Origin of the sequence: Idiomarina sp. T82-3 (assembly GCF_001577655.1) — a bacterium.
In the GTDB taxonomy this organism is placed as follows: Bacteria; Pseudomonadota; Gammaproteobacteria; order Enterobacterales; family Alteromonadaceae; genus Idiomarina; species Idiomarina baltica.
This window is the reverse complement of the sequence record NZ_LSBQ01000003.1, coordinates 115,344-173,014: the sequence shown is the minus strand read 5'-3', so window position 1 is coordinate 173,014 and position 57,671 is coordinate 115,344. Positions and strand designations below refer to the sequence as shown.

General features: G+C 48.1%; 56 protein-coding genes and 7 tRNA genes (2 of these 63 cut by a window edge). 36 read left to right on the top strand and 27 right to left on the bottom strand.

All coding sequences use genetic code 11. The annotated features are described in order from the left end of the window. The 6 genes from lolB to ychF all read left to right on the top strand — a co-directional run. Positions 1–134: the final stretch of a lipoprotein insertase outer membrane protein LolB gene (gene lolB, locus AWU56_RS03135; RefSeq protein WP_286681738.1), read on the top strand. The gene continues 517 nt to the left of window position 1, outside the view; the window shows 134 of its 651 coding nt (coding positions 518–651); its start codon lies off the left edge, out of view; its stop codon occupies positions 132–134. Between the two features lie 9 nt (positions 135–143). Continuing rightward, the gene (gene ispE / locus AWU56_RS03130) at positions 144–1,007 is read left to right on the top strand and encodes a 4-(cytidine 5'-diphospho)-2-C-methyl-D-erythritol kinase (protein WP_286681737.1); all 864 of its coding nucleotides are present in this window, start codon (positions 144–146) and stop codon (positions 1,005–1,007) included. A 12-nt stretch (positions 1,008–1,019) separates the two neighbouring features. Beyond that, complete coding sequence (locus tag AWU56_RS03125) at positions 1,020–1,967, top strand: ribose-phosphate pyrophosphokinase (protein ID WP_040487723.1); 948 nt, start codon at positions 1,020–1,022, stop codon at positions 1,965–1,967. A 155-nt stretch (positions 1,968–2,122) separates the two neighbouring features. After that, positions 2,123–2,785, top strand: coding sequence for a 50S ribosomal protein L25/general stress protein Ctc (locus AWU56_RS03120; protein WP_006955202.1), 663 nt, complete (start codon positions 2,123–2,125; stop codon positions 2,783–2,785). An 18-nt stretch (positions 2,786–2,803) separates the two neighbouring features. Then, positions 2,804–3,394 (top strand): aminoacyl-tRNA hydrolase, encoded by a 591-nt coding sequence (gene pth, locus AWU56_RS03115; protein WP_006955203.1) that lies wholly within the window; start codon positions 2,804–2,806, stop codon positions 3,392–3,394. Positions 3,395–3,405: 11 nt separating this feature from the next. Further along, positions 3,406–4,497 carry a redox-regulated ATPase YchF gene (ychF, locus tag AWU56_RS03110; protein WP_071463587.1) on the top strand — a complete coding sequence of 364 codons (1,092 nt, stop codon included), beginning with the start codon at positions 3,406–3,408 and terminating at the stop codon, positions 4,495–4,497. Between the two features lie 64 nt (positions 4,498–4,561). Here ychF and AWU56_RS03105 read toward each other — a convergent pair whose 3' ends face one another. From AWU56_RS03105 to AWU56_RS03090, 4 genes are read right to left on the bottom strand one after another with little or no spacing between them, the layout of a single operon-like run. Next, positions 4,562–4,984 (bottom strand): group I truncated hemoglobin, encoded by a 423-nt coding sequence (locus AWU56_RS03105; protein ID WP_006955205.1) that lies wholly within the window; start codon positions 4,982–4,984, stop codon positions 4,562–4,564. 9 nt (positions 4,985–4,993) lie between these two features. Next, entirely contained in the window at positions 4,994–5,851 is an 858-nt protein-coding gene (locus tag AWU56_RS03100) for a DUF3034 family protein (RefSeq protein ID WP_286681736.1), read from the bottom strand. Next, a complete protein-coding gene (locus tag AWU56_RS03095) occupies positions 5,844–8,123 on the bottom strand; it encodes a bifunctional diguanylate cyclase/phosphodiesterase (protein WP_286681735.1) in 2,280 nt (759 codons plus the stop codon). Before AWU56_RS03095 ends, AWU56_RS03100 begins: the two co-directional genes overlap by 8 nt. Further along, on the bottom strand, positions 8,123–8,794 hold the full coding sequence (locus tag AWU56_RS03090; protein ID WP_286681734.1) for a methylamine utilization protein: 672 nt from the start codon (positions 8,792–8,794) through the stop codon (positions 8,123–8,125). Before AWU56_RS03090 ends, AWU56_RS03095 begins: the two co-directional genes overlap by 1 nt. 152 nt (positions 8,795–8,946) lie before the next feature. Here AWU56_RS03090 and AWU56_RS03085 point away from each other — a divergent pair, with 152 nt between their 5' ends. The 7 genes from AWU56_RS03085 to AWU56_RS03055 all read left to right on the top strand — a co-directional run bounded on the left by AWU56_RS03085 (position 8,947) and on the right by AWU56_RS03055 (position 11,633). Further along, positions 8,947–10,320, top strand: coding sequence for a class II fumarate hydratase (locus AWU56_RS03085; protein WP_006955209.1), 1,374 nt, complete (start codon positions 8,947–8,949; stop codon positions 10,318–10,320). Positions 10,321–10,331: 11 nt separating this feature from the next. Next, complete coding sequence (locus AWU56_RS03080; protein WP_006955210.1) at positions 10,332–10,994, top strand: SDR family oxidoreductase; 663 nt, start codon at positions 10,332–10,334, stop codon at positions 10,992–10,994. A gap of 163 nt (positions 10,995–11,157) precedes the next feature. After that, a tRNA-Met gene (locus AWU56_RS03075) sits at positions 11,158–11,234 on the top strand. A gap of 13 nt (positions 11,235–11,247) precedes the next feature. Next, positions 11,248–11,332 (top strand) — tRNA-Leu (locus AWU56_RS03070). Between the two features lie 22 nt (positions 11,333–11,354). Next, positions 11,355–11,429 (top strand) — tRNA-Gln (locus AWU56_RS03065). A 30-nt stretch (positions 11,430–11,459) separates the two neighbouring features. Next, positions 11,460–11,534 (top strand) — tRNA-Gln (locus AWU56_RS03060). A gap of 12 nt (positions 11,535–11,546) precedes the next feature. Further along, a tRNA-Leu gene (locus AWU56_RS03055) sits at positions 11,547–11,633 on the top strand. Positions 11,634–11,712: 79 nt separating this feature from the next. Here the strand turns inward: AWU56_RS03055 and AWU56_RS03050 are convergent. Further along, complete coding sequence (locus AWU56_RS03050; RefSeq protein ID WP_286681733.1) at positions 11,713–12,804, bottom strand: FAD-dependent monooxygenase; 1,092 nt, start codon at positions 12,802–12,804, stop codon at positions 11,713–11,715. A gap of 115 nt (positions 12,805–12,919) precedes the next feature. On the opposite strand from AWU56_RS03050, the gene AWU56_RS03045 reads away from it, so the two are divergent. The 22 genes from AWU56_RS03045 to AWU56_RS02940 all read left to right on the top strand — a co-directional run bounded on the left by AWU56_RS03045 (position 12,920) and on the right by AWU56_RS02940 (position 33,593). Beyond that, complete coding sequence (locus tag AWU56_RS03045) at positions 12,920–13,789, top strand: DMT family transporter (RefSeq protein ID WP_006955169.1); 870 nt, start codon at positions 12,920–12,922, stop codon at positions 13,787–13,789. A gap of 88 nt (positions 13,790–13,877) precedes the next feature. Continuing rightward, on the top strand, positions 13,878–15,308 hold the full coding sequence (miaB, locus tag AWU56_RS03040) for a tRNA (N6-isopentenyl adenosine(37)-C2)-methylthiotransferase MiaB (protein ID WP_286681732.1): 1,431 nt from the start codon (positions 13,878–13,880) through the stop codon (positions 15,306–15,308). A 23-nt stretch (positions 15,309–15,331) separates the two neighbouring features. Continuing rightward, complete coding sequence (locus AWU56_RS03035; RefSeq protein WP_006955171.1) at positions 15,332–16,339, top strand: PhoH family protein; 1,008 nt, start codon at positions 15,332–15,334, stop codon at positions 16,337–16,339. After that, positions 16,323–16,793, top strand: coding sequence for an rRNA maturation RNase YbeY (gene ybeY / locus AWU56_RS03030; protein WP_286681731.1), 471 nt, complete (start codon positions 16,323–16,325; stop codon positions 16,791–16,793). Before AWU56_RS03035 ends, ybeY begins: the two co-directional genes overlap by 17 nt. Before the next feature lie 18 nt (positions 16,794–16,811). Then, positions 16,812–17,696: a CNNM family magnesium/cobalt transport protein CorC gene (gene corC, locus AWU56_RS03025; protein WP_006955173.1), complete on the top strand. Its 885-nt coding sequence runs from the start codon at positions 16,812–16,814 to the stop codon at positions 17,694–17,696. Next, positions 17,693–19,273, top strand: coding sequence for an apolipoprotein N-acyltransferase (gene lnt, locus AWU56_RS03020; protein WP_006955174.1), 1,581 nt, complete (start codon positions 17,693–17,695; stop codon positions 19,271–19,273). The genes corC and lnt overlap by 4 nt, the downstream gene beginning before the upstream one ends. A gap of 32 nt (positions 19,274–19,305) precedes the next feature. After that, the gene (locus AWU56_RS03015) at positions 19,306–19,503 is read left to right on the top strand and encodes a hypothetical protein (protein WP_006955175.1); all 198 of its coding nucleotides are present in this window, start codon (positions 19,306–19,308) and stop codon (positions 19,501–19,503) included. A gap of 59 nt (positions 19,504–19,562) precedes the next feature. Continuing rightward, complete coding sequence (gene leuS, locus AWU56_RS03010) at positions 19,563–22,142, top strand: leucine--tRNA ligase (protein ID WP_006955176.1); 2,580 nt, start codon at positions 19,563–19,565, stop codon at positions 22,140–22,142. Between the two features lies 1 nt (position 22,143). After that, positions 22,144–22,647 (top strand): LPS-assembly lipoprotein LptE, encoded by a 504-nt coding sequence (locus tag AWU56_RS03005; RefSeq protein WP_006955177.1) that lies wholly within the window; start codon positions 22,144–22,146, stop codon positions 22,645–22,647. 2 nt (positions 22,648–22,649) lie between these two features. Continuing rightward, the gene (gene holA, locus AWU56_RS03000) at positions 22,650–23,735 is read left to right on the top strand and encodes a DNA polymerase III subunit delta (protein WP_286681730.1); all 1,086 of its coding nucleotides are present in this window, start codon (positions 22,650–22,652) and stop codon (positions 23,733–23,735) included. Further along, positions 23,704–24,339 (top strand): nicotinate-nucleotide adenylyltransferase, encoded by a 636-nt coding sequence (gene nadD, locus AWU56_RS02995; RefSeq protein ID WP_286681729.1) that lies wholly within the window; start codon positions 23,704–23,706, stop codon positions 24,337–24,339. The genes holA and nadD overlap by 32 nt, the downstream gene beginning before the upstream one ends. Before the next feature lie 66 nt (positions 24,340–24,405). After that, positions 24,406–24,726, top strand: coding sequence for a ribosome silencing factor (gene rsfS, locus AWU56_RS02990; RefSeq protein ID WP_006955180.1), 321 nt, complete (start codon positions 24,406–24,408; stop codon positions 24,724–24,726). Then, positions 24,727–25,197, top strand: coding sequence for a 23S rRNA (pseudouridine(1915)-N(3))-methyltransferase RlmH (gene rlmH, locus AWU56_RS02985; RefSeq protein WP_006955181.1), 471 nt, complete (start codon positions 24,727–24,729; stop codon positions 25,195–25,197). Positions 25,198–25,220: 23 nt separating this feature from the next. Further along, positions 25,221–27,113 carry a penicillin-binding protein 2 gene (gene mrdA / locus AWU56_RS02980; protein WP_286681728.1) on the top strand — a complete coding sequence of 631 codons (1,893 nt, stop codon included), beginning with the start codon at positions 25,221–25,223 and terminating at the stop codon, positions 27,111–27,113. Beyond that, positions 27,100–28,224, top strand: coding sequence for a rod shape-determining protein RodA (gene rodA / locus AWU56_RS02975; RefSeq protein WP_006955183.1), 1,125 nt, complete (start codon positions 27,100–27,102; stop codon positions 28,222–28,224). Before mrdA ends, rodA begins: the two co-directional genes overlap by 14 nt. Positions 28,225–28,245: 21 nt before the next feature. Next, positions 28,246–29,253 (top strand): lytic murein transglycosylase B, encoded by a 1,008-nt coding sequence (gene mltB / locus AWU56_RS02970; RefSeq protein WP_286681727.1) that lies wholly within the window; start codon positions 28,246–28,248, stop codon positions 29,251–29,253. Beyond that, positions 29,243–30,052: a septal ring lytic transglycosylase RlpA family protein gene (locus AWU56_RS02965; protein WP_272978173.1), complete on the top strand. Its 810-nt coding sequence runs from the start codon at positions 29,243–29,245 to the stop codon at positions 30,050–30,052. Before mltB ends, AWU56_RS02965 begins: the two co-directional genes overlap by 11 nt. A gap of 38 nt (positions 30,053–30,090) precedes the next feature. After that, positions 30,091–31,257 (top strand): D-alanyl-D-alanine carboxypeptidase family protein, encoded by a 1,167-nt coding sequence (locus AWU56_RS02960; protein ID WP_006955186.1) that lies wholly within the window; start codon positions 30,091–30,093, stop codon positions 31,255–31,257. Between the two features lie 9 nt (positions 31,258–31,266). Continuing rightward, positions 31,267–31,533, top strand: a complete 267-nt coding sequence (gene ybeD / locus AWU56_RS02955) for a DUF493 family protein YbeD (protein ID WP_006955187.1) — start codon at positions 31,267–31,269, stop codon at positions 31,531–31,533. Between the two features lie 56 nt (positions 31,534–31,589). Beyond that, positions 31,590–32,255 carry a lipoyl(octanoyl) transferase LipB gene (gene lipB / locus AWU56_RS02950; protein WP_040487720.1) on the top strand — a complete coding sequence of 222 codons (666 nt, stop codon included), beginning with the start codon at positions 31,590–31,592 and terminating at the stop codon, positions 32,253–32,255. Beyond that, positions 32,239–33,204: a lipoyl synthase gene (lipA, locus tag AWU56_RS02945; RefSeq protein ID WP_006955189.1), complete on the top strand. Its 966-nt coding sequence runs from the start codon at positions 32,239–32,241 to the stop codon at positions 33,202–33,204. The genes lipB and lipA overlap by 17 nt, the downstream gene beginning before the upstream one ends. After that, positions 33,201–33,593, top strand: coding sequence for an MAPEG family protein (locus AWU56_RS02940; protein WP_083773237.1), 393 nt, complete (start codon positions 33,201–33,203; stop codon positions 33,591–33,593). Before lipA ends, AWU56_RS02940 begins: the two co-directional genes overlap by 4 nt. On the opposite strand, the gene AWU56_RS02935 is transcribed toward AWU56_RS02940, so the two are convergent. From AWU56_RS02935 to rlmE, 17 genes are all read right to left on the bottom strand, one after another. Continuing rightward, complete coding sequence (locus tag AWU56_RS02935) at positions 33,525–34,667, bottom strand: SEL1-like repeat protein (RefSeq protein WP_286681726.1); 1,143 nt, start codon at positions 34,665–34,667, stop codon at positions 33,525–33,527. The genes AWU56_RS02940 and AWU56_RS02935 overlap by 69 nt on opposite strands. A 35-nt stretch (positions 34,668–34,702) precedes the next feature. Further along, on the bottom strand, positions 34,703–35,584 hold the full coding sequence (gene nlpI, locus AWU56_RS02930; RefSeq protein ID WP_272978170.1) for a lipoprotein NlpI: 882 nt from the start codon (positions 35,582–35,584) through the stop codon (positions 34,703–34,705). Between the two features lie 90 nt (positions 35,585–35,674). After that, a complete protein-coding gene (pnp, locus tag AWU56_RS02925; protein ID WP_286681725.1) occupies positions 35,675–37,816 on the bottom strand; it encodes a polyribonucleotide nucleotidyltransferase in 2,142 nt (713 codons plus the stop codon). A gap of 170 nt (positions 37,817–37,986) precedes the next feature. Further along, positions 37,987–38,256, bottom strand: a complete 270-nt coding sequence (rpsO, locus tag AWU56_RS02920; protein ID WP_006955194.1) for a 30S ribosomal protein S15 — start codon at positions 38,254–38,256, stop codon at positions 37,987–37,989. A gap of 95 nt (positions 38,257–38,351) precedes the next feature. Then, complete coding sequence (gene truB / locus AWU56_RS02915; RefSeq protein WP_286681724.1) at positions 38,352–39,311, bottom strand: tRNA pseudouridine(55) synthase TruB; 960 nt, start codon at positions 39,309–39,311, stop codon at positions 38,352–38,354. Next, complete coding sequence (rbfA, locus tag AWU56_RS02910; RefSeq protein ID WP_006955196.1) at positions 39,312–39,689, bottom strand: 30S ribosome-binding factor RbfA; 378 nt, start codon at positions 39,687–39,689, stop codon at positions 39,312–39,314. It abuts the gene before it with no gap. Positions 39,690–39,760: 71 nt separating this feature from the next. Beyond that, positions 39,761–42,451, bottom strand: a complete 2,691-nt coding sequence (gene infB, locus AWU56_RS02905) for a translation initiation factor IF-2 (RefSeq protein WP_286681723.1) — start codon at positions 42,449–42,451, stop codon at positions 39,761–39,763. A 27-nt stretch (positions 42,452–42,478) separates the two neighbouring features. Beyond that, complete coding sequence (nusA, locus tag AWU56_RS02900; protein WP_006955198.1) at positions 42,479–43,972, bottom strand: transcription termination factor NusA; 1,494 nt, start codon at positions 43,970–43,972, stop codon at positions 42,479–42,481. 25 nt (positions 43,973–43,997) lie between these two features. Then, positions 43,998–44,456 (bottom strand): ribosome maturation factor RimP, encoded by a 459-nt coding sequence (gene rimP, locus AWU56_RS02895; RefSeq protein WP_286681722.1) that lies wholly within the window; start codon positions 44,454–44,456, stop codon positions 43,998–44,000. 159 nt (positions 44,457–44,615) lie between these two features. Then, positions 44,616–44,692, bottom strand: a tRNA-Met gene (locus AWU56_RS02890). 65 nt (positions 44,693–44,757) lie between these two features. After that, a tRNA-Leu gene (locus AWU56_RS02885) sits at positions 44,758–44,842 on the bottom strand. Positions 44,843–44,869: 27 nt separating this feature from the next. Next, positions 44,870–45,199, bottom strand: coding sequence for a preprotein translocase subunit SecG (gene secG / locus AWU56_RS02880; protein ID WP_286681721.1), 330 nt, complete (start codon positions 45,197–45,199; stop codon positions 44,870–44,872). A gap of 5 nt (positions 45,200–45,204) precedes the next feature. Next, a complete protein-coding gene (tpiA, locus tag AWU56_RS02875; RefSeq protein ID WP_286681720.1) occupies positions 45,205–45,963 on the bottom strand; it encodes a triose-phosphate isomerase in 759 nt (252 codons plus the stop codon). An 86-nt stretch (positions 45,964–46,049) separates the two neighbouring features. Then, positions 46,050–47,390, bottom strand: coding sequence for a phosphoglucosamine mutase (glmM, locus tag AWU56_RS02870; RefSeq protein WP_006955165.1), 1,341 nt, complete (start codon positions 47,388–47,390; stop codon positions 46,050–46,052). Then, positions 47,387–48,202: a dihydropteroate synthase gene (gene folP, locus AWU56_RS02865; RefSeq protein WP_006955164.1), complete on the bottom strand. Its 816-nt coding sequence runs from the start codon at positions 48,200–48,202 to the stop codon at positions 47,387–47,389. Before folP ends, glmM begins: the two co-directional genes overlap by 4 nt. An 81-nt stretch (positions 48,203–48,283) precedes the next feature. Then, a complete protein-coding gene (ftsH, locus tag AWU56_RS02860) occupies positions 48,284–50,230 on the bottom strand; it encodes an ATP-dependent zinc metalloprotease FtsH (RefSeq protein WP_272977901.1) in 1,947 nt (648 codons plus the stop codon). A gap of 50 nt (positions 50,231–50,280) precedes the next feature. Next, the gene (gene rlmE, locus AWU56_RS02855) at positions 50,281–50,907 is read right to left on the bottom strand and encodes a 23S rRNA (uridine(2552)-2'-O)-methyltransferase RlmE (protein WP_006955162.1); all 627 of its coding nucleotides are present in this window, start codon (positions 50,905–50,907) and stop codon (positions 50,281–50,283) included. 96 nt (positions 50,908–51,003) lie between these two features. On the opposite strand from rlmE, the gene yhbY reads away from it, so the two are divergent. After that, positions 51,004–51,300: a ribosome assembly RNA-binding protein YhbY gene (gene yhbY / locus AWU56_RS02850; RefSeq protein ID WP_006955161.1), complete on the top strand. Its 297-nt coding sequence runs from the start codon at positions 51,004–51,006 to the stop codon at positions 51,298–51,300. Here the strand turns inward: yhbY and AWU56_RS02845 are convergent. The 5 genes from AWU56_RS02845 to dapB form a co-directional block, all read right to left on the bottom strand. Beyond that, positions 51,297–51,818, bottom strand: a complete 522-nt coding sequence (locus tag AWU56_RS02845; protein WP_272977900.1) for a hypothetical protein — start codon at positions 51,816–51,818, stop codon at positions 51,297–51,299. The two genes, yhbY and AWU56_RS02845, sit on opposite strands and share 4 nt — an antisense overlap. A gap of 129 nt (positions 51,819–51,947) precedes the next feature. After that, positions 51,948–52,424, bottom strand: coding sequence for a transcription elongation factor GreA (greA, locus tag AWU56_RS02840; protein WP_006955159.1), 477 nt, complete (start codon positions 52,422–52,424; stop codon positions 51,948–51,950). Beyond that, positions 52,421–55,645 carry a carbamoyl-phosphate synthase large subunit gene (carB, locus tag AWU56_RS02835; protein WP_286681719.1) on the bottom strand — a complete coding sequence of 1,075 codons (3,225 nt, stop codon included), beginning with the start codon at positions 55,643–55,645 and terminating at the stop codon, positions 52,421–52,423. The genes greA and carB overlap by 4 nt, the downstream gene beginning before the upstream one ends. A gap of 29 nt (positions 55,646–55,674) precedes the next feature. Then, on the bottom strand, positions 55,675–56,820 hold the full coding sequence (gene carA, locus AWU56_RS02830; protein ID WP_286681718.1) for a glutamine-hydrolyzing carbamoyl-phosphate synthase small subunit: 1,146 nt from the start codon (positions 56,818–56,820) through the stop codon (positions 55,675–55,677). A gap of 164 nt (positions 56,821–56,984) precedes the next feature. Then, a protein-coding gene (gene dapB, locus AWU56_RS02825) for a 4-hydroxy-tetrahydrodipicolinate reductase (protein WP_286681717.1) crosses the window boundary here: on the bottom strand, positions 56,985–57,671 show its 3' portion. It continues 102 nt past the right edge of the window; 687 of the gene's 789 nt are visible here — the last part of the coding sequence; its start codon lies off the right edge, out of view; it ends in the stop codon at positions 56,985–56,987.

Here is a 57,671-nt window from a genome sequence, read left to right as displayed (position 1 = left end):
GGCAACTCACATGGTTTTACCAACCTCAGCAGCTTTTACCTGAGCAAATACATGCCGAAACCGACCAATTGAAACTCAAAATTCAGGCGCAAAGCTGGCAAACTCAACCTTCTTTAAACACTTTGGTATTGTAGAGTCGTTTCATGAACTATTCACAGACTTCACTGGTCCTACCTGCGCCCGCAAAGCTAAACTTATTTTTACATATCACTGGCAAACGTAATGATGGATACCACAACCTAGAAACGCTATTTCAGTTTATTGATATCGAAGATACACTTTCTTTTGAATCGGTGGCAGGACACGAAGTTGAGTTGATCGATACACAGAGCGCCATTAACGTCCAAGATAACCTGGTATTTCGTGCGGCGCAGCGACTCATTAATCAGTGTCAGCAGCACCAGGTGTCGTACTTCGGCGTACGCATCACGCTTGAAAAACGACTTCCCCAAGGGGCAGGATTAGGCGGCGGTTCATCCGATGCCGCCACAACGCTGGTCGGCTTAAATTATCTCTGGGGTCAACCTTTTACTAAACAGCAATTGCTTACCATCGGTGCCGAACTTGGCGCTGACGTGCCAATTTTCATTCATGGGCACAGCGCTTTCGCCACAGGTATTGGTGATCAATTCACCGACGTTGAACCCGACCAAAGCTATTATTTAGTGGTCAAACCTCAAGTCAATATTTCAACCGCAGCGTTGTTCGCTGATGCGGGCTTAAAACGCGACTGCAAGCCTTTATCTCCCTCGCAATGGGACTGGCAAAACACCAACAATGTATTTGAATCCGTGGTGCTTAAGCAGTATCCCGCAGTTGCCAAGCTACACGCGCAGTTGCTAAACTATGGACCGACTCGGCTTACTGGCACAGGTGCTTGCTTATTTACTCGCTTTGCGAATCAGCAACAAGCTATTGCTGCACAAGCGCAACTTTCACTACCCGAAAGTTATGTTGTGCGGGGCCAGAACCGTTCATCGCTTATCCGGACATTAACCCAAATTTAGTCGAGGTTTGTTGTGCCTGACATGAAACTCTTCGCTGGTAACGCCACGCCAGAACTCGCGCAGAAAATCGCTGACCGCCTATATATTAAACTCGGAGACGCCTCTGTAGGTCGTTTTAGTGACGGTGAGATCAGTGTCGCCATCAATGAAAACGTCCGCGGTGCGGACGTTTTTTTATTGCAGTCAACTTGTGCGCCCACCAATGACAACCTGATGGAGCTTATCGTCATGGTTGATGCGCTGCGTCGCGCTTCTGCCGGTCGTATTACTGCTGTTATGCCCTATTTCGGCTATGCGCGCCAAGATCGCCGAGTGCGCTCAGCGCGAGTACCGATCACGGCAAAAGTTGTCGCCGACTTCTTATCGAGCGTCGGTGTTGATCGCGTGCTAACGGTTGATTTGCACGCTGAGCAAATCCAAGGCTTTTTCGACGTACCTGTCGATAATGTGTTTGGCACGCCCGTACTGCTCGAACATATGCGTAACCAGAAGTTCGATAACCCGGTCGTCGTATCACCCGACATTGGTGGCGTTGTGCGTGCCCGTGCATTCGCCAAATTAATGGACGATACCGATCTTGCGATTATCGACAAACGCCGCCCATCAGCGAACGTTTCGCAGGTCATGCATATTATTGGTGACATTAAAGATCGTGACTGCATCATCGTCGACGATATGATCGATACCGGTGGCACCTTATGTAAGGCTGCTGAGGCGCTTAAACAACACGGTGCGAAACGTGTGTTTGCGTATGCTACTCACCCTGTATTCTCTGGTAATGCTGTCAGCAATATCAAAGAGTCAGCCATTGATGAGCTCGTAGTCACTGACAGTATCCCACTGAGCGAAGAAATGAAAGCAACCGGCAAAGTACATCAACTCACGTTATCTGGCATGCTCTCAGAAGCATTGCGACGCGTTAGCAATGAAGAGTCGATTTCAGCCATGTTTGATTACTAGGTTGGCTTGGCTATAACGCTTGTTTTAACTTGGTAACAGTGGTACTATTCCGCGCCCTTGGAAACCGGCTTTTGAGTCGGTTTCCAAGTTTTGGGTCAAGACTTGGTCGCGAGTTTTGACATTTTTTACTTATAAACAGATGAGAGCCCAATCACATGGCTAAATTAGATTTTAATATCAAAGCTACCGTTCGTACGGACAAAGGGAAAGGTGCGAGCCGCCGCCTGCGTCATGCGGACAAAGTACCTGCTATTCTTTACGGTGGTAAAGATGAGCCAATCGCACTTGAATTAGACCACAACAAAGTGAATAACATGGCTGACTACGAAGCCTTTTATTCGCACATCTTGACGCTTGAGATTGATGGTAAAAAACACCAAGCAATCTTGAAAGACATGCAACGTCACCCGTACAAGCCTAAGTTAACTCACTTAGACTTCCAACGTGTTGAAAAAGGTCACAAGTTGCACACTCACGTGCCACTGCACTTCTTAAACGAAGAAACAGCTAAAGGCGTTAAAGATGAGGGCGGTGTTGTTGTTCACCACGTGAACGACGTAGAAATCATGGTCTTACCAAAAGACTTACCAGAGTACTTGGAAGTTGACATCGCTAACTTGTCAGTAGGCGACACTATTCACCTAACGGACCTTAACTTACCAGAAGGCGTTGAGTTGGTTGAGTTAACCAAAGGTGAAGATCACGACCAAGCTGTTGTTTCAATCACTGCGCCTCGCGTAGAGAAAGAAGAGTCTGAAGACGAAGCACCAGCAGCTGACGAAGTCCCTGCAGCGAACGAAAAAGACGCTGACGAGTAATAGCGTTAGGTAACCCTAATGGGAACAGACGTTAAATTGCTTGTGGGCCTGGGAAATCCAGGCCCCGAATACGAAAAAACCCGCCATAATGCGGGTTTTTGGTTAGTTGAGGCCTATTGCCGTCGTCACGGCGTAACCCTCACTGCCGATACAAAAACGAAAGCATTGATTGGTCGACATCAAACCGCCACTCGTGATCTCCGCATTGTATTACCACAGACCTTTATGAATAAAAGCGGCTATTCAATTGCAGCGATGGCGCGCTTTTATAAAATTGCTCCCGAACAGATCCTCGTCGCTTACGATGAACTTGATCTTGATCCCGGTGTAGCAAAATTCAAACGAGGGGGTGGCGCAGGCGGTCATAACGGTATTAAAGATACTATCGCCCAGTTGGGCACTCAGGACTTTATGCGTTTGAGAGTCGGTATTGGTCACCCCGGACACCGTTCACAAGTGACCGGGTTCGTATTGGGTAAGCCATCCGCGCCCGAACGCGCGCTCCTCGACGAGTGTATCGATGAAGCCAGTCGTGCTATTGATATTTTAATCGATGAAGGTTGGGGCCCTGCGTTACAGCAGTTGCACAGCTTTCGTGCCAGTAAATAGAGGTTTATCTCATGGGATTTCGCTGTGGTATTGTTGGTTTACCAAACGTCGGAAAATCCACGTTATTTAATGCTTTGACCAAAGCCGGTATCGAAGCGGCTAACTTTCCTTTCTGTACCATCGAACCTAATACCGGTGTTGTTGCGGTTCCCGACCCACGCCTCGATGTGCTCGAAAGTATTGTGAACCCACAAAAAGTGATTCCCACTACGATGGAATTTGTGGATATCGCGGGCTTAGTTAAGGGGGCATCAAAAGGCGAAGGTCTTGGCAACCAATTCTTGGCCAACATCCGCGAAACCGATGCGATTGGTCATGTGGTTCGTTGCTTTGAAGACGATAACATTGTACACGTCAGCGGTGGTATTAACCCTGCGGATGATATCGATACCATCAATACTGAATTAGCACTAGCAGATTTGGATTCAGTCGATAAGTCGCTTCACCGCTTGGGCAAAAAAGCAAAAGGCGGCGATGCGCAAGCGAAAGCAGAAATTGCTGTATTAGAGAAGCTCAAGCCGGCGTTAGATGAAGGCGAAATGGCGCGTTCTGTTAACTTAACAGACGACGAAAAAGCGGTTATTCGTTCATATAACTTATTAACGCTTAAGCCAACGATGTACATCGCTAACGTTAACGAGGATGGCTTCGAGAATAACCCTCACCTAGAAACTGTGCGTCAAATCGCAGCAAAAGAAAACGCTGTCGTTGTGCCAGTATGTGCGGCTATCGAATCAGAAATTGCTGAACTTGACGACGACGATAAAGCGGCCTTCTTAGAAGAGCTTGGCCAAGCAGAACCCGGACTCAATCGTGTGATCCGCGGTGGTTACCAGTTGCTTAATTTGCAAACCTATTTCACAGCGGGCGTTAAAGAAGTCCGCGCGTGGACGGTAAAAATTGGTGCCAGTGCGCCGCAAGCTGCAGGACGCATTCATACTGACTTTGAAAAGGGCTTTATCCGCGCCGAAGTAGTCGGCTACGATGATTACGTTGAGTATAACGGTGAGCAAGGTGCAAAAGATGCCGGTAAATGGCGTCTTGAAGGTAAAGAATATATCGTTAAAGATGGTGATGTCATTCACTTCCGCTTCAACGTATAAACCTTTCTACGACAAAAAAACCGGCAATCATTGCCGGTTTTTTTATGCTTAACTTGATGTCTAACTATTCCACAATATCTTGGTGCATCGGTGCCAGTAATGCGAGCAACTCATTTTGCGCAGCAACGGGGACATTCTCCTGTTCCATTGCGGCAATTAAATGCTCCACTAGCGCATTAAAATCAGCGTTATTAATCCCTAAGTTGTTATGTGAAACGGCCATACTGTCGCCCGTATATTCGCACGGACCGCCGCTGACATTACACACTTGTTCGCTGATCAGCTTATGCAGACGTAGAATATCAACGTCAGCAAAATAATGCGCAATACGCTCATCATCAGCTACTCCAAGTAGCATTTCTTCGACGATCGTTTCGATGCCGCTTCGTTCGCCTAACTGTTGATATAGCTCTGACGATTGTGCCTGTACCGCCCCAGACATCATACTACCTAGCAACACTAGTGCTGCACTCACCCAAATTTTCATGTGAACTCCTTAAAAGCTTGCCTGAACCGAAAGGTACCAACCGGTTTGTGACTCTAATCCAGCGATAGACCCCAAATCTGCGTATGCACCAACCACGGACACATGCTTCGAGGGAAAATAAGCAACGAAAATATCTTTCCAATCGTCCTCTTTGGCAAAGCTCAGTAAATCCGGTTTTTGACGGTACTCAACACCTACCGCCCAGTAGCGATCGAGAAAAACGGCAACAGAAGCTTCTCCCACCCACTCGCGACTATCCTCCTTATCACCACCAAAGCCAAGTAACCCGAGTTGATTCGCTTCTGTATTACGTAACGTAACATTAGCCACCCACGTACGCGAAAACGGTCCCGCAAGCCAAGCTTTGGCGGCACTCACATAGTAATCCATTGAAGAGTCGTCAGTTGCACCCACCGCCTGAGGTAAGGCGAAGGTCTGATTGCTTTTGTGTTGGATGCCGGCACTGACCTGCGGCATCACCCCATAGACCAAATCACCGCTGAGTCGCGCTTTAACCCCCCAAATAGATTGTTCGAGTTCGCCACCGATGGTTTCTAAGTCGAACTGCTGGCGTGCATAGGAAACTTCAACTCGGTTATTCCAGTTAAAGCTAGCGCCTTGCACACTTAAACTAAAATCATCAACTTGTACTTCCGTCATCTGTACAGTCGCGCCCCACTCACCTTCATCGGCGTAACTGCTGAGGGTTGCCCATGGCACGATTCCACCGCCGCCACTCCCCTCGATAGTGCTTGCGCCGCCGGTCGCCAATAGACGCGATCCCGGTGCTTCAAATTGTTGCGCCAGCGCAGGCTGAACAGCACTCAGCAAGAGTACGGATAAGCCATAAAAAATGCGTTTAGGCATGCTCTTTTTCCTTCAATAGTCGTAAATGTAATTCTTCAAATGAAATCGGCTTACTAAAATAATAGCCCTGCAGCACATCACAATGATTCGCTAACAGCCAATGCCAGCTGGCTTCGTCCTCAACCCCTTCGGCGACAACACGTAAGTTCAACTCATGCGCAAGTTGAATGGTCGAACGCACAATGGACTGATCGTCGGGTTGGGTCATTAAATACTGAATAAAGGCTCTGTCAATTTTTAACTCATTGATCGGTAAGCGACGTATCTGCGATAGCGACGAATACCCCGTACCATAGTCATCGATAGAAATCTCGTAGCCGAGCTCACTTAGCATTTTTAAGCAAGCAATCGACTTTTCAGGCTCATTCATCAACGCACTTTCCGTGACTTCCAATATCAAATAGCGTTGCATATTGCGTTGACTGAGCGCCACTAAATCATTGGCGAGCTTATCGTTGATCAAATCAACCGCTGAGATATTAATACTTAACTTAATATCATCCTTGAACGTTCGTAATTGATTCACCCATTGTTCGGCCTGCTCCACGACCCAGTGGGTTATTTCGGTGATCATGCCCGACTGCTCAGCCAGTGGAATAAATTCATCAGGCCCAACCCAACCCAGTTGCTCATCATGCCAGCGGATCAGCATTTCTGCGGCCACTGTACGGCCATCCGTAGCTCGGACTTTCGGTTGCGCAACAAGCGTGAAGCCACCTCGCGCAATCGCTTTTGGGAGTTGCTCAACAATCGCGAGTCGACGTAAATGCGCCTCATCAAATCCTTCTTGATAAAATGCATTAAACTGATTGTGCTCTTTAGCATGCTTTACCGAAACCTGAGCACGGCGGATAAGACTATCTAACTCACTCGCTTGCTGCGGAAACTGCACAGCACCACAATTAAATTTAAGTTCAAACTGACTCCCCCCAACCACAAAGGGTACGTTAAGACGAACGCTCAAATCTTCTAACCGACGAGCTATTCTTGATTCAGTCTCGGCCTCCGTGACCAGCGCAAATTCATCACCGCCGAAGCGAGCCAAGATATCATTCGATTGACATCCAGAAAGCAAGCGCCCTGCTAATTGTTTCAAGACGTCATCACCCATTCGCTGACCCACGCTATCGTTTAAACGACGAAAATTGCGTATGTTGATAAGCAGCAACCACCCCGACGAGGCTGAGTCACCGAGCTTTTCATTCAATAGTCGTTGCAACTCCCGTCGATTAGGAAGTTCTGTTAACTGATCATGAGTGGCTTGGAACCTCACTTTACGCTCACGTAATGCGATAGCAGAACGCATCGACTCAAAGGTATCGGCCAATTGACCGAACTCATCTTTACGTGATTGCAAGTTAGTGGGTGAATAATCACCTGACTTTAGTTTACTTGCAGCCTGAGATAATAGCGCAACCGGCGTAGAAATGGTTTTTGCAACGAAGAGCGCGACAATTAAGGTGATAACAAGCGCTATGGCTCCAATCAGTAAAATCTGAACGAGCAACTCATCAAACTGCCGCATGGCTTCAGCGCGTGACGTTGTCAGAGAAACATGCACCACATCGCCTCCGACCGTCGTTAATGTGGTCTCTTGCAGCGCCAGCCCACTTTGTTGAAGCCAACCATCGTAACCCTGTTGCTCAGAGGATAATGCCTGTGCAAACCCCTCGCGCAATGAAGCGGGTAAACTCGAGGCCAGTAACAGGCTGGGTTGTTCAAGCCATAATGTGATATCTGCGTTGGCTAACTCTTTCAGTTGCTCGGTTAACGTGTTGTTGACCTCGAAACCCAGCGTCGCCCAAGCAATTAAGTTGGGGGCTGTAACGGGCACAGTGACCACCTGATAAAGCTGCCCTTCAGATACAAGTAACGCCTTGCCACCCTGCTCACCACTAATCAACTGCTTTAAATCTAAATTATGGGTCGAAGCAATCTCTTGGCCATCTGGATTCTGCAACGCGATGAGATCGGTGCCAATACGGTCACCATGATTAACGAGCGCGGAAACAATGGTATCGCGGTCTTCAGTCGCAACCGCACGTTTGAAGCCAAAGTCGTCGGTAAGGACTTCAGCGGCGCGCCGCAGTTGCTCAGCTCGACTATCCATCAACTCGCGGAATAATCGTTCACTGACGGTTAATTCACGCTGCAAGGTACGTTCAACTTGATTAGAAGTTGTGAGCAGTACGGCCAATACCGCACCACTCAATGCAATAGCAATGAGGATACCAAAAATGACCGCGAGTCGGACTTTAAACTGTTTAAACATCAAGCTCCTAAGCGATTAAAGCGTTTTTCTAATCGCGACTTTTCTTCTTTCTTTGGCGCTGGAGGTGCCACATCCAGCTTTATATCGCTATTCTTGATTGGCATTTTTAGTTCGATGAGTTCGCCCGCATTGAGGTCATCCCCCATCCATGGATGCCAAACGCGGAGTGTTATCGCTTGCGATTGTTTACTGACCGCGTCATTGAACTCAATACTGACCTTTCCCGCCGCATCGGACACGAATCCCTGCAACGCGTTGTTAATCACAACGTAGCCGATCATATCGTCATGAATGTTACAGCCGAGCGTCACCACCCCCGGCTTGTCAAAAGTCACCTTGGGACGCTCTTGGTCTGAATAAAGTTTTAACTCAAAAGGCTTCGCTTTTGAGAAAGAGTACACATGATGACGTATATTATCACTATTTGGAAAGACCACCGTACTGCCCTCCTGAATCGAAGAGACTTTGGGTACAAACTGCTTATCAACTTGGTCAATAATAACGTTGTCTTGCGCGCCGTGGGGGCTTGCTAGCACCGACTTATTAATCAGAATAACTGCGTTATTAACGGGATTACCGTTTTTATCGAGAACCCGAATAGTTTGCGTATCCGCCCATGAGGTCGCAGAGAACACAATCATGATCAGGCTCAAAGCTAGCTGTTTAATCATGGTTCGCCTTATCATATAGCTGTTAGAGATAATGAAGCGCAAGCGCTCATGTTGCTAGCTTAATACAAGCGACGCTCGTTTAGAACTGATCTTTAGGAGTATAAGACCGTATTTCAAATTAACCCAATTCTTTGGCTTAGGAGGAACAGGTTATGAGCCGCGAGACAAGGACTGAATCAGATAGTATGGGGCAAGTTGAAGTCTTGAAGAGTGCACTTTATGGCGCCCAGACACAACGCGCTATTAATAACTTTCCCATCAGTGGACTTACACTGCCATCCGAACTCATCAAAGCCATCGCGCGCATAAAATGGTCAGCCGCGGCTGCGAATCAACAATGTGCAGACCTCGATAAAGACAAAGTAGTCGCCATTCAAGCAGCCGCTCAACAAATTATTGATGGCCAGCACGTCGACCAGTTCCCGATTGATGTTTTTCAAACAGGTTCAGGAACGAGTTCGAATATGAACGTCAATGAAGTCATTGCCCATATTGCCCAGCAGCAAGGGATTGATGTTCATCCAAATGATGATGTCAATCGCAGCCAATCAAGTAATGATACGATTCCAACGGCGATTCAAATCGCTAGTGTCGTGGCCGTCGAACAGCGATTACAGCCAGCACTCAAGCACCTGATTGACACCATCAGAAAAAAAGCAGTTGAATTACGTGATGTGGTAAAGACCGGTCGTACCCACTTAATGGATGCGATGCCATTAACTATGGCTCAGGAATTGAACGCATGGGCCGGACAGCTCGAGTTGACGGCTCAGCAGTTACCGCAACTGTGTGAGCACTCGCAAGTACTGCCGCAAGGCGGAACAGCGATTGGTACCGGTATTAACGCGCCCGAACAGTTCGCCGACTTGTTTGCGCAATCGCTCAGCAAGCAAACGGGCATTGCTTTTAAAGCATCACGTAACCCGTTTACTGGCATAGCAGGACAAGAGCTCAATGTGCAATTGCATGGGCAATTAAATACGCTTGCAACCACGCTATTAAAAATAAGCAATGACTTACGTTGGATGAACAGCGGCCCACTCGCCGGCTTAGGTGAAATACAACTGACCCCATTGCAACCGGGTAGTAGCATTATGCCCGGGAAAGTGAATCCGGTGATCCCCGAAGCGGTTGCGATGGTTGCAGCACAGGTTAATGGAAACCATACCACCATCACAACGGCCGCCCAACAAGGTAACTTTCAGCTTAACGTCATGCTACCTGTGATCGGCTATAATTTGATGCAGTCACTTGAGTTGCTCACGCAAAGCTGCCAAGTCTTAGCGGATAAAGCCATTATGGATTTTGAGGTGAATCACGATAATTTAGAGAAGGCCTTAGCTAAAAACCCTATTTTAGTAACTGCATTGAATCCAGTTATTGGATATAGCAAAGCCGCTGATATCGCTAAGCGCGCTTACAAAGAGAAGCGTCCTATTATCGATGTCGCTGAAGAGATGACCGATATGGACCGTAATCAACTCGAGCGCCTGCTCGACCCCAAAGATCTCACACAATCTGATTAAAGGACGTTAATATGTCGAATGTCGTCATTACCGGTGCCAACCGTGGCATCGGTTTTGAGTTAGCCAAACGGTACTCAGAGGCGGGCTATTCAGTCACTGCCGTGTGCCGTAACAACTCAAAACAACTCACCGAGCTTGATGTAGATATCATAGAAGGTATTGATGTTACGAAAACCGCTGACCTTTTACGTATGAAAGAAGGCTTAGGCAACACTCGTATCGATATACTTATCAATAACGCGGGTTTACTTAACCATGATGAGCTCGGTGACTTAGACGCACGTATGTTACGTGCTCAATATGAAGTAAATGCGATAGCACCGCTACGGGTTACGGAAACCCTATTGGATAACCTCGAAAGCGAAAGCAAGGTCGCTTTAATTACCAGTCGAATGGGTTCCATAGCCGACAATGGTTCAGGTAGCCGCTATGGTTATCGGATGTCAAAAGCCGCACTCAATGCCGCCGGTAAATCTCTGGCATTGGATTTAAAGGATAAAGAAATAGCGGTCGTCTTACTGCACCCCGGTTACGTGCAAACGGATATGGTCGGTGGGCGCGGTGATATTTCTCCAGCAACAGCGGCTGAACGACTCATGCAACGTATTGATGAGCTTACGATAGAAACCTCAGGCCGGTTCTTTCACAGTAATGGGGATGAACTACCCTGGTAAAGAGATGTTTTTGTGGCTTTTTCGTCTAGTTTTCACTCGAATCAGTGTTTTTTTAACCAATCGAACTCAATTAAGTGATTTTTTCTTAAAAAGAGGTTGACGGTAAGCCAAGCGATTTGCATAATACGCGCCGCACTCACAGAGAGGCGCAACACAAAGATTAGGCTACGTAGCTCAGCTGGTTAGAGCACAGCACTCATAATGCTGGGGTCGCAGGTTCGAATCCCGCCGTAGCCACCAATCTTAAAAATGTGCGGACGTGGTGGAATTGGTAGACACGCTGGATTTAGGTTCCAGTGCCTCACGGCGTGAGAGTTCAAGTCTCTCCGTCCGCACCAACTCTCTGAACCAACACTATGTTGGGGCATAGCCAAGCGGTAAGGCAGCGGGTTTTGATCCCGCGATTCCCAGGTTCGATCCCTGGTGCCCCAGCCAACGCGTTGCTTGAGTTCGTCCATATGTTGTTGGGGCATAGCCAAGCGGTAAGGCAGCGGGTTTTGATCCCGCGATTCCCAGGTTCGATCCCTGGTGCCCCAGCCAACATGACCACTTGCGGTGGTGGCGGAATTGGTAGACGCGCTAGCTTCAGGTGCTAGTGTCCGCAAGGACGTGAGGGTTCAAGTCCCTCCCTCCGCACCAAGTTGTTAGGACACTCGGCATTAAAAAACCACCTTTACGGTGGCTTTTTTGTTTCTGGCTCCTGATATGTTCTGTAGTACTAGCTCATCCCCATCGCTTGTTTAATAATTGCCTGCTTGATAACGCCCCTTTTCGCCAACTTCAAACTCGCTGCAACTATGCGCTGTTTCAAAGGATTGGCATCTTCAAAGTGCCAATGAATCATATCCATTGCCCGCATCATTTTGGCATTAGCTTTGCGACGCTGACGTTCATAACGCTGAGCATCACCCTGCTGTTCAATAAAACAGCGAATATCGGCAAAGCCCAAATTGACTCCCTGCCCCGCCAACGGGTGAATACTGTGAGCTGCATCCCCCATGAGTACTACAGGTCCAACGCAATAACGTAATGCATGTTTTCGCTGTAATGGAAATTGCCCCGATGCATAGGTATCAAAGGCACCAATGAACGGCTCAAATAGTTGCTTCAGATCGGTAGTGTGGTGCGTATTGCTGGGTCGGTAATTGATTAGACAGGCTTCATTACAACCCAGTGGGAGTAATGCAAACGGACCGCCTGGCTTGAATATTTCCCAGGTTGCTGAGGGTATAGGCTGATCGGTTATCACATTGACCAACTCACACGTTTGTCCGTAGTCCCAGCCGCGAGATCCAATACCAGCGGCCTGCGCAACTTGCGAATGAGCGCCATCACAACCAAGTAAGCGATTAAACTGGACTGACGCGCCACCCGCAAGGACCGCCTTGTGGTTAGCTAAGTCTATTTCAGTGATGGCATCGTTAGCCCGTATTTGCGCAGTTTCACAATGCTTTAAACAGCGCCACAACGCGCGCTGCAGTGCATTGTTTTCAACCATCACGCCCAATTGGTCGCGATTCACCTCTTTTGCATCAAAGTCGGCGCGAGTGCCGTTGATCGACGCAACCGACAGTGTCGTGTAAGGCAGTACTCTATCTTTATCAATGCAATCCGCAACACCGAGCTGAGAAAGCCAATGCCAATGATGGTCATTGACTGACGAAATGCGTATATCCCAACGTTCCGCTTTTTTCGGCGCTTCAGCGTTATCCACAAGTAACACGCGGTAGCCCTGTTGAGCCAACGCTAAACCTGCCGCCGCTCCCACCATTCCAGCACCATTAATTAGATAATCGACGGAGATTGTCACCGCTGTAACTCCTGTACCCACGATTGATTGTTTCGATTGCCGTTATTTTTAACATAAAAGCGCGCTGTTTTCCGTTACTATATGCATTATTGGATTATCAACTTGCGCTAGCTCAATGCATTCAAACGCCGTATCAACTCGAAATGTCGTCATCGCGTCTTGCTTTATTCTCTCAGCAGAAGCGAGTTTTGCTGGTGTGAGTGCATTAGTGAAGCACTTAAGCGACGATCAATCATTTGCGCAACTGGTGTTTTTTCGTAACGTCATGGCCTTTATTGTGTTGCTACCCTGGCTTTTACGTAAAGGTCCAAGTGCGTTACGAACTGAGAAACTAGGGTTGCACCTGTTGCGAGGTACCGCTGGTGTTGCCGCTATGTACCTGTTCTTTTTCGCTATAGCGACTATTCCACTCGCTCAAGCAACACTGGTATTGTTGTTGTCACCCTTTTTAATCCCAATTATTGGTCGGGTTTGGTTAAAAGAATATGTCGCACGACAAACCTGGTTAGCTATTTTATTAGGCTTTGTCGGTGTGTTCATTTTCTTGAGCCCCTGGCAAGCGAGTATATCGCCCATCGTCGGAGTTGCATTTATCGCGGCGGTGTTTGCTGCATTCACTAAAACCGTGATTAGAAAAATGTCGGTCACAGAATCGACCAGTAAGATTGTCTTTTATTTTTCTACCTATGCCACCATTGCCAGCGCTATCCCCTTAATTTGGTTATGGCAGCCGATGCCTTACGAAGACTGGCTAGGCGTTATTGCCATGGGCTCGCTTGCGGTCTATGGGCAACTCGCAATGACCAAAGCGTTTTCTATCGCTCCGCCTGCAAAAGTGGGTGTCTTCACGTATACTTCTGTGATGTTTGCCGCTTTGCTCGGCTATCTGTTCTTCGACGAGGTGGTCGCTTGGCATATGTTTTGGGGCGCTATCATCATTATTATTGCGGGCTACTTCGCAATACGCACCCGCCGTAAAAGTTAACGCGGTATGGTTGGCTTTTACCCAATATAACAGGTAAAATATGCGCCCGATTTGAAGTTTCCAAATTCCAGCAATTGATTGAGTCACCATGAGCAAAAAGTTATACGTAAAAACCTGGGGTTGTCAGATGAACGAGTACGATTCGACCAAGATGGCCGATCTACTCAACTCGACACACGGCTATGAACTGACCGAAGAAGCCGAACAGGCTGACCTTATCCTGCTAAACACGTGCTCGATCCGTGAAAAAGCTCAAGAGAAGGTGTTCCATCAGCTCGGACGCTGGAAGCATTTAAAACAAGCCAACCCCGACTTGTTAATTGGTGTGGGCGGTTGTGTCGCATCGCAAGAAGGTGACGCTATTCGCGCCCGTGCACCGTTCGTTGATATTGTGTTTGGTCCACAAACCTTGCACCGCTTACCTGAAATGGTGAAGCAGGTCGGTTCAGACCAACAACCCATGATCGACATCTCATTCCCAGAAATCGAGAAATTTGACCGCCTACCCGATCCAAAAGCCGAGGGCGCGAGTGCCTTTGTCTCTATCATGGAAGGTTGCTCAAAATATTGCTCGTTCTGCGTCGTGCCTTATACGCGTGGTGAAGAAGTCAGCCGCCCGGTCGATGACGTGATCTATGAAATCGCACAACTGGCGGAGCAAGGCGTGCGTGAGGTCAACCTACTCGGTCAAAATGTTAATGCGTATCGTGGCGAGCATTTTGATGGTTCTGTATGCCGCTTCGCCGAGTTATTGCATCTTGTTGCTGCCATTGATGGTATTGATCGTATTCGTTACACGACCTCGCATCCGGTCGAATTTACGGACGATATTATCGAGGCTTACACAACGATTCCTGAGCTGGTCAGTCATTTACACTTACCGGTACAGAGTGGTTCGGATCGCGTGTTAACGATGATGAAACGCGGCCATACCGCGTTAGAGTACAAATCAAAAATTCGCGCCTTAAAGAAAGCGCGTCCTGATATTGCGATGTCATCGGACTTTATTATCGGTTTCCCCGGTGAAACCGATGCAGATTTCCAAGCGACGATGGATCTTATTCAAGCCATCGACTTTGATATGAGCTTCAGTTTTATCTACAGTGCGCGTCCTGGTACACCTGCTGCCGATATACCTGACGACGTCACTGAAGCGACCAAGAAACAACGTTTACAGTTGCTTCAACAACGACTCAACCAGCAATCAATGGCGCATGCACGCCGGATGCTGGATACTGAACAACGTATTCTAGTGACTGGGCCATCGAAAAAGAATCCAATGGAGTTAACCGGTCGTACCGAAAATAACCGGGTTGTAAATTTCGTTGGGCAACCCCATATGATTGGTAAGTTTGTCGATGTCAAAATCACCGAAGTATTACCTAACTCACTCCGAGGTGAGTTAATTCGTGAAGAAGCCGATATGGGCCTTCGGATTGACACCGCGCCAGAAACGATTCTGCAACGCAACAAGGCGGAAGAACCCGATCCATTAGGTGTTGCTCGAGTCGTACCTTAGTACTAGCAAAGAAGAGGATTCGATTGAATCAACGTACCGAAACTATTGAATTTGAACTAGAGCCGACGGATTTACGTCGGCTCTCTAATCTCTGTGGTCCATTTGACGAGAACCTCAAACACATCGAGCGCCGCTTGGGTGTGGAAATTACCCACCGCGGTCATCATTTTCGTTTAATTGGACACGCGCACACCGTTGCTGCAGTGCAGAATATTCTGCGCGACCTCTATGTCGAGACTGCCACCGTCAAAGGTCAAGAGGGTCATGTCGAACCGCAGCAGGTTCATTTGGCTATTCAGCAAGCCAAAGTACTTGAGCAAGACGACACGGATCCGGCGGCGGAGAAAATGACGCATATCAAGACCAAACGAGGTCTTATCAAGCCACGCAATCATAACCAAGCGGGCTATGTGCGTTCGATTCTCGCGCACGACGTCAATTTTGGTATTGGACCGGCAGGTACAGGTAAAACCTATCTGGCTGTTGCCTGTGCCGTTGACGCGCTCGAACGCCAGGAGATCCGTCGTATTTTGCTGACACGTCCAGCGGTAGAAGCCGGCGAAAAACTGGGCTTTTTACCAGGAGACTTAGCTCAAAAGGTCGATCCTTATTTACGTCCCTTATACGATGCTTTGTTCGAAATGCTTGGCTTTGAGAAAGTCGAAAAGCTGATTGAACGTAATGTGATTGAGGTCGCACCGTTAGCATACATGCGCGGGCGCACGCTCAACGATGCCTTTATTATCTTAGATGAAAGCCAAAACACCACGATGGAACAGATGAAGATGTTCCTCACCCGTATTGGTTTTAATTCCAAGGCAGTAATCACTGGCGACATTACTCAAATCGACTTACCGCGAGGGCAACGGTCTGGTTTGCGCCACGCGATTGAAGTCCTTAGTAAAGTACCGGATATTAGTTTTACCTTCTTCCAAGCCGGCGATGTTGTGCGTCACCCGGTGGTGCAACGCATTGTGCAAGCTTACGAAGAGTTTGATACAGGACAGGAGCGCCGTGAAGGTTCAAGCTGATTATCAAGTCGCCTGCGAGACAGCGAGTGAACTCCCTCAACAAGCGGATATTGAGCTTTGGGTAGAGACTGCGTTAGCACTCGCTGGCTATGACAATACTGAAGCCGAATTAACGGTTCGTATCGTTGATCCAGCTGAGGGACGCAGTCTGAATCATGAATTTCGTAGTAAGGACTATGCGACCAATGTCTTGTCTTTCCCGTTTGAAGCGCCTATCGAAATGCCAATTCCCCTACTCGGTGACTTGGTAATCTGCGCACAGGTGGTAGAGCGTGAGGCGGATGAGCAGCAGAAACCGCTCATGCATCACTGGACGCATATGGTGATACACGGTACTCTGCACCTTTTAGGGTACGATCACATTGAAGATGCTGAAGCCGAGCACATGGAACGCATCGAGAAAGATGCACTGGCACGGCTCGATATTCCTGATCCTTACCAAATTAATCATTAACACGGAGCAACACTCTGAATGAGCGACGACAATCCCCACTCAGCCAGCGGCTCTTCGCAAAAATCTTGGGCAGCCAAACTGTTACAGGTATTCGCTGGAGAGCCGAAAAGCCGAGAAGAACTTGTCGATTTAATTCAGGACGCTGAAGAGCGGGACCTGATCGATAACGATACGAAGGAAATGATCGAAGGTGTACTCGATGTCGCTGAACTTAAAGTGCGTGACATTATGATTCCTCGTTCGCAAATGGTGACCATTGATATTCACCAAAGCGTTGAGGAGTTCCTGCCTATCGTGATCGAATCACAACACAGCCGCTACCCCGTCGTCACCGACAACAAAGATCATGTCGAAGGGATTCTTCTAGCGAAGGATTTACTCAGTTACGGCTTTAATTTCACTGAAGACAGCTTCTCGTTATCCGAAGTCATGCGACCAGCAGTCATTGTGCCAGAGAGCAAACGGGTTGATGTGTTGCTTAAAGAGTTTAGGTCTAACCGCTATCATATGGCGATCGTCGTCGACGAGTATGGTGGTGTATCGGGCTTGGTCACCATCGAGGATATCTTAGAAGAGATCGTGGGCGAGATCGAGGATGAAACCGATCACAATGATGACGATAAAGCCGATATTAAACGCTTAAGTGCATCTCGATACTCTGTTAAAGCACTCACTACCATTGAAGACTTTAATGACCATTTTAACAGCCAATTCGCTGACGATGAAATCGATACAGTGGGTGGTCTAGTGGCGCACGGCTTCGGTCACCTGCCACAACCCGGAGAGCAAATCACGCTATCTGGGTTCACATTTAAGGTCACCAGTGCGGACAAGCGTCGAATTCAACAATTACAGGTGACACCACCGACATCGGATACATATACCGAGGAATCGCAGGGGTGATCCACAAGCGGCTTGAAGCACTCAATCAGGTGGGTTGGTTGCGTCACATCGTACTGGTTTTACTGGGTACATCACTGACGTTTGCTTATTCACCTTACACGCTTACGTACTTGCCGCTGTTAGTACTGCCCTGCGTGGTGCTTCTTATAAAACCGCTCAAGCCTAAACAGGCGTTTAGAGCTGGCTTTTTCTTTGGTCTTGGTTGGTTAGGCGCCGGCTTAAGTTGGATTTTAGTCAGCATTGATACCTATGGTGGTATGCCGCTGATAGCAGATATCGCGGTACTCGGTTTGTTAATCGCTTATCTTGCGCTCTTCCCTGCGCTGGCTTTTTACAGCTGGCGTAAATTAAGTCTCAAAGTGCCTTACGCGTATTTTAGCTTGGTGTTGTTTTGGTTCTTATCCGAGTGGCTAAGAGGTTGGTTATTTACCGGCTTTCCGTGGTTACAGCTCGGGTATACGCAAACGGACGCTTGGCTGGGCGGTTTAGCATCGACTATCGGTCAGCGAGGCATTACTGCCGTACTGTGGTTTATAGCATTGTCTATCGCAGCGGCAGTCGTGGGGTCGTTACGGTGCCGAATTTACGCAGCACTGATGCTACTGGTATTTTTTACCGCAAGTTATATACTGCCTAAATTGCAACCGTTGCACCGTACTGACACCAAAACATCTGTGTTATTGGTACAAGGCAATATTTCACAAACGCTTAAATGGCAGGCTGATCAGCAGTGGCCTAATATATTGCGTTATTTAGATCTTACCCGTCCGAACTACCAACACGATATTATCGTATGGCCAGAGTCCGCCATCACAGCACTTGAACCCTACGCAGATGACGTACTGAGCACCATTGATCAATCGGCGGCAATGAACGGCGCTGCATTAATATCCGGTATTATTGATTATCAAAGTACCCGTGATCAGTTCTACAACACGATGATTGTGTTGGGCGATGAATCGGGTATTGATGGATTTGATACGCCTTATCAGTATGGCAGCAGCAACCGTTACCAAAAGCACCACCTATTACCGATTGGCGAGTTTGTCCCTTTTGAGAATCTGTTGCGCCCTATCGCTCCGTTATTTAATTTGCCGATGTCATCGTTTCAACGCGGTGAATATATTCAACCTAACTTATTAGCCAACGGTCACCGCTTGGCAGCTGCCATCTGCTATGAAATTGTCTTTGCCGATCAGGTACGTGCGAACGTAAGCGCCGATACTGACTACCTAATTACTGTCAGCAACGATACTTGGTTTGGTGACTCTCATGGTCCTTGGCAACATATGCAAATCGCACGCATGCGTGCAATGGAACTCGGTCGACCGTTAATCCGCTCGACCAATAACGGCGTGAGTGCGATGACTGATGAACAAGGTCGCATCATCGCTATCGCGCCCCAATTTAAAGCGACAACGGTTTCTGCAGAACTTCCCGTGGTACGCGGCACAACGTTATTTCAGCAATGGGGAAACTGGCCTGCTGACCTGCTTGCTGTATTGTCATTACTACCTTTAATCAGGCTATTTAATCGCACTGACCGTGGTCAGTCGCAGGAAAAATCAGTACAATAATCGTGTTAATTGGGTAAATAGGAAAAGTAGTCATGGAAAACATTCTCGATGCCATTCTCTTTGCAGTTCTGGTTGCCTCTGGTGGACTCGGCCTCACCAGCTTAGCCATGTTCTTTTTAGCAACGCCAACAGATGACACTGAAGTTCGCCAACGCCAACGTTTTGAATTTACATTCTTTGGTGTGGCTGGCTTAGTCATCATGTTTGTAATGTGGTACGCCATTAGCTAATTCGAAGGCGGCTTTGCCGCCTGACTATGCAGTAACCAATATCGGATATAAAACGACCTATGCAAGAACAATACAACCCGTCCGCGATAGAACAAGCCATTCAGCAACGTTGGCAAGAAGATAAAGTGTTCGAAGTCACTGAACAGCCAGAGAAAGAGAAATTCTACTGTCTCTCGATGTTCCCGTACCCAAGCGGCAAGCTCCACATGGGTCACGTGCGTAACTACACGCTGGGTGATGTGGTCTCTCGCTATCAACGGATGCAAGGCAAGAACGTGCTTCAGCCGATGGGTTGGGATGCATTTGGTCTACCGGCAGAAAATGCCGCCATTCAAAATAAAACCGCGCCAGCCAAGTGGACATACCAAAACATCGAATACATGCGCGAGCAACTTAAGCGCTTAGGTTTTGGCTATGACTGGCAACGCGAAGTCGCCACTTGCTCACCCGAGTACTACCGCTGGGAGCAATGGTTCTTTACAAAGTTATATGAAAAGGGCTTGGTTTATAAAAAGAACGCCACCGTTAACTGGGATCCTGTTGACCAAACCGTACTTGCTAACGAACAAGTAATCGATGGTCGCGGTTGGCGCAGCGGTGCTAAAGTTGAACAAAAAGAAATTCCGCAGTGGTTTATCAAAATTACCGATTATGCAGATGAGTTGCTTGACGATTTAGACCAATTGGATGGTTGGCCAGAACAAGTTAAGGCGATGCAGCGTAACTGGATTGGTCGTTCTGAAGGCTTAGAAATTGAATTCAAAGTGGCCAACAGCGACCAGTCGCTGAGTGTCTACACCACCCGCCCTGACACGATTTATGGTGTTACTTACATGGGGCTAGCCGCACAGCATCCGCTCGCGCGTGAAGCTGCAAAAAGTAACCCTGAACTCGCCGACTTTATCGAGCAGTGCAAAAATAGCAAAGTGGCTGAAGCAGATATCGCCACGATGGAAAAGCTCGGCATGGATACGGGGATCCGCGCGGTTCATCCAATGACCGGCGAAGAGATTCCCGTGTGGGTCGCTAACTTTGTTTTAATGGATTACGGTTCAGGTGCCGTTATGGCAGTGCCAGGTCACGATCAGCGTGATTGGGAGTTCGCGACCAAATATGAACTGCCTATCGTTCCTGTTATCGAGCCGTTTAGTGGCGAAGGTGATATTAAAGCCGCGGCGATTACCGAAAAAGGTAAAGTGATTAACTCAGGTGACTACAACGGCATGTCGTCACAGCAAGCCTTCGACGCGATTGCTGATTTGCTGGAGCAACGTGGCGTGGGTCAGCGTAGTGTGAATTACCGATTGCGCGACTGGGGTGTTTCTCGTCAACGGTACTGGGGGACACCTATCCCAATGCTGAATCTTGCCGATGGCGAATCAGTGCCCGTGCCAGAAGACCAACTACCGGTCCGCTTGCCTGAAGATGTCACAATGGACGGTGTTACATCGCCCATTAAAGCTGATCCTGAGTGGCGCAAAACAGAGTATCAAGGACAACCGGCAGAACATGAAACCGACACTTTCGACACCTTTATGGAGTCGTCATGGTACTACGCGCGCTATTGCAGCGCACAAACGGATGACGCCATGCTCGATCCAGAAAAAGCCAACTATTGGCTCCCAGTGGATCAGTATATCGGCGGCATTGAACACGCTATTTTACACCTGTTGTATGCGCGTTTCTTCCACAAATTGCTACGTGACACAGGTCTCGTTGAATCCGATGAGCCGTTTAAGCGCCTGCTATGCCAAGGTATGGTATTGGCTGACAGTTTCTACCGTGAGGATGACAAAGGCGGCAAACAGTGGATTTCTCCGCTCGACGTCGAACTCGATAAAGACGACAAAGGTGCCGTAGTCTCAGCACGCCACAAAGCAGATGGTCAACCTGTCGAAATCGCGGGTATGAGCAAAATGTCAAAGTCGAAAAATAACGGTATCGACCCACAAACTATGGTCGAGCGTTACGGCGCCGATACGGTTCGTTTATTTATGATGTTTGCCGCGCCACCTGAAATGACCTTGGAGTGGTCGGATTCAGGTGTCGAAGGTGCTCAACGTTTCTTGCGTCGTGTATGGAAATTAACCTATGACTTCATCGAGGCGGGGGGCTATCATCAGAATGATGTTGAGCTCAACAAAGATCAGAAGGCACTGCGCCGCGAGCTTCACAAGACCATAGCCAAAGTGAGTGATGACATGGGTCGTCGCCAACACTTTAACACCGCAATTGCGGCAATCATGGAGCTACTTAATCACCTACAAAAGGCGCCTGTTGAGACTGAAGCCGACCGCGTCGTGATGGGTGAAGCGATTGATGCCATGATTCGTATGTTGGCACCGATTACACCGCATATTTGCGAGCATTTATGGGAGCAACTCGGTCATCAAGATAGCCTGATCGCTGCAGACTGGCCGAGTGTCGATGACAGTGCGTTGGTCGAAGAAGAAAAGCTCATTGTTGTTCAGGTCAATGGAAAAGTACGTGCCAAGCTGACCGTCGCTGCTAACGCGAGCGAAGAAGAAGTACAATCGCTCGTATTAGCCGATGAATCTGTACAAAAATACACCGACGGTAAAACCATTCGCAAGAAGATCTATGTCCCAGGCAAAATCTTCAATATTGTGGTGAGTTAATATGGCGTACCTACGACCAGTAACCGCTGTGTTATTAAGCCTGCTTTTTTTAGGCGGGCTTAATAGCTGTAGCTTCCAACTAAGAGATAGCTATCAGCTTCCTGCTAATCTTCAGGCCGTTCGACTCGATAGTATTGACTCATTAGAACTCGAGGCGAGCTTGACGCAACGGTTACTTACCGCAGGTATTCAGGTAGTAGATGGGGGCACAAGCAACTCCACCACTATCGTGCGTATACTTTCCGATCAGCTTGAACGCCGTACACTCTCGTTATTTGAAAGTGGACAAGTCGCGGAATATGAACTGATATACCAAATCAATTATCAGGTCATCCGCGATGGCGAAACCGAGTATAACGGCCAAGTCGAAGTTGCTCGCGACTACCAAGATGATCCGAACTTTGCTCTCGCCAAAACACGAGAGCGTGAACTCTTGGTATCAGAAATGCGAGATGAAGCGACTCGCCGTTTAGTGCGTCAACTGATCTCAGAGTTCTCGGACTAACCATGCAAGCCATTTTCCCTGAACAGCTCGCGAGCAGTTTGCAACAACGCATTCCGCCTGTCATTTTGCTGTTTGGGGACGAGCTTCTGTTGCAGCAAGATTGCGACGAAATAATCCGCCACAGCCTCAATCAACAATTATCAAGTACGCCGGAGTATCAGCGTTGGCGTGCCGATGCCGAATTTGATTGGGGTCAACTTTCCCTCCAGCAACAATCAATGAGCCTATTTGGTAGCTTCACAGTACTCGATATTGAGTTGCCCGAAGCTAAACCCGGTAAACCGGGTTCAGATGCGTTAGTCGACTACGTTAAACAACCGAATCCTGACCAGTTGCTTATCTTAAAGGGCCCTCGGCTCAAAAAGGAACAACTCAATAGTCGCTGGTTCAAAGCGCTTGCAGCACAGGCACTGCAAGTTAAAATTTTTACCCCCAAACGCAGTCAGTTACCACGTTTTGTAATGCAACGCGCGCTGCGCCATCAACTGCAGTTATCACAAACAGCGGCTGAGGTTTTAAGCAACTGGTTTGAAGGCAATCTCTTTGCACTCGAACAAGAGTTTATCAAATGGTCATTGCTACCGAATCCACCACAAATAGACGAGAAGCAAATCTACGAGCGCGTCGCAGATAGCAGTCAATTTGATGTATTCGGATTACAAGAGAGCATTGCAGCACAGGATCTGAGTCAAGCAATTCATCGTTTGGAGCGGTTACTTGATAACGATATTGAACTGAATATCCTTAATTGGATGCTACAGCGCGAAGTGCAGATTATCAGCCAATTACATGTCAACGCGCAGCATGGATTGGATCACCAAGCCGTATTTAAACAATTTGCAGTATGGAGCTCGCAACAGTCTGCCTACTCAGCACGTGCTAGCACCCACAGTGATAATTCCATCAAGCAAATGATTGCATTGGCAGAGCGCATTGAGCGTGCAATAAAAGGAGACCGCGACGAGCCACTTGATGTTCTGCTTTATCATCTCGTTGTGTTATTGTCCTCGCCCCAATTACCTGCGTCCATCAGCCAACAATTAGGTGTGTATAGTCATGTTGAGAGCGATTTTTGGCGGTACTTTTGATCCTATCCATTGTGGCCATCTTAATGCTGCAAAGGCGCTAATCGAAGAGCTTAATTACGTTACTATTCATTTGATGCCCAACGCGGTACCACCGCACAGGCCCCAACCGCGTGCTAATGGCGCGCACCGTTTGGCCATGATCGAATGCGCTATCAGATCTCATGCACACATGTGTGCCGAACCTTTCGAGCTAAACCAAAACGGTCCGTCGTATACTGCCAAAACACTCGCCGCAATGCGTGAACACTACCCTAATGATACCCTGGCTTTTATTATGGGTATGGACTCGTTACTTACTTTTGACCAATGGTTTGAGTGGCAGTCCATCCTCGCTTGTGCTCACCTGGTTGTCCTGCCTCGCCCCGGTTATCAGCTCAGGACGGCTAACTCAACGGTGACTCAATTACTGCATGACCGACAAGTATCTTCGCCCGATGAACTCTATCAGGGTTCAAGTGGTCGTATTTATATTGCTAATACCACCCTGACTGATGTGTCATCAACTGCGGTTAGGGACGCTTTAGCCTCAGGCGACAGTGCAGAAATACCATCTCAGGTAATGACATACATTCGTCATCACGGATTGTATTCAAGCCCATTGTGATGCTGTTTATAGCGCGATAATCTGATACACTCTAACTTTTGTCAAAGTCGATGGGAGTAATAAAACTTGCAAGTTGAACAACTGCGCGAATTTGTCATTGATAAAGTCGATGATTTAAAAGGACGTGACATTCAGGTCCTTGATGTGCATGGTAAAACGGACGTTGCTGATTACATGGTTATTTGTTCTGGCAACTCTAAAACACATGTTAAAAGTATTGCTGAATATGTTGCGACCCAAGCTAAACACGCAGGTATCCCTCCATTAGGTATCGAAGGTGGTGAGCAAAGCGAGTGGGTACTGGTTGACTTAGGTGACGTGGTGCTACACGTGATGCAAGAGTCTATACGCGACTTTTACCAACTTGAGAAGCTCTGGAGCCAATAAGTGCACATTCAGATGCTCGCTGTTGGTAATAAAATGCCAACCTGGGTTAGCAGCGGCTTTGAAGAATATCAAAAACGATTTCCCCGTGACATGAGCTTGGATCTTGTCGAGATCACGCCTCAAAAGCGGGGAAAGAAGGCTGAGCTAGGTAAAATCAAAAGCCAAGAAGGTGAAGCCTTGCTAGCAGCGGTACCCAAAGGTCATCGTATCGTGACACTTGAGGTTCATGGCCGACCTTGGACCACACCACAATTAGCTCAGCAAATGGCGGGCTGGCAAATGGATGGTCGCAATGTGTCATTACTGATTGGTGGGCCTGAGGGATTGTCAGATGCGTGCTTAGCAGCCGCCGAACAACGCTGGTCACTGTCACCGCTCACATTGCCTCACCCTATTGTACGCGTGATTGTCGCTGAAAGTTTGTACCGTGCATGGAGTCTTAATAATAATCACCCGTACCATCGGGAATAACGATATAAAGGTAATGAAGCTAAATGCGCACTCGTACGCCGATCAGAGATCATGATGCTGAATCCAGCCTGTTTGCTGGACGAGTGATTTTTGCGATTGTTGTTATTATCGGCTTATTCGCGGTTATTCTTGGTAACCTTTATCACTTACAAGTCGATGAATATAACGACTTGCAAACCCGTTCAAATGATAATCGTATCAAGCTCGTTCCAATCGCGCCGAATCGAGGCTTGATTTACGACCGTAATGGCACATTACTGGCTGAGAATTTACCCGTTTATAGCTTAGAAGTCATTCCTGAGGAAGTTACCGACCTCGAACAACAAGTTGCGCGTATTGCTAACTTACTGGAAATCCCACCTGAAGCGATTGAAGACTTTGAGCAGAATGTGAAAACTCAGCGTCGTTTCAATCATGTCACCGTACTCGATGATATGAACGAGCAACAAATTGCTCGCTTTGCTGCCAAACAACATAAGTTTCCCGGTTTTTCAATCGAAGCACGATTAGTACGCCACTACCCATTCGACGATCTGTTGACTCACGTCGTAGGTTATGTCGCTAAAATTAACCGTCGTGATGTGCAGCGCTTAGATGAGGAGGAACGTCTACCCAACTATGCGGCGAGTCGAACCATCGGTAAATTGGGTATCGAAAAATACTATGAAGAACAACTTCATGGTGAGGTGGGATATCGTAGCGTTGAAGTGAACAATCGTGGACGTGTAGTGCGTACGCTGAACACTGAGCCGCCCACACCGGGCTCAGATATTGTGCTCGAGCTGGATATCGAACTACAACGTAAAGCAACTGAAATACTGGGAGAAAATCGCGGTTCGATCATTCTGATGGACGCGCAAACGGGGGGCATTCTCGCGATGGCGAGCACCCCTAGTTACAATCCCAATTGGTTTGTTAGCGGCATCTCAGTCGATCGCTATCGTTCATTACTGAATTCCCGACACAGTCCTTTGCTGAATCGTGCAACCCAGGGCGGCTATCCGCCCGCCTCTACTATTAAACCTCAACTCGGATTACTAGGCTTACAATCAGGTGAGATTACACCGACGACTCGCATTTGGGACCCCGGTTGGTTCGAAATTAAAGGGGTCGACCGGCGCTACCGCGACTGGCTTGCTTGGGGTCATGGCTGGGTCAACGTCAGTAAAGCTATCCGAGAGAGCTGCGATACATTTTATTATGATTTGGCTCTCAAACTCGGTGTCGATCAAATTTCTGACTTCATGCATCAGTTTGGCTTTGGCGAAAAAACCGGCATCGATATTGCTGAAGAAATTCCCGCGATTATGCCCAATAGCGGCTGGAAACGCGCCCGTTACGGTCAGCCATGGTATGCAGGAGAAACGCTATCGGTGGGTATTGGACAAAGTTATTGGACCGCTACACCAATGCAACTTGCAGCTGCAACGGGTGTGATGGCAAATAACGGTGAGTTCGTTATTCCGAGGTTGCTGCGAGGTTATGGAACGTTAGACGATATGCAGGTGGTAGAACCGAAATACAATCAGCCCGTACAAGTCGATAAACAAAGCTACTGGCAAGTGGTGCACGATGCCATGGTCGAAGTCACTTCCAGCATTCACGGAACCGCTCATTCAGCGTTTCGTCATGCGCCGTACACATCCGCAGGTAAAACCGGAACGGCACAAGTTGTTAACTTGGGTGAAGACGAGGAATATGTTGCAGAAGAGGTCGCCGAAAAATATCGCGATAATGCAATGTATGTAGGCTACGCACCGGCTGAATCACCTGAAGTTGTCATCGCTGTTGCAATTGAAAACGTGGTTGGGGGTGGCGGTAGCATTGCCGCTCCAGCCGCTCGTCGACTATTAGATACATGGCATAAGCGCTATCACCCTGAGCAATATGAGGAGGTCGAAAGTGCTAACGACTGAAGAACGTCAGCGTCACCCGTTGCTCAAAAAGCTACACTTGGATGGCCCTTTGCTACTCGGCTTACTGAGCCTCTGCATCGCCAGTCTGTTTATCGTCTACTCGGCAAGTGGGCAAAACATGGATATGGTCGTACGACAGGCTATTCGTATTGGTGCTGCGTTGGCCACCCTTTTCGTCGTCGCGCAACTGCCACCACGATTCTACGAACGTATCTCACCGTTAATTTATGGATTAGGCGTATTGTTGCTCATCGCCGTATTATTGGTTGGCGAAGTCGGCAAAGGCGCCCAACGTTGGCTCGATCTCGGTCCTGTGACGATTCAACCCTCAGAAATTATGAAGTTAGCGATGCCGCTGATGATTGCGTGGTTCATCAATCAACGCGCCCTGCCACCGCGCTTGTTAAGAATAGCCGCAGCGCTCGCATTGGTGTTGTTACCGACCCTTCTGATTGCTAAGCAGCCTGATTTAGGTACCTCGTTGTTAGTCGCAAGCGCCGGACTTTTCGTTATCTTCTTTGCCGGTTTGAGTTGGCGCTTAATTGTCTTTGCCGTCATGCTCATACTAGCCTTCCTACCCGTTTTGTGGATCTACTTAATGCATGACTATCAGCGTCAGCGGGTACTCACTTTTCTAAATCCAGAGCTCGACCCCTTAGGTTCCGGATATCATATTATCCAGTCCAAAATAGCCATTGGCTCCGGTGGCATTGATGGCAAAGGCTGGCTCCATGGCACTCAATCTCAACTTGAGTTTTTACCCGAGCGTCACACCGATTTCATCTTTTCCGTCATTAGTGAGGAATTCGGGCTCATCGGCGTCACCTTATTGCTGGCACTCTATACCTTTGTCATTATTCGTGGATTAATCATCGCGTTAAGAACACAAGATATGTTCGCGAAACTCCTCGCAGCATCGCTGACTCTGACATTTTTTGTGTATGTTTTTGTAAATATTGGTATGGTTTCTGGATTACTTCCCGTTGTCGGGGTACCGTTGCCGCTAATCAGTTATGGTGGCACATCCATGGTAACCTTGATGGCTGGTTTTGGGATTATTATGTCAGCGGCAACCCATCATAGGCTTGTAATCCGCGATGGCTATCAATAGTAACGATTATGTAGGTGCAGTATGATTAAATCAGCGATAATAACCTCCTCCATCATGTTGGCCGCGCTTAGCGGACCATTCGCGAGCGCGCAAACGCAACGCACCGAAACTGAAGCACAACAACGAATCGATGCCTTTGTGAGCGAACAAAGTGAGGCATTAGGAATCGCACCGGAAAAGCTACAGCAGTGGTTAGCTAAGGCGCGACGTAACGAGGATGTGCTCGCTGCCATCCAAAAGCCGTGGGAGGCTAAACCTTGGTATCAATACTACCCTATTTTCCTGACCGATAAGCGCCGTGCCGCGGGTGTCCGGTTCTGGCAAGCTCATCAGGATGAGCTAGAGCGTGCAGCACAGAAGTTTGGTGTACCCGAGCGCATTATTGTTGCCATTATCGGTATCGAGACCTTCTATGGTGAGTACTTAGGCAAATATTCCGTTTTAGATACCTTATATACCCTTGGCTTTTATTATCCGCCACGGAGTTCATTCTTTTCATCGGAACTCGCCGAATACTTTAGTTTAGCCGCCGAGCAAGGTTGGGATGTTACAGAGCCCGTGGGATCTTATGCCGGTGCCATGGGGTATGGTCAATTTATCTCATCCAGCTACCGACACTATGCTGTCGACTTCGATAATGACGGTAAGCGCGATTTAATTAACAACACCACCGATGCGATTGGCAGCGTGGCAAACTATTTTGCGGAACACCGCTGGCAAGCCGGCGCACCGGTCGCCTACCAACCTGAGCAAAATCAAGATTGGGCAGCGGTTGCCTCAAAAGGTATGAAACCTGATACCACGATTGGTCAGTTGCGCCGTCAAGGCTATCAAATCGGCAGCCAATACGCTGATGACCTTGCCGTTAAAGTGCTGGCTTTTGAAACCGAAACAGGTCATGAATACTGGTTAGGCTTTGACAATTTTTACAGCATTACGCGCTACAACCACAGCCCACTATACGCTATGGTCGCTTATCAATTGAGCGAACAAATTGCCTCTGCTTATGAACATCAAAATGACTCATAAAATGGTGCGTTTAGGCGCTTCGCTGGTCAGTTGTGTAGTGCTATTGCAGGGCTGCAGCTCGCAGCCCTCAGGTCGTTACCAACAAGCGCACGATAGTGCACCAACACGCATCCCTACCGCTACGGAGTTGCAAAGTGCGACACCGGTACAGGAGCCTTTAAGTCGACAAGGTAACCAAGATTATCAAGTCAATGGCGTGTTTTACGATGTAATGGAAAGCGCTGAGGGTTATTCAGAGACAGGTATCGCTTCGTGGTATGGCAATAAGTTTCATGGTCACCTCACATCTAATGGCGAATACTATGATATGTACAGTATGACCGCCGCCCATACCCGGTTACCACTGCCAACCTACGTAAGAGTGACAAACTTGAATAACCAACGACAGGTGATCGTAAGAGTCAACGATCGTGGCCCATTTCACTCCGATCGACTCATCGATTTATCATTTGCGGCTGCCTATAAACTGGACATCGTAGGTCACGGCACAGCACCGGTTAAAGTTGAAGCCATTGAGTTTTTATCGCCCGCCGTTGAACATCGCTATTATGTCCAACTATTCGCCAGCGAAGATGCGCAAAAAATATCGACCTTACGCGACCAGTTACCAAAAAATTGGCAAGCACATGCAACTACTCAGTCAAACGAGAGTCTACATAAGCTACTTTTAGGACCTTTGCCACAAGTTGAAGCCAATAAATGGTTACAGCAAGTTAGGGCGAAGGGTTTTCCTAACGCATTTAGAGTTAAAATTACCGCGAATAGTGCGGAAGCAACTGACTCGAACAATCAAAATTGATATAATCCACACACATAAAAGATGTTAAAGCGATAACCATGAAGATAGTTAACAAGATGATAAAACCACTCGTCACACTCGTTGCTGTGTTTTCCTTTGGTGTTGCAAGTGCTCAGTCGCTTGTCCCGAATCCTCCTCAGGTCAACGCTAAGGCGTATATTCTGATTGACCACAAAACAGGTAAAGTACTCGCCGAAGGTAACGCAGATGAGAGCCTGCCGCCCGCGAGTCTGACCAAGATGATGACAAGCTATATTATCGGTAAAGAAATTCAAGCTGGTCGTATTAGTAATTCGGATATGGTCACTATCAGCGAAAATGCTTGGGCAAAAAATTTCCCCGAATCATCGAAGATGTTCATCGAAGTAGGTACTGAGGTCAGTGTATCGGACCTTAACCACGGTATTATCATTTCGTCTGGTAACGACGCCTGTGTCGCCATGGCAGAGTACATTGCCGGTAGCGAAGGTGCTTTTGCAGATTTAATGAATACGTACGCGCAAGAAGTCGGTATGACCAGCAGTCATTTTGCTAACAGTCATGGTTTACCCGATCCGGAACAGTATGTTTCGGCACGCGATATGAGTAAATTGGCGAGTGCACTTATCAATGAGACGCCCGAAGAGTATAAAATATACTCTCAAAAATCGTATACTTATAACAACATAAAGCAATACAACCGAAACGCGTTGTTGTGGGACCGAAGCATGAATGTCGATGGCATTAAGACAGGTCACACCAGCGAAGCTGGCTATAGTTTAGTGACGTCTGCGGTGGACGGCGATACTCGACTGATTTCAGTAGTCATCGGTACCGGTAGCGAACAAGCACGTAAAATTGAAAGCAAAAAATTACTTAACTACGGCTTCCGTTATTATGAAACGGTTACTGCGTATGAAGCCGGTGAGAGTTTCGTATCTCAACGAATTTGGGGTGGAGACAAAGACCAGGTCGAGTTAGGTATTAGCGAAGATGTTGTTATCACGCTGCCGCGTGGTCAACGCGACAAATTAAAAGCAAACTTTGAACTCAATCAAGAGTTAGAAGCACCATTGCAGAAAGGCGAACACGTCGGCACCGTTTACCTTCAACTTGAAGGTGAAGATGTCGCCTCTTTCCCACTCGTTACATTGCAAAGTGTCGAGGAAGGCGGTTTCTTTAAGCGCGCAATGGACTATATTAAACGTAAGTTCTCTGAGGAATAAGCAATCCGTATGCAAAAAACTCGTTTTGATCAGCTAGTCGACTTTCCATGTCACTTTACCTTTAAGGTGATGGGCGTAGCTACGGCCACGCTTCCTGATCAAGTCGTTGAAGTATTACAGCAGCATGCACCGGGGGACTACAGTCCCTCGGTCAAGCCGAGTAGCAAAGGCAACTACCATTCCGTTTCGGTTTCGGTTCGTGTCGAGAGTCAGGAACATATCGAAATTCTCTACCGCTCTCTAGCTGACATTGAAGATGTCCGCTATGTGCTATAACTGCTCGTAATAAAGCAACGCTAGCCGCCACAAGCGCATCTCGTTATAATAGGTCGATGATGGATAAAATTATTGTTCGTGACTTGGGTCGTCAGGCTTATGAGCCGATTTGGCGGGCCATGCAATCATTCACCGATACGCGTGACGATTCAACGCCCGATGAGCTATGGATAGTTGAGCATTCGCCAGTATTTACCCAAGGACAGGCAGGTAAAGAAGAGCACTTACTCGCGCCGGGTGATATTCCCGTTGTTCCGGTCGATAGAGGTGGCCAAGTGACCTACCATGGTCCGGGGCAACTGGTGGTTTATTTTATGCTTAATATACGACGCCTCAGCCTCGGTGTTCGGCAACTCGTGAACGAGATCGAGAATACCATCGTCGACGTATTAAACGATTACGGAATTGAAGCCGCACCGCGCCGCGACGCGCCGGGTGTTTATGTGGACGGAGATAAAGTCTGTTCACTCGGTTTACGCATCCGTAAAGGGTGTTCTTTTCATGGCTTGGCGTTAAACGTCAATATGGACATGGAACCCTTTAGCCGCATCAACCCGTGTGGGTTGACCGGTATAAAAATGATTCAAACGGCGGACTTAGGCGGTCCGCAGAGCTTCGAAGAAGCAGCAGAGAGGGTAACGCAACGCTTTATCGAACGTGTTGGCTACCGAAATACTCAATCGGAAACAGGACTTGCAGAAGCTTATGTCAAAGCCAGTTAGAGTGGAACCCGGCGTTAAAATGCGCGACGCCGACAAAATGGCACTTATTCCTGTTCAGATCGTTCCGACTGAACGTGACCAAATGTTACGCAAACCTTCATGGCTGAAGGTTAAGTTGCCGTCAAACACGCAACGTATTGATGAAATCAAACAAGCCATGCGTAGCCACGGCTTACATTCGGTATGTGAAGAGGCATCGTGCCCTAACCTACCCGAGTGTTTTAACCATGGTACAGCAAGCTTTATGATCCTAGGTGATATCTGTACACGTCGCTGTCCATTCTGTGATGTTGCGCACGGTCGTCCATTACCACCCGATCCTGAAGAGGCGGTAAAACTCGGTAAGACTATCCATGACATGGGCGTAAAGTACGTTGTAATTACGTCAGTTGACCGTGACGACCTGCGTGATGGTGGTGCCCAACACTTTGCCGACTGTGTCCGTGAAATTCGTAAGTATACCCCAGAAATTCAGGTCGAGATCTTGGTGCCTGACTTCCGTGGACGTATGAAAGTTGCGTTGGACATCTTGTCCGGCGAAGCGCCTGATGTATTCAACCACAACTTAGAGACGGTTCCGCGCTTGTACAAAGCGGCGCGCCCCGGCGCAAACTATCAGTGGTCATTGGACTTGCTGAAGAAGTACAAGGAAGCACGTCCAGATGTGCGCACTAAGTCGGGTCTCATGGTTGGCTTGGGTGAAACCAAAGAAGAGATCTTAGAGGTCATGCGTGACTTACGTGCTCATGACTGCGATATGCTGACAATTGGTCAATATCTGCAACCTAGCCGTCACCATATTCCGGTCGCTCGTTACGTACACCCTGACGAGTTTGAAGAACTCCGTGTCGCGGGCGTAGAAATGGGCTTTAGCCATATCGCCAGTGGACCTTTGGTACGTTCATCCTACCATGCTGACCTACAAGCAGCCGGTGAAACTGTACGATGAGCACACTGCTGTGGTGCTTGTTAATCGCAGGTGTCTTACCCGTATTGGCTAAGGCACCTGTGGTGTTTTTCCAAAATCGGGCGAACGGGTATGACAACCATCATCCGCGCGCCCAGCAATCTCGACTCACCGGCATTGGCGCCCGAGCTGTCGCCGCTCACTATAATGCTTACGAAGCGTTTCCGCTTTACGCAGCCGCTGTACTGGCTAATCTCGCCAGTGAACAAATCAGTCCCCACGCAACGGGGCTGGCAGTGAGCTTTATTGTGCTTCGTATCGCCTACAATATTCTTTACTTACTCAATTGGGACAAATTGCGTTCACTCGTTTGGTTTTTCGCCTTTTTGTGCCCCATTTTGATGTTGGCTCAACTCGCCATCATGCAGTAACGCCGGCTGCTGTAAAAGATTATATAAGTCAGGCCACACCCCTGACTGATGACGTTCCATCAAAGTTTCCTGCGCTAAGGGTTTCCACGCATAGCGTCCCGGAACTGCCGCACAGGTTTGCGCAGCATATAGACCAACTGCATCTGCACTGCTCGAACCTAGCTGCCACTGATCCTCCCCCAACGGGCGTGCTAATTTGCGCCAGTCACTTATGTGCGAAGACCAAGGTAAGCGACGCCATAACGCTTGTAGCTCAGAACTGCTCATTATTGGCTTTTCAGTGACCACGATATTGACCGGTTGCTGAGCATAACGCCCCATACAAAAATTACGGGCATAAGGCATGCGCATCGCATATTCATCCGCAAAACCTAGCCAGTGCGCCCATTCATGTCGAATAACCTCAGGCGTTGCACTTTGTCCAAGCACCATTGTATTAGGACGAGTGTAGGAGCGACCCGCCTGAGCCAATAGTATTTTTCCGGTGTCTCCTGTCAAACCGATCTCATCACATACTGCTTGTTGGCTATCAGTCACTGAGCAATGCTGTTTAGGTCTATGTTGCCAGGCGAAACATACCTGACCTGCACTCGATTCACTCTGTATACCACTGATAGCTTCAAGCAAGGCAACATAACGCGCTTTACTGGCGTTAGAACGCGCGACTACGGGCACCACCTTGGTACACGAGGGTGCATTTTTAGAGGCAATAAGTGCGCTCGCTCCACTAGAAAGTTCAGACTGACCAAAGCGCGAATACCAATCTGGCCAAGATATCGTGGGATCATTTAATGCTAACTCAGCTAACTGCGCAGTAGCGTGCTCATCGCCCTGCTCCGCAGCAATATTGAGCCAACGCTTAGAATGTTGCGGAAATTTGGACTGGAGGCGTTCAAGCGCCTTTTTCGAGCCATTTTGAGCCGCTCGTTGCCACCATATCAGTGCCGCACTGACACGTTGTTGCTGCTGATATACTTCGCCCACCTCAAACTGGGCATTGGCGTCCCCGTTAAGCGCTGCGGCCCAACGCAGTTGGGTTGATGTCGGTTGAGAATCTTTGGAGATTAGGGTCACCCCTAGGGCGACCCCTAGCAAAATACAGAGGGTTTTCATTGCAGTTGTCGGCGAGTTTGCTCCAACTCAATGTCGGCATAACGATGTTCAACAAATTCATGCACGTTAGTCGTTAATGCCAACTTGAAATAATTGGCCGCTTTAGTCCACTGCTGTTGCCGTTGACTGTATTTACCGAGATAGAAATAAGCCTCACACAGACGTTCTGCTAGGGTTTCATCACCCCGAAGCTGCACCGTGAGTTGTTGCAGAAACTCAGTTTCGCTCAGTTCTCCTAAATACAATTCAATAATTCGGTTAGCCCAGTCTTCTTCATCTATTCCCTTTTGGTTGCGTGCCAACGCATTCAACGCCTCATTGGGTGATTCACGATACTGCGCCAGAAACAACCAAATCACGCGATAAGGATCGCTGGGATCATTTTTAAGGTGTGCTTGGAAATCATTAACCGCAAATTTAACACGATTATCGTAATACTCTGCGATGCCTCGGTTAAGCAATGCATACGGATGGTCGGGGTCAAGCTCAAGTGCAGAATCAAGTGCCTCAAACGCAAAGTCGAACTCACCCAACTCAGTGTATTGTATGCCTAAATAATTGTAGGCATCTGCTAACCGTGGTTTGACTTCTATCGCCCGCATAAAGTCCATGCGCGACAACGTACGTAAGCCTAGCGCGTCATACAATGCACCACGTCGATAAAAGGCAAATGCGAGTTCTTCATCAGATAACGATTCATCACTCACTAATTGACTAATACGCGCGATCTCTATTTCATAACGAAACTCAGCCTGTTCGGGCTCTGCTAACACAACATTAGGCGTGGGTGCTGCGAGTGCATCGGCTTGATTCGCGGGCGGAGTTGCACATCCTGTTAGGGTCACAGCAAGCAACGCTGCCAAAGAAAGTAATCGCATAGAATATACCCTTGAAAATTTATTCCATTAGAGCAAAAAAAGCCCCATTGAGCTAGCTCAACAGGGCTTTTACTGGGTAAAGATTAACGATTAATCTTCGCTTTTGTCTTCCGATTGCTCAGTCGATTGTTCGCTATTCGCTTCAGCTGGCTTTTCAGCCGCTTCTTTCATGCTTAAACGAACACGACCTTGACGGTCAATTTCAAGCACTTTAACAGGTACCGTGTCGCCTACTTTGAGGTAGTCATTGACATCGTTCACACGCTCTTCAGCGATCTGTGAAATGTGTACCAGCCCGTCTTTACCCGGTAATACTGTAACGAACGCACCAAAGTCAACGATACGTGCTACTTTACCTTGATAAATTTTGCCTACTTCAATTTCAGCAGTTAGCTCTTTAATACGCTTGATGGCTGCATCGGCATCATTTTGATCGCTGGCAGCAATCTTAATCGTACCGTCATCGCCAATTTCAATATTGGTATTCGTTGACTCAGTCAACTCACGGATAACAGCGCCACCTTTACCAATCACGTCTTTGATCTTATCTTGATCAATCTTGATGGTCGTGAAACGTGGTGCATACGTAGAGAGCTCATCGCGGTGTTCGCCGATTGCTTTGTCCATCACAGACAAGATGTGCAAACGGGCCGCTTTAGCTTGGCCTAGCGCACTTTCCATGATGTCACGGGTGATACCATCGATCTTAATATCCATCTGCAGCGCAGTGATACCTTCGTTGTTACCCGCTACTTTAAAGTCCATATCACCTAAGTGATCTTCATCACCTAAAATGTCAGACAAGACGACGTGCTTATCGCCCTCTTTAACAAGTCCCATAGCGATACCCGCTACTGAAGACTTAATTGGAACGCCTGCATCCATCAATGCTAACGAAGAACCACACACTGATGCCATTGAACTAGAACCATTTGATTCTGTGATTTCAGACACCACACGAACGGTATATGGGAACTCTTCGTGGCTCGGCATAACCGCCTGGATACCACGCTTAGCAAGACGACCATGACCAATCTCACGGCGCTTAGGTGCACCGACCATACCGGTTTCACCCACACAGTATGGAGGGAAGTTATAGTGCAACAAGAAGCGGCTGGTCGAAGTACCGGTCAGTTCGTCAATCATCTGCGCATCGCGGTCAGTACCCAACGTCGCTGTAACTAACGCCTGAGTTTCTCCACGCGTAAACAAAGCTGAACCGTGGGTACGTGGCAACACGCCCGTTGCTACACTGATAGCACGCACCATGTCTGGGTCACGACCGTCAATACGCTTTTCGCCCGCTAAGATGCGGCTACGCACGATATCTTTTTCGACGTCGTGGAAGATTTTGCCCGCTTCATCGGTATCGGCTTCTTCATTTTCAGCAACGAGTTGCTCAATCATCGCTTGCTTAACTTCAGCGATCTTGCCGTAGCGCTCAGCTTTGTCAGTAATGCGATAGGCTTCGCCGATGCCGGCTTCGGCGAGTGACTTCACTTTCTCAACCAAAGTGGCGTCTTTTTGTGGCGCCTGCCAATCCCATTTTTCTTTGCCTGCTTCTTGAGCAAACTCATTGATCGCATCGATAACGACTTGCATCGACTCATGACCAAACATCACTGCACCCAACATGGTGTCTTCTGATAAAAGGTTGGCTTCTGATTCGACCATCAAGACCGCTTGCTGAGTACCAGCAACCACTAAGTCTAACTTAGATTCGGTAAGTTCATCTTGCGTTGGGTTAAGTACGTATTCATCGTTGATAACACCCACGCGAGCCGCACCGATTGGACCATTAAATGGCACACCAGAAATAGCCAGCGCCGCCGAGGTACCAATCATTGCAACGAGATCTGGGCTTACTTGTGGGTTGACCGAAACAACAGTCGCAACCACTTGTACTTCGTTCATGAACCCTTCAGGGAATAATGGACGAATGGGGCGATCGATAAGACGTGATGTCAACGTTTCGTTTTCGCTAGGACGACCTTCACGCTTGAAAAAACCGCCTGGGATTTTACCCGCTGCGTAGGTTTTTTCTTGATAGTTGACCGTTAATGGAAAAAAGTCTTGTCCTTCCCGCGCTTCTTTCTTGGCAACTACGCTGACGAGTACGGTTGTATCATCCATGCTGGCCATCACAGCTGCAGTTGCTTGACGCGCTACAACGCCAGTTTCCAATGTAACTGTGTGTTGACCATACTGAAATTGTTTAGTTATTGGATTCACGTTTTGCTTTCCTTTACCTAACTGAATGTGAACACCCGGATTGGTGTTCGTTTTCTATCTATTTTCAATCGTCACATAGTATAAGGCATAGATGACAGAATTAAGACCCCTTATCAAAAAATAAGCATAAAAAAAGGGTCCCGAGGGACCCTTTTTTCGAAATTTTTGACTTAGCGACGGATGCCAAGCTTTTCTACAACCGCTACGTAACGGCTTTGGTCTTTCTTTTTGAGGTAATCTAGCAATTTACGACGCTGACTTACCATGCGCAACAAACCACGACGTGAGTGGTGATCTTTCTTGTGCGCTTTAAAGTGACCTTGCAATTCCGCCAAGTTTTTAGTCAACAAAGCGATTTGCACTTCAGGAGAACCTGTGTCGTTCTCGCCCTGACCAAATTCTTTTACGATTTCTGCTTTTTGCTCAACAGTTAGTGACATAATAACTCCTTAAGTTTTAAATGACCCGCTTCCGATCACTAATTCAGCAGCGGAAAGAGCGCGTATTATAAGGCGCTCAGTAAATATTTCAATGACTATTTCAAATCCGATAAATTGAAACCGCAATAATCCAACGCAAGTACTCGTTTTGGCCACAACTTACCGTCTTTACGCAAAACGACAACGCCAATAAACACACTATGACCTGACGTGCTCTTGGCACATAATCGGCATTCGTCCCCCACCGCCTGTGTATCAAGGGTACGATTAAAGACCGGCTGACCGTGCATGACGTCGCGCGCCTCCGCCTGGCTGATAGTTTGCGTTGGCAATTCATTCAATAACGTATCGACAGGTTCGAGGCACGCTAAGCGCTGTTCATCATCGCACTGTTTCAACGCATCGAGAGACCATTGCTGCGCATCCGTTAAATTGGCAACATGGGTGCGGCGTAACTCGCGCACATGGGCACCACAGCCGAGCGCTTGACCCATATCATCTACTAAAGTCCGGATATAAGTTCCCTTGGAACATGCGACTTGCAAGGTGACAAAATCACCATCACGGTGAAGAAGTTCAATCGCGCGAACACTGATAGTCCTTGTCTTGCGCGGTACATCAATGCCTCGACGCGCATAATAATAAAGCGGTTTGCCCTCGTACTTTAATGCCGAATAGATTGAAGGCGTTTGCGCTTGTTCACCGGTGAACTGAGCAATGATGTCGTTCAGCTGCGTATCCGAGACATCCACTGGATTTTGCTCAACGACCTCACCTTCGGCATCACTCGTAGTCGTGCGCACGCCCAATTGTGCTTCCACGCGATAGGCTTTATCCGCATCCAACAAATACTGGGAAAACTTGGTCGCTTCGCCTAGACACACGGGCAATAGCCCGGTAGCCAGCGGATCAAGGGCGCCCGTATGCCCTACCTTTTGCGCCTCATATAACCGTTTAATCACTTGAATGGCACGGTTAGATGTCATTTCCTTGGGTTTATCGAGTAACAGTACGCCGTTTATTGGCCGACCCTTACGCGGACGTGCCTGACCCATTTATTCACCCTCAGATTCGTTCTTATCCCGCTTACGCGCTTCGTCTACCAACCGACTCATACGAATACCTTCGTTAAGCGAGCCATCGTGTTGAAACTTAAGCTCTGGAACTACGCGCGCTTTGATACGTTTACCGAGCAACGAGCGAATAAAACCCGATGCCTGATTGAGTACCTTAAGGCCCGCCTTAACCTGGTCATCGTCATCGTGCAAAAACGTGACAAACACTTTGGCGTATGCCAGATCTCGAGAAACTTCAACATCAGAGACCGTTACCATACTCACGCGCGGATCTTTTACCTCACGCTGCAAAATCATCGCGATTTCTCGTTGTAGCTGATGGCGTACCCGCTCTGTACGACTAAATTCTTGTGCCATAACTCTTCCAAACTGAAACCGCGGACAGGATGCCCGCGGTTTTATCATAATCGAAAACAAACTTTCGAGGTTTACAGTGTACGTTCAACCTGTACCGTCTCAAACACCTCGATTTGGTCGCCTTCTTTGACATCGTTGTAGTTCTTAACACCGATACCGCATTCCATACCATTACGGACTTCTTGTACGTCATCTTTAAAGCGGCGTAGTGACTCTAGCTCACCTTCATAGATAACAACATTATCACGCAATACGCGGATAGGCGCTGAACGCTTAACAATGCCTTCAGTAACCATACAACCTGCAATCGCGCCCAATTTCGGTGATTTAAACACATCACGGACTTCTGCAAGACCGATGATTTGTTGTTTAAATTCTGGGCGTAACATGCCGGTCATTGCTTGCTTAACTTCATCAATCAAGTCGTAGATAACGCTGTAGTAGCGTAGATCCACATTTTCTTGTTCGACCAGCTTCTTAGCCGCTGCCTCAGCACGTACGTTGAAGCCGACAACGATTGCGTTCGATGCACTTGCCAGTGAGATATCGGTTTCGGTGATACCACCAACTCCGCTGCCGATGATATTCACTTTGACTTCATCGGTTGATAACTTCACGAGCGCATCAGAGATAGCTTCCAAAGAACCTTGTACGTCTGATTTCAATACGATATTGAGTTCAGATACGTCACCCTCTGCCATGTTGGCAAACATGTTCTCAAGTTTCGCTTTCTGTTGCTTCGCCAGCTTAACTTCACGGTACTTGCCTTGGCGGTAGTTCGCAACTTCACGCGCTTTACGCTCGTCTTTAACGACAGTCGCTTCATCACCCGCTTGTGGAACACCTGACAGACCTAAAATCTCTACCGGAATCGAAGGACCTGCTTCCTTAATCTCTTTACCGGTCTCGTCACGCATCGCACGAATACGACCGTATTCAAGACCACAAAGAACAATGTCGCCCTGACGCAGCAAGCCGCGCTGTACCAATATTGTCGCAACGGGACCGCGACCACGGTCTAAGCGTGATTCGACCACGATACCCGACGCCATACCTGTTTTTTCTGCTTTCAAGTCGAGTACTTCTGACTGTAGCAAGATACCTTCAAGAAGCTCGTCAATTCCCATACCACTGTGCGCAGACACAGGAATGAACATCACGTCACCGCCCCAATCTTCCGGGATGACATCAAGTTGTGCTAATTCATTTTTAACACGGTCTGGATCAGCTTCTTCTTTATCCATTTTGTTAATAGCGACCACGATAGGTACGCCCGCCGCTTTCGCATGCTGCACAGCCTCTTTAGTCTGTGGCATCACACCATCATCCGCAGCAACTACAAGAATAACCACGTCCGTGGCACCAGCGCCACGTGCACGCATTGAGGTAAATGCGGCGTGTCCTGGTGTATCCAAGAAGGTAATCATGCCATGGTCAGTTTCAACGTGGTATGCACCAATATGCTGGGTGATACCACCCGCCTCACCTGAGGCCACTTTCGCTTTACGGATGTGGTCAAGTAATGAGGTTTTACCGTGGTCGACGTGACCCATGACCGTTACCACTGGCGCACGAGGCTCTTCCTCTCCACCTTCAGAACGGTCTGACAAGACTTCTTCTTCAAGCGCATTGTCTTTAACGACTACCGCTTTGTGGCCAAGCTCTTCTACCACTAACGCAGCAGTTTCCTGATCAAGAATCTGGTTAATGGTGACCATTTCACCCATCTTCATCATGGTTTTAATCAGGTCACTTGCTTTAACCGCCATGCGACTTGCCAATTCACCCACAGTGATGGTCTCGCCGATTTTAACGTCGCGTTCTACCGGCTGAGCTGGCTTATTGAAGCCTTGTTGCAAGCTTGAACCACGGCGTCCACCTTTACGACGCTTTTCACGACGCGGTGTACGCTCATCCGCCTCTTCATCTTTGCGACGACGTTTCTTGTTACGACGACGCGACTTACGCTCCTCGTCATAATCCTGTGCGTCTTCTGCTTCTTGGGCTGTCGAAGAGGTTGTAAAATGCACTTCTTCTTGCTCGGCCTTTTTACGCTCTTTCTCTTCTTCTTCCCAACGCTTGGCATTTTCTTCAGCCAAACGACGAGCTTCTTCCGCTTGCTTTTCAGCCTCTTTCTCGGCTTTCTTGCGCGCTTCTTCTTCTTGCTGCATACGTAACTTGTCTGCTTCCTGCTTAGCTTTATCGGCAGCCTCACGCTCTTCTGGCGTCATTGCCGCACGCCGCTCGGCTTCCGCTTTCTGTTTCGCTTTTTCTTTCTCTTTACGAGCCGCTTTCTCTTTCTCTTCAGCTTCGCGCGCTGCTTTCGCTTTAGCTTCAGCCTCCGCTTGTTGGCGTTTTTCTTCTTCCGCCTTGGCTTTGGCTTCTTCTTCGCGACGCTTCGCCTCTTCCGCTTCCTTCTCTGCGGCAAGACGCTCTTGCTCTTCGCGCTCTTGCTCTTCAGCAGCTGAACGTTTTACATATGTACGCTTTTTGCGCACTTCGACTTGTACTGATTTGGCATCACGACCACCACCGACACTCAGCGTACTCTTAGTTTTACGCTTAAGGGTCATTTTGCTGGGCTCTGATGAGCCACCGCCGCCATGCTGCTTATTCAAATGTGCCAATAGTTTTTGTTTCTCATCTTCTGTCACGCCATCATCAGGCGTTTTTTTAATGCCCGCTTCAGCAAACTGCTGAATCAGACGATCAACTGTTGTACCGACATCTTTGGCCAGCTTTTCGAGCGTTACTTCTTCCATAGTCTGTTGTACCTCCGCTGATCGTGGTTATTCGCTGAACCAGCAAATATTGCGGGCTTTCATGATTAAGTCGCCAGCTTGCTGTTCATCCAGCTCTTCGATTCCGGCTAAGTCATCAATGCCTTGCTCCGCGAGCTCCTCCAATGAGGTCACACCGCGACTGGCAAGAACGTACGCCAAGTGGCGGTCCATTCCTTCAAGCCCAAGTAATGATTCGTCCGGCTCTGCTGACTCAAGAGACTCTTCGTCAGCCAATGCTTTCGTTGTTAAGTAGGCACGCGCGCGACCACGTAACTCTTCAACAATATCTTCATCCATGCCTTCAATTTCAAGGAACTCAGCTACAGGAACGTAAGCCACTTCCTCAAGTGAAGAAAATCCTTCGTCCACGAGTACCGACGCAAAATCTTCATCGATATCGAGACTGGTTATAAATAAGTTTAACAAGCGATTCGTTTCTGCTTCGTTTTTCTCGTTGAAGTCATCAACGGTCATGACGTTAAGCGTCCAACCACTGAGCTGACTGGCCAACCGAACATTCTGTCCACTTTTACCGATCGCTTGCGCTAGGTTATCGGCTGCAACAGCGATATCCATGGTATGAGCATCTTCATCGACTACAATTGAAGCCACTTCTGCAGGTGCCATTGCGTTAATAACAAATTGCGCTGGGTTATCGTCCCACAGCACAATATCAACACGCTCGCCACCGAGCTCCCCTGATACTGCTTGCACACGTGCACCACGCATACCCACACATGCACCCACCGGATCAATGCGGCGGTCATTGCTTTTAACCGCAATTTTAGCACGCGAACCAGGATCGCGAGCGGCTCCTTTGAGTTCAATCATCTCTTCACCGATTTCCGGTACTTCGATACGGAACAATTCCATTAAGAACTCGGGGCGCGAACGCGTGACAAACAGCTGAGCTCCACGCGCTTCTGGACGCACATCGTAAAGCAAACCACGCACTCGGTCACCCGGACGAACTGATTCGCGCGGCAACATTTCTTCACGATAAATAATCGCTTCGGCATTATTGCCTAAATCTAAGATAACATGCTCGCGATTCGCTCGTTTAACCGTGCCTGTGACTAATTCACCCACTTGGTCACGGTATTCGTCAACCACTTGGGCACGCTCAGCTTCGCGTACTTTCTGTACGATAACTTGTTTTGCCGTCTGCGTTGTAATGCGGTCAAATTGAATCGACTCAATTTGTTCCTCGACGTAATCGCCTAATTGTAGCGATGGGTCTTCATACTGCGCGGCTGATAGGCTAATTTCACGATAAGGGTGCTCAAGACCCGTATCGGTATCTTCAACCACTAGCCAACGGCGGAACGTATCAAATTCGCCCGTTGCACGATCAATATCAATACGCACATCAATATCGCCGTCATACTTTTTCTTGGTCGCGTGAGCTAATGCCGACTCTAACGCTTCAAAAATTTTCTCTCGAGGGACTGCCTTTTCGTTGGAAACAGCCTCTGCTACCAACAGGATTTCTTTACTCATGATTCTGCCTCACCAACGCAAATCGTTAATCAAATGACGGTACTAAGTGGGCCTTTTTAATTTCATGCATACCCACCGTCAACGACTCTTGACCAACGCTGAGTTGCAGTTGGTCATCTTCAATTCCTTCCAGAACCGCTTGGAACTTCCGCTTATTTTGTTTAGCTACGGTCAATTCGAACGCGACCGTTTCGCCAATATAAGGCTGCATTTGCGCAATAGAGAAGAACGGACGCTCCATACCTGGTGACGAAACCTCCAGGTTATACTCCGTATTGATCGGATCTTCTACGTCAAGTACAGAGCTCACTTGATAACTGACGTCAGCGCAATCATCAACGCTGATACCTTCTTCCTTATCAATGTAAATACGCAACGTTGAAAACTTGCCGGCACGGACAAACTCAATGCCCCACAATTCAAAACCCAAGGCCTCAACGGCTGGGCGAAGCATGTCCGATAAACGTTCCTCTATACGTGCCAAATTGCCTCCTAAAACAAAAAAAGGGCGCGAGCGCCCAGTGTTGTGACTATCCTAACGATAGCTTAGGCCACATAGCAAAAAGCCCCGAGCTTCTGCGGGGCTTTTTAAACACTGGACCCTTTGTCTATTTCAACCGCCAAACCGTTTGGCACTTGAAATTGGTTGCGGGGGCAGGATTTGAACCTACGACCTTCGGGTTATGAGCCCGACGAGCTACCAGACTGCTCCACCCCGCGTCCGAAACTTGCTTGATATTATAGGGATTTTTGTGCTCATTTCAAGCTCTGAGCAATAATAATATTGGTGCGGATGGCGGGACTTGAACCCGCACGCCCGAAAGCACTACCCCCTCAAGATAGCGTGTCTACCAATTCCACCACATCCGCGTAAACTATTAACCGACTCGACTCTTATTAGTTGGTCGGAGGTACCTGTTGGCCATTCTGCTCTTCAACAGGTGGCGTTTGCTGCTCAGGTGCGCTCAAGTCAGAGAAATCTTCAGACGAATCTGAAACCGACGTTGATAAATTGCCAAGCACTAGAGCCAACACAAAAAATATGACAGCTAAAATGGCAGTGGTACGACTCAAGAAGTTACCAGAACCTGAGGAACCAAACACCGTGTTTGATGCGCCTGAGCCAAATGAAGCGCCCATATCTGCGCCTTTACCCTGCTGTATCATGATGAAGCCAATAAGAACAATGGCTACAATGAGAAACATCACCATCAATACTTCAAACATAAACTTTATCCCTTGGCTGCTCGACAGATAGCGCAGAAATCTTCGCCATTTAGGCTTGCGCCACCAATCAAACCACCATTTATATCTGCTTCTGAAAACAATGACTCAGCATTATTCGCTTTTACTGAGCCACCGTATAAAAGTGGAGTTTTAGCTCCAACTTGTTGGTAGTTTTCAACTAACCAACCACGAATTTTTGCATGTACTTCTTGTGCCTGCGCGGGCGATGCTGTCTCACCGGTACCAATAGCCCAAATCGGCTCATAAGCTACCACAACACGTGCCATTTGCGTTGCACTTAGTCCAGCCAGACTCTTTTCGAGCTGAGCTTGGATAACTGACCATGTATTGTCAGCTTCGCGTTGTGCTTTATCTTCGCCAACACAAATCACTGCGGTCAACCCAGCTTGGGTTACAGTGGCCGCTTTGGCAGCAACCAACTGGTCGCTTTCGTGTTGCTCGGCGCGACGTTCAGAATGCCCAAGCAAGACATACTCGACGCCTAATTCTTGCAACATCGCAACAGAGACTTCACCAGTATGCGCTCCGCTTTCATACTCGCTCACGTTCTGCGCACCTAACGCGACATCATCGTAGTAGATGTGTCCTGCCATTTCAGACAGTAAGGTGTACGGTGGACATATGACCACATTTACACCTTTAAAGTCAGCTTGGTTGTCACGCAAAACTTCACTCATATTGCGAGTGAGTGCTCGGTTACCGTTCATTTTCCAGTTGGCAATAACCAGTGACGCGTTAGACATTTAAGCTCCTCTCTTTAAGGCGCGGGAATATTAGCTGATGCAAACCAAAGTTACAAGCACCAATTTCATTCCCGCGCACTGACTGCCTATTTTGTAGCCGCCTCGACTTCTTGCGCAATCTGCTGTGCAAACGTTTTCACGGCACGCGTGTCAGCACCTTCCACCATGACCCGAATAACTGGCTCCGTGCCCGATTTCCGCAACAACACGCGCCCTTTTCCAGCCAACGCGGTTTCTACTTCGGCAACAACGGCTTTAACCTGAGGACTGTTAAGCGGGTCAGCACCTGACGGATACCGAACATTCACTAATGTCTGCGGTAACTTTTTAAACCCGTCCAGTAATGTTTCGATGTCACTGTCTTCCGCGACCATGGCCGCGAGTACTTGTAGGCCGGCGAGTATACCATCGCCTGTGGTATGGAAATCGCGATTGATAATATGCCCTGAGCTTTCTCCCCCCAACGCCCAATCGTTCGCCTTCAATTGCTCAATAACGTAGCGATCACCGACCTTTGCGCGAATAAAGGGAACATCAAGTGATTGGCACGCCTGTTCAAGGGCAAAGTTACTCATCAAAGTACCAACAACACCCCCCTTCAGGGTTCCTGAGCGAAGTGCGTTAACCATGAGCACGTAGAGTATTTCGTCGCCATCCAGAATACGCCCTTTGTCGCTGACCATCATAATACGATCACCGTCACCATCGAGCGCTATACCTACATGTGCTTTCTGTTTCAGTACTTCCTGCTGTAACGCATCTAGATGAGTTGCACCACACTCTTTATTAATATTAAGTCCGTCGGGCCGAGTACCGACTTCAGTGACTTTGGCACCAAGCTCTCTAAACACGTTCGGTGCAATATGATAAGTCGCGCCGTGGGCACAATCGACGACAATGTGCATCCCCGTTAATGACAAGTGGCTCGGAAATGCACTTTTACAAAATTCAATGTATCGGCCCGCCGCGTCGTTGATACGATTGGCGCGACCTAAATGTTCGGATGCGACACAATCCATGGGTTGGTCAATCAAATGTTCGATATCCAACTCAACTTGATCGGGCAGCTTATGACCGTTATCGGCAAAGAATTTAATACCATTGTCATAGTATGGATTGTGCGATGCACTGATAACAATGCCTGCCGCCGCGCGGAAGGTACGGGTCAGATAAGCAATACCCGGTGTTGGCATGGGACCTAAAAAGTCAACATTCACCCCTGCTGCGGACAAACCGGCTTCAAGTGCCGATTCGAGCATATAGCCGCTGATGCGAGTATCCTTACCCACGAGTACCTTGCGTGTTCCCTTTGCCGCCAACACTTTACCGGCAGCCCAACCAAGTTTAACCGCAAACTCAGGTGTAATAGGATGTTCTCCAACCAACCCACGTACACCATCGGTACCAAAATATTTCCTTTCTGTCACAAAAAGTCTCCTTCCAGGGTCGCTGACACAATCCGCATCGCATCAACGGTTTCTGCTACATCATGCACACGGATCATACGTGCGCCTTTATAAGCTGCTATTGTGGCGGCTGCGATACTTCCTGACAAGCGCTCGTTAACATTTTTCCCCGTTACGTGTCCGATCATCGACTTACGTGACATTCCAATAAGTAAGGGACAACGCAACTCATGAAAGGCTTGCAGGCGCTGTAGCATTTGATAATTGTGACGTTGTGACTTACCAAACCCAAACCCTGGGTCTAACCAAATTCGGTGTCCATCAATACCTCCCTTGGCGCATTGATGTATGCGGTCCTCGAGAAAGGTTTTTACTTCACATATCACGTCTTCATAACGTGGATCATGTTGCATGGTACGCGGCTCACCTTGCATATGCATTAAGCAGACCTCAACATCACTGGCAGCCACAACTTCAATCGCTCCAGGTTCGCGTAAGGCATTCACGTCATTAATCATGTCAACGCCAGTTTCGATAGCCGCACTCATCACTGCGGGTTTAACGGTGTCGACAGATACCTTCACGTCCAATCTTTGCTTAATCGCCTCAAGCACCGGAATCACTCTATCAAGTTCTTCTGCTTCAGCGACAGCTTGCGCGCCGGGACGAGTCGACTCACCGCCGATATCTAACCATGTAGCACCAGCTTGTATCATGGTTTCTGCACGCCGTAGCGCATCATCAACATTATTATAGTTTCCCCCATCGCTGAATGAATCCGGGGTAATATTTAAAATCCCCATGACACTCAACGGTCGCGCAAGCTTACTCATGGTCTCGTTCCTCACATCATGACTACACAAACGTTTGACAAAAAAAAGCCACCCAATCGGTGGCTTTTCAGTAATGGTTGGTTAAGACGTCGCGTCACCCGGTTTGTCCACGTTAATAGGACGATCCGGCCGCTCTTCTTCGCCTGCCTTTTCAGCAGTACCACCATTGGTACCATTATCATTATCATCGCGATCATCCCAGCCTTTCGGGGGACGAACGTCACGACGATTCATTAAGTCGTCAATCTGACCCGCATCGATAGTTTCGTATTTTACGAGCGCGTCTTTCATAGCGTGCAGAATATCAATATTCTCTTCCAATATCGTTTTAGCACGTTGATAGTTCTGATCAATCACTGACTTAACTTCTTGATCAATCGCGCGCGCGGTGTCGTCAGACATGTGTTTATGCTGAGTGACTTGACGCCCTAAAAAGACTTCATTTTCGTCTTCAGCGTAGAGCAAAGGACCCATTTTTTCTGACAAGCCCCACTGCGTCACCATCTTACGAGCAATTTCTGTTGCCCGTTCAATATCATTTGACGCGCCAGTCGTGACTTTATCAACGCCATAGATAATCTGCTCGGCTAACCGACCCCCAAACAAGCTTGAGATCATGCTTTCTAAATGTTGCTTAGAATGACTCACACGATCTTGCTCTGGCAAGTACATGGTAACCCCTAATGCACGGCCCCTCGGAATGATCGATACCTTATAGACCGGATCATGCTCAGGCACTAAACGACCCACGATCGCGTGACCCGCTTCATGATAAGCCGTCATCGCCTTTTCATCGTCGGTCATTACCATTGAACGACGTTCGGCACCCATCATGATCTTATCTTTCGCTTTATCGAACTCTTCCATTGAGACGACACGTTTGTTGCCTCGGGCTGCGAATAACGCAGCTTCGTTAACTAAGTTAGCGAGGTCAGCGCCCGAGAACCCAGGTGTACCGCGCGCAATCAAATCGGCACGCACGTCGTCGCCCAACGGAACTTTACGCATGTGTACTTTTATAATCTGCTCACGTCCGCGTACGTCCGGCAAGCCCACCACAACTTGGCGGTCAAAACGACCTGGACGCAATAACGCAGGATCAAGTACGTCTGGGCGGTTGGTTGCAGCGATAACGATAATACCTTCGTTACCCTCAAATCCATCCATTTCCACCAACATTTGGTTTAGCGTTTGCTCGCGCTCATCATGACCGCCGCCAAGACCGGCGCCACGTTGGCGACCCACGGCGTCTATCTCGTCGATAAAGATAATACAAGGTGCAGACTTTTTCGCTTGCTCAAACATATCGCGTACACGAGAAGCACCGACACCGACAAACATTTCAACAAAGTCAGAGCCAGAAATGCTAAAGAAAGGCACTTTTGCTTCGCCTGAAATAGCTTTAGCAAGCAACGTTTTACCTGTACCCGGCGGACCGACCATTAACACGCCTTTTGGTATTTTACCGCCCAAGCGTTGGAATTTAGAAGGATCCTTAAGATAGTCGACCAGTTCGGTGACTTCCTCTTTAGCTTCATCACAACCCGCCACATCGCGAAACGTGGTTTTAGTCTGATCTTCGCTCATTAAGCGTGCTTTACTCTTGCCAAACGACATTGCACCGCGACCACCGCCGCCCTGCATTTGTCGCATGAAGAATATCCACACACCGATTAAGAGCAACATCGGGAACCAAGAAATGAAAATTGACGTGAGAATGCTAGGTTCTTCCGGTGGCGTTCCCGAGAACTCAACATTTTTATTCGCCAATTGATCAACGATCTTCGGATCGGATTGCGTCGGAATGACTGTCTTATACGACTGGCCATTTCGTGTCATCACCGTGATGGTGCGACCATCTTCACCAAAATCGGCGCGTCGCACATTGCCGTTGTCCACTTGCTTTAGAAACTCGCTATACGCCATGCGAGACCCAGCGTTTTCGCCAGGGCTAAAGCTCTGAAAAACGCTCATCAACACAACGGCTATGACGAGCCACAAGATGAGATTTTTTGCCATATCGCTCAAAGCCTATTACCTCTAGTGTATTTAAATAATCAATCGTTGATGTCAGGGTACTACAACTTGTAGTCTGTCGCTACCAAGTATACCTCTCGCGAACGTGATCGAGACGAACTTGGCTTTCGCGTCTTTACCGTCTTAAATGCCGCTCTAACATCTTTTAAAAACTCTTCGAACCCTTGTCCGTGAAACACTTTGACAGCAAAGCTGCCGCCAGGTTTCAGTACTTGGTGACACATGTCCAACGCCAGCTCAACAAGATACATTGCACGGGGCTGGTCGACGTTGTCATTACCACTCATATTAGGGGCCATATCGGACAACACTACATCTACGTTTTTACCGCCAATTCGGCTCAACAACGCGTCTAAAACTGCCTGTTCGCGAAAGTCACCCTGCAGAAAATCGACGCCAGCGATTGGGTCCATCGATAAAATATCGCACGCGATTACCTGACCATCGCCATTGAAGTAGTCTGCAACATATTGCGACCAGCCTCCAGGCGCTGCGCCCAAATCAACAACAGTTTGCCCTTTTTTTATTAATTTATCACGCTGTTGAATTTCTTCTATCTTAAATACGGCACGTGACCGCAATCCGCGTTTTTGCGCTTTTTGCACAAACGGATCATCAAAATGTTCTTTTAACCAACGTTGGCTGCTGACGCTGCGCTTTTTACCCATTAATACTATCCAGACTGTCTGATTAAACTAGCGTGTACCCATTAGATGGCGTTACAATAACCGTAATTCAAGCTCAAATTACAGGATTATTATCGTATGTCGTTAACTAATAAGCAAAAACAGTTTTTAAAAGGCGAAGCGCACCCGCTCAAACCGGTGGTTTTACTCGGTGCAAATGGGCTTACTGAAGGCGTGATTGCCGAAATTGAGCAAGCGTTGGAAGATCATGAGCTCATCAAGGTAAAAGTGCCAGAAGAAGACCGTGAGCTACGCCAACAAATGATGGCTGCCATTGTGCGTGAAACAGGTGCGGAACAAGTTCAGGTCATTGGTAAAACACAAATCTTGTTCCGTCCAGCTAAAGAACCTCGTATGCGATTACCAAGAGCTTAACCGCAGCTGTATTGTGGCGTAATAGGGTTTGAGACACGTCTCATAGCCCGCGCCACACAGCCCATCGCTACTTCAGTCTTAATCCATCCCTCTTGTGCTAAAAAGTAAACATTCAGCAGTTCATTGCGATGTGCTTCAGAGTTGTCCAACTGATGTTTCTTAAGAGTCGGCTCAACCATCTGCATCGCTTTCCAGTAAAAGCGGTAGTCTTGTTCACAAGTTAAGGAACTTAAGCTCTCTGCAAGTTCAGGTGTTGATTTAGGATACATAAGCTTAACACCAGGCGCGAAAAGCCAATCGACCGATAGCCCTTCACTCATTAATTTGGTAATGAGTAATTTATAAGGAATAACTTGTCGGTAACGCCAATTTTTATAGTCATGATAGCTGACTCCGAGCCACTCGACGACGCCTTTTATCGTTTGCACTTTGGCAACCGGTTTAAGACGTTCCATTAACTCTCTGATGGTAGGCTCACCCCACGCATAATTTGGGGCAAATACTGCGTTTCTTTCCATGAAACCTCCTTTACATGCTATTAACACAACAGTAATACTTTCTAAAAAAACAAACTGTTTTGCAAGTTTTAAGCATAAAAAAACCCAGTTTTAAAAAACTGGGTTTTTGCTAGAGGTCGATGTAAGCGATTAAATATATTTAACTTCCACGACCTCGTACTCAACCTCACCATTCGGTGTGGTTACCGTCGCAATGTCATCAATTTCTTTACCAATCAGCGCACGCGCTATCGGCGAGTTGACAGAAATCAGATTAGACTTAATATCCGCCTCATCGTCACCGACGATTTGGTAGGTCACTTCCTCATCTGTTTTAGTGTTATACACTGTCACAGTGGAGCCAAAAATGACTTTACCGTTATTAGGCACTTTCGTTACATCTATAATTTGTGCGTTCGATAATTTCGACTCGATTTCTTGAATACGGCCTTCACAAAAGCCCTGTTGTTCGCGCGCTGCATGATACTCAGCATTTTCCTTGAGATCTCCATGCTCACGCGCATCAGCGATCGCCTCAACAATACGAGGACGATCTTCGGTTTTTAATCGTTTCAATTCTTGACGCAGTTGCTCTGCGCCACGTTCCGTCATTGGAATCTGGTTCATACTAATGCAACCCTTTTGTGTAATTCCTGCACCGAGCTCACGCGCGCGCGATCGTCCGCCGTATTGGCTTTCACTGTCGCAAACGCCGCGTTAAGTGTAGTGGTATAAATTACTTTGTTTAACAATGCCTCGCGACGGATATAAACCGAATCTTCGATGGCTTGACGACCTTCTACGGTGTTGATGATATAACTATACTCACCGTTTTTGATCGCATCCACAATATTCGGACGACCTTCCTGTAGTTTGTTAACTACCGTGCAGTCGATACCCTCTTCTGCTAACATTTTAGCAGTACCGCGGGTCGCTTCCAATTTAAACCCAAGCGCCAGCAAGCCACGCGCAAGATCCATCAGTCGACGCTTGTCGCTGTCACGAACAGAAATAAGTGCCTTTCCTTTTTTCGCGAGCGCAGCACCGGCGCCGAGGTTGGCTTTGGCATAAGCTTCTTCAAAGCTTTCACCCACCCCCATCACCTCACCGGTAGAGCGCATTTCTGGTCCACGAATCGGGTCAACACCTTGGAACTTAGCAAAAGGAATGACCACTTCCTTTACTGAATAATAAGGTGGAATGACTTCGCTTGTGTAACCTTGTTCTTTTAACGACTGACCCACCATTACACGGGCCGCGACTTTGGCAAGCGGAACACCCGTCGCCTTCGAAACAAAAGGTACGGTTCGTGCTGCGCGAGGGTTCACTTCAATGAGGTAAATTTCATCGTCTTTTACCGCAAACTGGGCGTTCATTAAGCCCTTAACGTTTAATTCAAACGCAAGCTTACGAATTTGTTCGCGTAACTGTGCTTGAATAATATCGCTTAACGAGTACGGAGGTAACGAGCACGCCGAATCGCCTGAATGCACGCCGGCTTCCTCGATGTGTTGCATGATACCACCAATCAACACGTCTTCACCGTCACAAATTGCATCCACGTCCACTTCGATGGCGTTATCGAGGAACCTATCGAGTAACACAGGCGCATCATTCGATACCTTTACGGCATCCGTTAAATAACGCGTCAAGTCTTGCTCGTCGTAAACAATTTCCATCGCTCGACCACCCAATACGTACGACGGGCGCACAACGAGCGGATAACCAATACGTTTGGCTTCAGTCAACGCTTCTGAAATACCGGTAACCGTCGAGTTTTCTGGTTGCTTCAGTTTCAAACGGTTTACCGCCGCCTGGAATCGCTCACGGTCTTCCGAGCGGTCAATCGCATCCGGTGAAGTACCAATAATAGGCACGCCGTTGGCCTCAAGCGCACGTGCGAGTTTAAGCGGCGTCTGACCGCCGTATTGCACGATGACACCTTTAGGCTGTTCGATACGCACGATCTCCAACACGTCTTCTAAGGTGATCGGCTCAAAGTATAACCGGTCAGAAGTGTCATAATCAGTTGATACGGTTTCTGGGTTACAGTTAACCATGATGGTTTCGTAACCATCTTCACGTAATGCTAAGGCCGCATGAACACAGCAGTAATCAAATTCGATACCTTGACCAATGCGATTAGGACCGCCACCAATCACCATGATTTTGTCGCGATCAGACACATCGGCTTCGCATTCTTCATCATAGCTTGAATACATATAGGCAGTGCTAGAGGCAAACTCAGCAGCGCAGGTGTCAACCCGTTTATAAACCGGATGAATCCCCAACTTATGGCGACGCTTACGCACTTCTGACTCGCTGACATGCAGTACATCAGCAATACGTTCATCCGAGAAACCGCGACGTTTGAGTGCCCGCATAACATGTTCATTCATGCCTGCGAGTCCCAATACATCCAATTCTTCCTCAAGCTTGATAAGCTCTTCAATCTGAATCAGATACCATTCGTCAATACGCGTTAATTCAAACACTTCGCGCACGGTCATGCCTAAACGGAATGCATCACCAATGTACCAAATTCGCTCCGCACCCGGCTCTTTCAGCTCACGAATAACTTTGCCGCGCGCTTCATCGCTACTTAAATCCACCATGCTATCAAAGCCATTGGCGCCCAGTTCTAGGCCACGCAATGCTTTTTGCATCGATTCTTGGAAGTTACGGCCAATCGCCATCACCTCACCCACCGATTTCATCTGAGTGGTTAAGCGATCGTTACAGTTAGCGAACTTCTCAAAGTTAAAACGAGGGATCTTAGTCACAACGTAATCTAACGCCGGTTCAAACGATGCAGGCGTCACACCGCCCGTAATTTCGTTCTCGAGTTCATCCAGCGTATAGCCCACCGCAAGCTTGGCGGCAACTTTCGCAATTGGGAAGCCTGTTGCTTTCGAGGCGAGCGCTGACGAACGCGACACGCGTGGATTCATTTCAATGATCACCATGCGGCCGGTATCAGGATTCAAGCCAAATTGTACGTTTGAGCCACCTGTCTCAACACCGATCTCACGCAATACCGCCATTGCTGCATCACGCATCAACTGAAACTCTTTGTCAGTCAATGTTTGAGCCGGTGCAACGGTGATCGAATCACCGGTATGGATACCCATTGGATCAAAGTTTTCAATGGTACATACGATAATGCAGTTGTCGCTTTTGTCGCGCACCACTTCCATTTCGTATTCTTTCCAACCTAACAGCGATTCATCAATCAGTAGCTCGTTGGTCGGTGACAAATCGAGACCCCGTCGACAGATCTCCTCGAACTCTTCACGGTTGTAGGCGATACCACCGCCGCTGCCGCCCATGGTAAACGAGGGACGGATAATGCATGGGAAACCAAGACGGTCAAGTACGTCAAAGGCTTCTTCCATGCTATGCGCCATTTCAGCATTCGGCGTCTCTAAACCGATTTTTTTCATCGCTTTATCGAAGCGGTCGCGGTTTTCCGCTTTGTCGATAGCATCGGCATTGGCGCCAATCATTTCGACTTTAAAGCGGTCTAATACGCCATGACGATCGAGGTCAAGTGCACAGTTCAATGCAGTTTGACCGCCCATGGTTGGCAAAATCGCATCGGGGCGTTCGCGCTCGATAATTTTTTCGACCACTTCCCAGTGAATAGGCTCAATATAGGTGGCGTCAGCCATTTCAGGGTCAGTCATGATGGTCGCTGGGTTCGAGTTCACCAAAATCACTCGATAACCCTCTTCGCGAAGCGCCTTACATGCTTGTGCACCCGAGTAGTCAAACTCACAGGCTTGACCAATGACAATCGGACCTGCACCAAGAATCAGAATGCTTTTTATGTCAGTACGTTTTGGCATAGTGTCGTTCTATCCTTTGCTGCACCCGTTTAAGCGCGAGCTTGCATTAATTCGATAAAGTGATCAAAGAGCGCATCAGCGTCATGTGGACCTGGACTCGCTTCAGGGTGGCCCTGAAAGCTAAATGCGGGCTTATCGGTTCTGCGCATGCCTTGCAAGGTGCCATCAAACAATGACACGTGAGTCACCTCAATATTATCCGGCAAGCTCGTCTCGTCTATCGCAAAACCATGATTTTGACTGGTAATCATCACGCGTTTAGTGCGAACGTCTTGTACTGGATGGTTTGCACCGTGATGGCCAAATTTCATTTTGGTCGATTTTGCGCCACTGGCAATGCCTAACAACTGATGGCCCAAACAGATACCAAAGATAGGGATGTCTTTTTCTAATAACGCTTTAATAGCGTCGATTGCGTAATCACACGGCTCAGGATCACCCGGTCCGTTGGATAAGAATACGCCATCCGGATTTAACGCCATCACCTCATCGGCTGAAGTTTGAGCTGGCACCACAGTGATGCGACAGCCCCGATCCGCGAGCAGTCGCAGAATATTCTGTTTGCAACCATAGTCGTATGCAACGACATGGAATTTGTCTTGCGCAGGTGAGGTATGTCCTTCGCCAAGCTGCCAACTGCCCTCGCTCCAAGCGTGAGTTTCCTCACAGGAGACAACCTTAGCGAGATCCATTCCTTTCAGCCCAGGAAATTCGCGAGCTAACTGAAGTGCTTTGTCTTCGTCAATCGGTCCCGCCATGATACACCCATTCTGCGCACCTTTTTCGCGCAAAATCCGCGTCAGCTTACGTGTATCAATATCAGCGATTCCAACCACATTCTTACGTTGCAGATATTCTGTCAACGTCTCTTGCTTGCGAAAGCTACTCGCTTTCAAGGCGTTATCACGAATAATCAAGCCTTTCGCCCAAACTTCGGGGGATTCTTCATCTTCGTTGTTGGTGCCAGTATTGCCAATGTGGGGGTATGTCAGGGTGACGAGTTGTTCAGTGTATGAGGGGTCAGTTAGAATTTCTTGGTAGCCTGTCATGGCTGTATTAAAGACGACTTCTCCAACAGCGGAGCCTTCGGCTCCAATCGCTGTGCCATGAAAGATGGTGCCGTCGGCTAACACCAGTATGGCTCGGTTAGCGGATTGACTCGCTAAAATACTCAAGGGCAACCTCCGTACATAAAAAAACGGGTGAATCAATACAAAGTTGACTTCCCCGTTTAAGGTCCTTACCGCGCGTTCTTTGCTCACTGAAATTAGCAGATGACTAACATCAGGCAAATTGACCGTATTGTACGTGTTTTTTTACGCAGCGTCCAGCGCTGTTTTTAATCCAATAGTTGCGCCAGTTGCTTTTTTAAGTCCAGCACATCGGCCATTTGATAGCACTCACCCGGCGCCTGAGCCGTCAGCCATTTTGCCGCGCGCAATGCACCTTCAGCAAAGATGCGACGATCACTCACACGATGTGAGAGTTCGATACGCTCACCGGCCTGTGCCAGCCAAACTTGATGCTCGCCGACGATATCGGCAGCACGCAATACGCTAAACCCAATGCCATCGTCACTACGTAAGCCATCGCCACGAATGCCATCGTTAACGGTCTCAAATGTTACCTTTCTGCCCATCGCAGCGGCCTCGCCGAGCGCTAAAGCAGTGCCTGATGGCCCATCCTTTTTATGTCGATGGTGCGCCTCAAAAATTTCAATGTCTGCGTCTTTAAACGCGCCTGCTGCGATGCGCGTTAATTGCTCCATCAGTGCCACACCCAAGCTGGTGTTACGCGCATGGAGTGTGGCTACTTTTTGCGCCGTGTCCTGAAGTAGTTGCTGTTGCGCGGCATCGAGCCCGGTAGTGCAGACCACAATCGGACACTGATGGTTTTGTGCATACGCCAGGTTTTCTTCCAGCGCAGAGGGTAGGCTAAAGTCAATTAATACATCGGGTGCATCATTCACCTCTGACACATGATGATAGTGAGTTCGCCCAATGGGGTTACCGCGCGCGTCGCTCTG

Excerpts from the sequence above, each read along its gene's own strand:
- ispE (WP_286681737.1), top strand. The coding sequence starts at position 144 with ATGAACTATTCACAGACTTCACTGGTCCTACCTGCGCCCGCAAAGCTA.
- AWU56_RS03120 (WP_006955202.1), top strand. The coding sequence starts at position 2,123 with ATGGCTAAATTAGATTTTAATATCAAAGCTACCGTTCGTACGGACAAA.
- pth (WP_006955203.1), top strand. The coding sequence starts at position 2,804 with ATGGGAACAGACGTTAAATTGCTTGTGGGCCTGGGAAATCCAGGCCCC.
- ychF (WP_071463587.1), top strand. The coding sequence starts at position 3,406 with ATGGGATTTCGCTGTGGTATTGTTGGTTTACCAAACGTCGGAAAATCC.
- AWU56_RS03105 (WP_006955205.1), bottom strand. The coding sequence starts at position 4,984 with ATGAAAATTTGGGTGAGTGCAGCACTAGTGTTGCTAGGTAGTATGATG.
- AWU56_RS03100 (WP_286681736.1), bottom strand. The coding sequence starts at position 5,851 with ATGCCTAAACGCATTTTTTATGGCTTATCCGTACTCTTGCTGAGTGCT.
- AWU56_RS03095 (WP_286681735.1), bottom strand. The coding sequence starts at position 8,123 with ATGTTTAAACAGTTTAAAGTCCGACTCGCGGTCATTTTTGGTATCCTC.
- AWU56_RS03090 (WP_286681734.1), bottom strand. The coding sequence starts at position 8,794 with ATGATTAAACAGCTAGCTTTGAGCCTGATCATGATTGTGTTCTCTGCG.
- AWU56_RS03085 (WP_006955209.1), top strand. The coding sequence starts at position 8,947 with ATGAGCCGCGAGACAAGGACTGAATCAGATAGTATGGGGCAAGTTGAA.
- AWU56_RS03080 (WP_006955210.1), top strand. The coding sequence starts at position 10,332 with ATGTCGAATGTCGTCATTACCGGTGCCAACCGTGGCATCGGTTTTGAG.
- AWU56_RS03045 (WP_006955169.1), top strand. The coding sequence starts at position 12,920 with ATGCATTCAAACGCCGTATCAACTCGAAATGTCGTCATCGCGTCTTGC.
- miaB (WP_286681732.1), top strand. The coding sequence starts at position 13,878 with ATGAGCAAAAAGTTATACGTAAAAACCTGGGGTTGTCAGATGAACGAG.
- corC (WP_006955173.1), top strand. The coding sequence starts at position 16,812 with ATGAGCGACGACAATCCCCACTCAGCCAGCGGCTCTTCGCAAAAATCT.
- AWU56_RS03015 (WP_006955175.1), top strand. The coding sequence starts at position 19,306 with ATGGAAAACATTCTCGATGCCATTCTCTTTGCAGTTCTGGTTGCCTCT.
- leuS (WP_006955176.1), top strand. The coding sequence starts at position 19,563 with ATGCAAGAACAATACAACCCGTCCGCGATAGAACAAGCCATTCAGCAA.
- AWU56_RS03005 (WP_006955177.1), top strand. The coding sequence starts at position 22,144 with ATGGCGTACCTACGACCAGTAACCGCTGTGTTATTAAGCCTGCTTTTT.
- holA (WP_286681730.1), top strand. The coding sequence starts at position 22,650 with ATGCAAGCCATTTTCCCTGAACAGCTCGCGAGCAGTTTGCAACAACGC.
- nadD (WP_286681729.1), top strand. The coding sequence starts at position 23,704 with ATGTTGAGAGCGATTTTTGGCGGTACTTTTGATCCTATCCATTGTGGC.
- mrdA (WP_286681728.1), top strand. The coding sequence starts at position 25,221 with ATGCGCACTCGTACGCCGATCAGAGATCATGATGCTGAATCCAGCCTG.
- mltB (WP_286681727.1), top strand. The coding sequence starts at position 28,246 with ATGATTAAATCAGCGATAATAACCTCCTCCATCATGTTGGCCGCGCTT.
- AWU56_RS02965 (WP_272978173.1), top strand. The coding sequence starts at position 29,243 with ATGACTCATAAAATGGTGCGTTTAGGCGCTTCGCTGGTCAGTTGTGTA.
- AWU56_RS02960 (WP_006955186.1), top strand. The coding sequence starts at position 30,091 with ATGAAGATAGTTAACAAGATGATAAAACCACTCGTCACACTCGTTGCT.
- ybeD (WP_006955187.1), top strand. The coding sequence starts at position 31,267 with ATGCAAAAAACTCGTTTTGATCAGCTAGTCGACTTTCCATGTCACTTT.
- lipB (WP_040487720.1), top strand. The coding sequence starts at position 31,590 with ATGATGGATAAAATTATTGTTCGTGACTTGGGTCGTCAGGCTTATGAG.
- lipA (WP_006955189.1), top strand. The coding sequence starts at position 32,239 with ATGTCAAAGCCAGTTAGAGTGGAACCCGGCGTTAAAATGCGCGACGCC.
- AWU56_RS02940 (WP_083773237.1), top strand. The coding sequence starts at position 33,201 with ATGAGCACACTGCTGTGGTGCTTGTTAATCGCAGGTGTCTTACCCGTA.
- nlpI (WP_272978170.1), bottom strand. The coding sequence starts at position 35,584 with ATGCGATTACTTTCTTTGGCAGCGTTGCTTGCTGTGACCCTAACAGGA.
- rpsO (WP_006955194.1), bottom strand. The coding sequence starts at position 38,256 with ATGTCACTAACTGTTGAGCAAAAAGCAGAAATCGTAAAAGAATTTGGT.
- truB (WP_286681724.1), bottom strand. The coding sequence starts at position 39,311 with ATGGGTCAGGCACGTCCGCGTAAGGGTCGGCCAATAAACGGCGTACTG.
- rbfA (WP_006955196.1), bottom strand. The coding sequence starts at position 39,689 with ATGGCACAAGAATTTAGTCGTACAGAGCGGGTACGCCATCAGCTACAA.
- infB (WP_286681723.1), bottom strand. The coding sequence starts at position 42,451 with ATGGAAGAAGTAACGCTCGAAAAGCTGGCCAAAGATGTCGGTACAACA.
- nusA (WP_006955198.1), bottom strand. The coding sequence starts at position 43,972 with ATGAGTAAAGAAATCCTGTTGGTAGCAGAGGCTGTTTCCAACGAAAAG.
- secG (WP_286681721.1), bottom strand. The coding sequence starts at position 45,199 with ATGTTTGAAGTATTGATGGTGATGTTTCTCATTGTAGCCATTGTTCTT.
- tpiA (WP_286681720.1), bottom strand. The coding sequence starts at position 45,963 with ATGTCTAACGCGTCACTGGTTATTGCCAACTGGAAAATGAACGGTAAC.
- folP (WP_006955164.1), bottom strand. The coding sequence starts at position 48,202 with ATGAGTAAGCTTGCGCGACCGTTGAGTGTCATGGGGATTTTAAATATT.
- rlmE (WP_006955162.1), bottom strand. The coding sequence starts at position 50,907 with ATGGGTAAAAAGCGCAGCGTCAGCAGCCAACGTTGGTTAAAAGAACAT.
- yhbY (WP_006955161.1), top strand. The coding sequence starts at position 51,004 with ATGTCGTTAACTAATAAGCAAAAACAGTTTTTAAAAGGCGAAGCGCAC.
- AWU56_RS02845 (WP_272977900.1), bottom strand. The coding sequence starts at position 51,818 with ATGGAAAGAAACGCAGTATTTGCCCCAAATTATGCGTGGGGTGAGCCT.
- greA (WP_006955159.1), bottom strand. The coding sequence starts at position 52,424 with ATGAACCAGATTCCAATGACGGAACGTGGCGCAGAGCAACTGCGTCAA.
- carB (WP_286681719.1), bottom strand. The coding sequence starts at position 55,645 with ATGCCAAAACGTACTGACATAAAAAGCATTCTGATTCTTGGTGCAGGT.